Origin of the sequence: Bacillus sp. es.036 (assembly GCF_002563635.1) — a bacterium.
GTDB lineage: Bacteria > Bacillota > Bacilli > Bacillales > Guptibacillaceae > Guptibacillus.
Genome location: NZ_PDIZ01000003.1, coordinates 228,779 through 286,449, shown reverse-complemented (window position 1 = coordinate 286,449; position 57,671 = coordinate 228,779). Strand labels below are relative to the sequence as shown.

Here is a 57,671-nt window from a genome sequence, read left to right as displayed (position 1 = left end):
CTTAAATATTTATACTCCCCCAGCTCCCCCATTACTTCAATAAGAGCGAATTGAACCCAATGAGGAAAGTTAGTTATCGAATCAATAAAGTAGTCTAAGTGAATATCATCCAGGCGCCGAAATAGATCCAGATAATAAAAGTTCGGATATTCCTTTTCTTCATCTAATAGAATCATATAAAGACGATCATCTTGTAAGTTTGCAAGAATCCGCAATACTTGAATCACTTCTAATTCGCTCGTTCGTTTTATGTCTAATAAACTCACACATTCTTCAACTAGCGAAACCATACGTAACTTTTCAATTCGATGTAGCGTGTTCATACGTATACTCCACCGATGATGGTGTAGCCTTTTTTTATAATGATCATGCAGCGTCTTTTCCACTAATTCTTCCATTTGATCAGTGGAAGCCTTCCCTTTTATTAATGAATAATACCGTGTAATGACTTCTTCAAAAGCTTCAATCATAGGATAATTTTCTGGCAGTCGTAACTCCTCTTTCCCTTGAATAGCGCTAGTAATATGTTCAAGATAATATTTTTTCCACTCACTCTTCTTCCTATCAAAACGGTTCGATCGAACTTTCTGACCGATTAAGAAAAGAAAAAGAACGGTTAATACAACAAATAGGATTAAAAACACCTGAAAAATAATGAAAATAGCACTCATACGTTCAATCGCCTCAATCTTTTTATTAGAGCATCTTCTGAATCAACCTTTTAATTCTAGCTTCTAATTCCCCCATACTAAATGGCTTTGTAATATAGTCATCGGCACCAAGTTCCAAAGCTTTAACAATATCTTTCTCCGCTTTGCGTCCTGTTAGCATCATTACTGTATATTTGCCTTGACTACTTTCATGACGTAATTTCCGCAATACCTCAATGCCATCCATTCTCGGCATAATTCCATCGAGTAAAACTAGACAAGAAGGGCCTACTTTATGCCAGCTATCTTCGAAGAAACTTTCGCCTTCACGATAGCTTTTCACTTCAATTTCATAGTTTTCATCCGTTTGAAACTGTTGGAGCTGAGATGTAAGTAGCGTCCGGATAATTTCATCATCGTCTACTACCGCAATACGAATCGTTTTAACAGACTTTATGTCTGTTAGGTTGCTTTCATAGATAACCATTTGATTCCGCCCATTTGCCTTAGCTCGATAGAGTGCTTCATCCGCCTTGTTCAATAGTTTTTTATTAGTAGAAGAGCCGTCAATATCCACAATCCCTCCAGAAAACGTTACGGAGAAAGTCTCTTCTTTACATCGAAAGTTTTTTGTTCGAAACCCATTTAACAACCTTTGTAGAAATTGGTCAGCTTGCACTGCTGTGGTATCAGGTAATAGCAATACAAATTCTTCACCACCGTATCGAATTAAAATATCCGTACGTCTTTTCTCATCAATGATATATTGAGATAATTTTCTTAGGACCTGATCCCCAATTAAATGGCCAAATCTATCATTAATTGATTTAAAATGGTCAATATCAAAAATAGCAAGCGAAGCTTTCTCATCATTTCTTACAAGATCATAGCGTATATAATTTAGCTGGCTATCAAGGTATTTTCGATTATAAGCGCCCGTAAGCTCATCGGTTAAGACAGAGTGGACAATTGTTTTTCTTTTCGCGATTTTTCCATTTACTCGTAGAAGATACTCTTCTAACGACACTTCATGATCCAGGAAATCATCCGCTCCAAAACGATACCCATTAATGCGATTTGTAGCAGAACTAACTGAGTCCGTCATAATAAAAGGGATAAACTGTAACTCGGCTTTTTCTCTCACTTCTTTAGCAATATCTGATTGATCCGTTTCAATTAACTGGTAGTCTACAATGATACAATCGGGATTCATATCGTATAACGCAGTTTGTGCCTTCTTAAGATCCATCGCTGCAAAAACAATATAGCCCTCTTGCTCCAACTGAGCTTTTCGCTCAATTAGCACCATTGGGTTTGGGTTAATTAACATGATCATCTTCTGTATTGTTGGCTCTTTTTCTTTATTTTCTATAGCCGCTTCTAGAACCTCCTCCATGACAGTGTCAAGAAGATGAATGGTTTCTTCCTTTGATACAATCCGTTCACTTTCAAGATTCATCTTGGACAACAACGCTTCTGCCTTATCAGCCGACACCTGATAGCCAACTGTTCCGGCAGTACCTTTAAATGTATGTAATAACTCATATAATTCTTTTTCTGTCATACTTATATTTCTTGCACTAATTTCGTCGTATTTTTCTTTCATATTTGAAACAAACTTCTTTTTGTATTTCTCCAAGATAATGCCCCCTACTTAAAATAAAGCGTAAATTTTGTCGAACTATTAAATATCTTCATCATAATTGAGTTAAAGTTCCTCTACAAGAAATATTATACCGATTTTCCATATATTATTTAATTGATTCAATTGCACTCGTTCCTTTTTCACCCTCTAAATGAATGAAAAGCTTCTTGATGGAAAAAATAGGAGAGGAACAAAAACTTATAGGGGGGAATCGAATTGAACGTTAACAGCACATGGCCAGAAAATCCTGAGCCGATCTGGCGAAGCGATAGTCGCCATGAAAATAATCCAACACTTACTGAATCCATTTCCACTGATGTTGTGGTCGTTGGTGGTGGAATTACTGGTATAACAACCGCCTACCTTCTCTCAAAAGTCGGCAAGAAGGTGGTTCTTCTTGAGGCAAATCAACTCTTGAATGGTACGACTGGACATACGACAGCGAAAATCACTGCGCAGCATGACCTTATTTATGATGAATTATTTAACCACTTCGGAAAGGAGAAAGCGAGAAAATATTACGATGCAAACAACGAAGCGTTTCAGTTTATACGACAAACAATAGATGAGTTATCCATTCAGTGCTCTTTCACAGAGGAAGATTCCTACCTTTATACGACGACAGATAACTACGCGCGTAAACTAACGAATGAAATGAACGCTTACAATAAATTAGGAATTCACAGTGAATTTCAGAATCACCTCCCAATTGATATCTCAATTAAAGCTGCGATTGTAATGAAAAATCAAGCTCATTTCAATCCGGTAGCTTACCTTTCTCCACTTGTACAGAAGATTAAAGAGCAGCAGGGTCAGATATTCGAACAAACCGTCGCAGTCAATGTTGAAAAAGGATTAAATCCTATTGTAGTGACAAAGAATGGAGCAAAAATCTCATGTCAAACAGTCATTGCTTGTACGCATTTTCCATTTTATGATGGCAATGCTCTTTATTTCTCTAGGATGTATGCAGAAAGATCCTATGTCATTGCAGCAAAAACAAAGCAAGCCTATCCAGGTGGCATGTATCTTAGTGCCGATATGCCAAAGCGCTCCCTTAGAAGCTATCAAATGAATGGAGAAAACATTGTTTTGTTCGGAGGTGAAAGTCACAAGGCAGGTCAAGGACATCAAGTGACAGATCACTATCAGGCCTTGAAATTTTTTGGTGAAGAAACGTTTGGCTTGTCTGAAATAGTAAATAGATGGTCAGCACAAGATCTCTTTACACTTGATAAACTTCCGTACATAGGGCCTGTTACAAAAAACGAGCCAAACATCCTTATTGCAACCGGATTTCATAAATGGGGGATGACGAACGGCACGGCAGCAGCCTTACTATTCCGAGACTATCTGTTAGATAAAGACAATCCATATGTTGATCTTTTCTCTCCCTCTCGCTTTCATGCAGACCCAAGCATCAAAACATTTCTTATGCAAAATGCAAATGTTGCAAGTGAAATGATCAAAGGCAAATTATCATTTACTAAAGAGATTTCAGAACTTGCAAATGATGAAGCTGCGATCGTTCGAGTTAATGGGAAAAAAGCTGGTGCATATAAAGGTCCTGAAGGAGACCTCCATGTTGTTGATACAACATGTACTCATTTGTATTGCGAAGTGAAGTGGAATGACGATGACCGTACATGGGATTGCCCCTGTCATGGATCTCGCTTCAGTATTGATGGCGATGTGCTTGAAGGACCTGCGGATAAGCCACTAATAAATTTAAAAGACGAGCTTGATTAAAAAAAGCCATTATTGGCTTTTTTATTTTTTCTCAAGCACCTTTGCTTTACAACTGGTAAGAATGTCGCTAGACTGTACCTTATGTGATTATTTACCCAGGTAAATAAAATGAAAATTCCACGGAGGAAATATGATTTCAACGAGCGATATTTTTCACAACTTACATCAACAAGTTCGCTTTATCACAAAAGAAGTGAACGAATTGCTAAAACACTACCACCTCTATAGTTCTCAATGGACCATTTTGTACTGCCTTGATCAATTTGGACCAATGAAACAGACAGACATTTGGAAATATTTAAATGTTGAAGCTCCTACTACAACACGCACGCTCGTGCGAATGGAGAAAAGCAATTGGATTACACGAACAGAAGGTTCTGATAAACGGGAACGGATTGTTCGTCTCACGCAGGAAGCAGAAAACCTCTTACCTGTTATTAAAGAATCCATTCAAAAATTGGAAGAGTCACTCCTGTCGCAATTATCATCTGAAGAGCAAGCTCATTTTTATTATCTTTTAAAACAAATTGGAGCAAAGAAAGGAGAGGAGCAACATGTCTAATAAACAACCGATTTGGACCAAAAGTTTTTTAAACATCTCCATTAGTAATCTATTTATTTTCATCGTTTTCTATGCGCTACTAACACTACTTCCAATTTACGTTACAGAAGAAATTGGTGGGAGTGAATCTGAAGCTGGTCTTATCATTACAATCTTCTTGTTATCTGCCATTATTGTGCGGCCTTTTTCTGGTAGATTAATTGATCGGTTTGGGAAAAAGAAAATGCTTGTTACAAGCGCAGCTTTTTTTGCAGCATCCTCCTTTTTATACCCATTAGTCGATAACTATGTTGCGTTGCTTTTTCTTCGCTTCTTTCATGGGGTTTGGTTTAGTATTGTGACAACCGCAGCTGGGGGAATTGCAGCAGACACCATTCCACGTGAACGACGCGGAGAAGGCCTTGGTTACTTTGCGATGTCTATGAATCTAGCAGTTGTTACAGGACCATTTATCGCCCTTACGCTTCTTCAATATGTTTCATATATGACAATTTTCCTTGTCCTTAGTGGAATTATGATGATTGGCGTTCTCTGTACACTCGGGGTGAAAGTAATTGAAAATAGTGAACCCGCACCGACCCATAAATTAACGTTCAATGATCTTTTTGAGAAAAAATCATTTCCTATTGCAATCGTTGGCCTCTTCGTCGCATTCTCATATGCGAGCGTTATTTCATTTATTTCGCTCTATGCGAAATCAATTGGTCTTCTTGAAGCTGCAGGATTCTTTTTCGCCGTATTTGCTGTAGCGATGCTCGTCTCAAGACCTTTCACTGGCAGAATGTTTGACGTAAGAGGACCGAATACGGTCATCTTGCCTGCATTCGTTCTATTTGCGCTCGGTCTCGTTACACTTAGCTTAACAACCGAGTCATGGATGTTACTTCTTGCAGGTGCGTTAATCGGGTTAGGTTATGGCTCAATTGTCCCAAGCTTTCAGACGTTAGCCATACAAGCCGCTCCTGAATCAAGAAGTGCACACGCCACTGCCACGTTTTTCACTTTTTTCGATACGGGAATTGCAACCGGATCGTTTATACTTGGGATTATCGTAACCACTTTAGGATATGCAAATCTTTACATGATGCTCGGCATCTTTGTTATTGGAATTTTGTTCTTTTATCAATGGATCCAAAAACAGAAGAAAACAGAAAAACGTCTTCAATCACAAACAAATTACTAAGGAAATGGTTACCATAGTGATTTAATGGGTTGAAGTATAGTGAAAAAATAAGCTATCATTGGAGAATCTTATTTTTTCATGAGAGCGAGTTGACAACAGTGCAAGCAATAGAAGCAATAAATGAGATTCTGTGGGGACCTATTATGATTTCCCTTCTTCTTGGAACTGGACTATTCTTCACGATACGTCTTGGGTTTATCCAGTTTACAGGTTTAAAAGAAGGGTTTCGTCAAACATTTGGCCCCCTTTTCTCGAAAAAGAAACAAAACGGCATATCATCTTACCAGGCGCTCTCAACAGCCATTGCCGCTCAAGTAGGAACAGGAAACTTAGCCGGAGTGGCCACTGCGATTGCAGCAGGTGGACCAGGAGCTATTTTTTGGATGTGGATCTCTTCCTTTCTTGGTATGGCCACGATCTTTGCGGAAGCTGTGCTAGCTCAGAAGTTTCGCGTTAAAGAAAACGGAGTTGTGAAAGGCGGACCTGCTTACTATATCCGCGACGGTCTAGGTAGTAAAAAACTAGCCGCTTTCTTTGCCATAGCCATTATTTGTGCACTTGGATTTGTCGGGAATATGGTACAATCCAATTCAATTGCAGAAGCGTTTCAAACCGCTTTTCAAATTCCACCGCTTGTGATCGGTTTCGGCGTTGCGATATTAATTAGTTTAATTCTATTCGGTGGTATCAATCGCATCGCCCGATTTGCTGGAAATGTTGTTCCAATCATGGCATTACTCTACATCATTGGGGCCCTTATGATTCTTGTCTTACATTTTGATCAAGTACTTCCAGCGTTATCACTTATCGTGGAGTCAGCTTTCACTCCTGAATCTGCTGGAGGCGGAGTGCTTGGTGCTTCTATTAAAGAAGCCATTCGATATGGCGTTGCAAGAGGGCTATTCTCCAACGAAGCAGGTATGGGGTCAACACCTCACGCCCACGCTGTGGCAGAAGTGAAACACCCTGCTCAACAAGGATTTGTGGCCATGGTCGGTGTTCTCATTGATACCGTGATTATTTGTACCGTTACAGCCCTCGTTATTCTCGTAACTGACGGTGCAAGTTCCAATTTAACTGGCATCGAATTAACTCAGGCCAGTTTTACTAGTGGGCTCGGAAGCTTTGGTGTTTACTTTATTGCGTTTAGTTTATTGTTCTTTAGCTTTACAACGATTTTAGGATGGGCTTACTTTGGTGAAACAAACGTGAACTATTTATTTGGTGAAAAAAGTGTGCCGTATTATCGTGCCGCTGTGCTTATCTTCATCGTTCTTGGGACGGTCCTAAACGTTCCGTTCGTTTGGCAACTTGCCGATACATTTAACGCATTTATGGTATTACCGAACGTCATTGCTCTGATCGCTTTAAGTAGCGTTGTCAAAAAATCATACAAAGAACTTTCTCGATAGAAGAAAGCGATGCAGCTGCATCGCTTTTTTCTATTCAATCATTTAGATGAGCATTGATATTCAGACTACGTATGAGAAGATCATCGCCATCCACATCGAGAACATTGATACCTGTATTATCTTGAAAGATGCGACGATAGTTTGAAAAAGGCATCCCTAAAATACCCGCAAGGAAGAAGCGAATGGTGTTGTTATGAGCGACAACGAGTACAGTTTCACCTGGATGTTTGTCACTAACTTCCTTAAAGAAAGCCGATGCTCTCTCATACATTTCTCGCGCAGTTTCACCAGTTCTACCAGCTCTTGTTTCCCAGGGATTCGCCATCCAACTCTCCCATGAATCAGGATCTTCTTTTATAAAAGCTGCTTTGGATCGTCCTTCCCACTCGCCAAAATCTCCTTCATAAATCCGTTCGTCTAGTTGAATCGGTAAATTCCGTTCTCCTAAAATAAGTTCAGCTGTATCACGTGCTCGAATCAATGGGGACGCGTATGCCCGATCAAATGCCACTGAACTAAGAAAGTCGCCTGCATTCTTCGCTTGTGTGACACCTTCTTTAGAAAGCCCGATATCCGTTCGCCCACAATAGAGGTCTCCTGCTGCGTTCCATTCACTTTCACCATGGCGAATGAGGTAAATCCGTGTATGCTTTTGTTCTACATTTATATCCGAATTTTTATTAGTCACTGTTTCTTCACTCTCTCCTACACATTTTCTATCCTTTATTATGGCTATCGAAAGGTTAGGATGCAAGCATCGCAGAATATAAAAGAAGTCCTCTGGCATAGTGTGATGCCAGAGGACAGACAATTATAAAGCCGCCTGGAGACCGGCCTGATTAAGAAAATTCCAGGGTTTATTAAAGTGTGGCTGGAAAAAGAAATCAATGTATCCTAGTTCATCAATTGTCATGCTGTTTTGAATGCACACAGATAGTGTATTAATCGATTGCGTTACATCAGCTTTAGAGATCACCTGCGCACCTAAAATTCTCCTGTTCTCTTCTTCATAGACAACTTTTAACGTAATGACTTCATAATCTGGCATAAATTCAGGACGGTTATTTTCTTCGATTGTGATTGTTTTCACATTCTTTCCCGCACGAAGAGCTGCCTTCTCGGTTAATCCAGTAGAAGCCATACTATAATCAAAAAGATGCAACCCTGACGTTCCTTGAGTACCCATATATCTGATTGTCGGCTCCATAATGTTATGTCCAACGAGCGTTCCCATTCGAACCGCATTTGTAGCTAGAGGAATATAAGCATTTTCGCCAGTTGGATTATAACGAATCGCACAGCTATCGCCCGCAGCAAAAATCGTATGTTGACTCGTTCTCATATATTCATCCACAATAATGGCACCGTTTGGCATCATATCTACTTGACCTTTAAGAAGATCTGTATTTGGACGAAAACCTACTGAAAGGATAACGAGATCTGTTTCATATTCACCTTTAGTTGTTACCACTTTAGAGACGGTCTCTTCACCTTCGAAGCGAGTTACCGTTTCATTAAGAGCAAGCTTTATCCCACGCTCTCTAAAGTCTTCTTCTATAACATTTGTGAATTCAGGATCAAGATATTTACTTAAAATACGGTCTTCTCCATCGATAAGCGTTACTTCTTTTCCATACTTCCGAAAAGCCTCTACTAATTCAACGCCAATATAGCCTGCACCAATTACGGTGACGCGCTTAGCATCTTTCGCTTTTTCAATAATTGTATTGGCTTGGGTGTAATTTTTAGATAAAAGGATATTATGAAGTTGAATTCCTTCAATTGGCGGTACGATTGGCCATGAACCAGTCGCCATCACTAGTTTATCGTAATCATCTTCAAACACTTCGTTTGTTTTTATATTTTTAATACGAATACGATTATTTTTAGAATCAATTTGCAATACTTCGTGCTTCATTTTCATCGTTACGCCCATCTCTTCTAATTTTTCAGGAGATGAGTAGAATAACCCCTGCGGATCCTTTACAACTCCACCTACATATAGAGCAATTCCACATGATAAGAAGGATACATTATCATTACGCTCATAAACAGTAATACTAGCTTCTGGATAACGTCTTGCTATATTTGTAACTGCCGCTGTTCCGGCATGTGTACATCCAACTACTGCTACCTTCATCAAAACTCCTCCTTATTAAATTGTGAATAATTTCACATATAAAACAGTAGGTATGTGATGAATTTCACAATTTCTATATTCTTAGTATACGATATCTCTTCCATAGTCGCAATCAATTTGCTCAATATTTCACAATATATTCTCAAGAAGAAGTCGTATCACTATCCCATCTCTATACAAAGCGTTAGGATAGAAGGAGATTGCTTATACTAACAAAGCGAATAGAAGGAGATGCAGGACGATTGATAAACTTAAGTATTCTTGATCAAGCTCCCATTCCCTCAGGAAGTGACTCATATACAACCCTTGAAAATACACGAAACCTTGCGATTTTAGCAGAAGATCTAGGATATAAACGATACTGGTTTGCAGAACACCACAGCACAAAAGGGCTAGCTAGCACAGCTCCTGAGATTATGATGGCACATATCGCAGCCTCAACAAATCGCATTAAAGTAGGTTCGGGAGGTGTCTTACTCCCACAATACAGTCCTTTTAAAGTAGCCGAAAACTTTCGTCAGTTAGAAGCTCTGCACCCCGGTCGAATTGACCTTGGCGTAGGACGTTCTCCTGGAGGTACAGCAAAAACGAGACTTGCTTTAACAGATGGCGTAAATAAAAACTTAAATGAGTTTCCTCGTCAGTTAAAAGAGCTTTCTCACTACTTAACTGATTCCATGCCTAGCGGACATGAATATGCTGGTATCAAAGCAGCACCACAAACTAATACCCCGCCTTCTCTCTGGCTTCTGGGCATGGGAGAAAATAGTGCAAAAAAAGCAGCAGAGTTAGGCATTGGCTATGTTTTTGGCCACTTCATTAAACCCGATCGAGGAGAAAATACGTTAAAAACCTACTATGAATTGTTCACATCAACCTACTATAGTTCATCCCCATCAGCAATCATAGCGCTTTTTGTTGTTTGTGGAGAAACAGATGAACATGCTGAGGAACTTGCTCAAAGCCAGGACCTCTGGCTTTTACGTGTTGAAAAAGGCCTCGATAGTCGTATTCCCTCTCCTGAAGAAGCAAGGAAATATCGATATACAGCTTCCGAAAAGGAAAGGATAGAGATAAACCGAAAGCGAATGATTATTGGTTCTCCGTCTACAGTAAAAAAGAAAATCGATGACTTGGGCGAGCTTTATGAGACAGAAGAATTTATGGTACTGACAAACTTACACGACCCTAAAGAACGGAAAAATTCATATGAACGCCTTGCACACCTTTATTTATAAGGCTCTTTTCTATTAGATTGTTGCTTTTGAATCAATTATTGAATAAAAAACCACGCTTCGCTAATTGTAGCGGAAGGATGCTCGACTCCTGCGGGACTAGCGGGACAGGTGAGACCCCACAGGAGCGAAAGCGACGAGGAGGCTCACCGCCCGCCCCGCGGAAAGCGGGTAGGAGCGGAAATTAACCGCTTATCTAAAAGCAACAATATCTACGAAAAGAGCCATTTATAAAGACATCTAAAAGACAAACTCCCCTATTCTTAAACGAATTAGGGGAGTTCATCATTATTCAGTTAATTCCGCTCGATGCCGTATGCGATAGAATTCATAGAAATTCTTAACAATGACTTTAATAACTGAATAAAGTGGGATAGCAATCAGCATTCCAATAAAGCCATATAAAGCAGCTGCTACAATGAGTAGTAAAATAATCGTTAAAGGATGAATGTTTAACCTTTTGCCAAGTACTACAGGGGCTACCAGGTTTCCTTCTAGTTGTTGAACGACTATTGTAATAATAATCACATACAACGCTAAAATAGGTTCTTGAGTTAAAGCCACCACAAGTGCTGGGATAACTCCAATGATAGGTCCAAAGAATGGAACCACAGCTGTGACCATAACAAACAGTCCTAATATTAATGCATAAGGTAGGCCAATAATTAAATAGCCCACATACATTAAGATACCGTCTACAATCGCTACAATAATTTGCCCGATGATATAAGCAGATAGCGTTTCATCTATCTTATGAAGAATCTTTCGCCCTTCCCCTTGATGTTTATTAGGGATTAACTTCAACAGAAAAGGACTTAATTTGTGATCATCCTTAAGGAAATAAAACAGAACAAAAGGCACAATGACAAGAACTGTGGTGGCACTTGTTAATGCACTAACAACTTGCATTATATGATCACCCAAATTTTGTGTTAAATTCCCTAAAAAGCCTGTTGCTTTTTGTTGGAGATTTTCTACCGAAAACATTCCCATATCCTTATTCTCCATCATCTTTTCTGCATCTTTTGCTGATTCCTTCAACTTCTCAGGTAATTCCTTTGAAAACTCAGATACCTGGCTTTGAATCGGATTTGCTAGAAAAGTAAAACCTGTATAGAGGATACCTGCAATCGCTAAAAACACGACTAATATCGCCGCAAGATCCGACACATAGGGAATTTTCTTCATTAACTTAACAATTGGCTTAATCGCATAGTATAAAAAGCCAGCAATAAGAACGGGGTAGAAAAGTGTACCGATAATTGTTTTTACTGGTTTTACTAAACCTAACTCCGTTAAAAAGAAGAAACAAATTAATAATAGAATTATACCTGTAATATACTTAAAAAAATCATGTTTAATCCACATTGGTCGTCTCCTTTGGTTATTTCGTTGCACTCTAACTCCTATACCACTCAACTATCTTTTCCTAACTTCGTTTTCAAAAAAAGTTTCTTATTCCAAGTAATCAGGATGAAAACGTAAGAAAGGAGAGACGGATAACTCCGCTCCCCCATTTTTGTTATAACATGGTTAAAATTTCCGCTAAGTTCTTACTTGTTACTTTACGTTCCAATCGTTTTTGAGCTCGTTTTTGCGCCAGCACATTAAGTTGCCTCTCCCCTTCTGTTTCTGGTTCGATTCCAGGGACTTGCATCGGCTTTCCTTCAAGCAAAGCAACAAACGAAATAAAGCACGTAGCTGCTATACGATTTGCACCTGTCAATAAATGTTCAGCGGTTACTTTCACAAAAACTTCCATAGAACTTTTTCCTGTCCAAATGACAAATGCTTCATAATGAATCGAATCTTCTTCGGTAATAGGATGCAAAAACTCAACTGTATCCATTGATACCGTGACGCATTCTAGACGAGAATGCCTTGTTGCTGCGATTGATGCTAACATATCCATGTCCGCAAGTAATTTCCCTCCAAATAAGGTTCCGTGACTGTTCAAGTCCGGTGGAAAAATACGACTGCTCTTATAGACTCTTGATTCGCTTACTGTCTTTTTCATATCCTCTCTCCTTTTCCAAACAATAAAAAATGCATCCTCTTCACATAAGAGCATGCATAACGAATAGGCATCATCTAGCCTTCTCGATACACCCCCCTATCATCCGTAGGTCAATCAGTGCTTTAGAAAAGGCAGGTCTCCTGACTTGAAGCTTCTTAGAACGAATACTCCTTCCCTATCATTGATAAGTGAAATAACGCATCGTTTATACTTCTTACAGTGGCGGGACCGCATTGGATTTACACCAATTTCCCTATTATGTACTGGATCCAGCACACCTTTTCCATATTTATTCAATTGTACTTCTTCATTCTTTACTTCTTTCTTTACAAAGTCAAGACACGTCCTTAATCAAACGTTTGTTTAATCTCTTTTTTTATTAATCAAACGTTTGTTTAACAAAATGTCTAAAAAAAAGACGCCATTTAGGCGCCTAATAGTCATTCACTCGTAGAGTTCTCAACCATATTATTTAATTCTGATAGGCTGTTTCCCTCGAATCGTTTTCCATCAACCAGTAAGGCAGAGGTTGCCGAAACATTTTGCTTGTTTGCATAAGCAAGATCAGCTTCTACTGCTTTTTCACCGGCTCCACCTTTATAGGCAGCAACAACCTTATCTGTTTCTTCCTCACTCACCAATCCACTAAGAGTTTCGGTTAAAAACGACAAAGTTGGTTTGTTTTTATCTACCTGAAGCTCATCATAGACAACGTGGTGAAATTGCCAGAAAACATCGTTACCAAGTTCTTGATAAACCACTTCAGCAAACTCAGCTGCTTTAGTTGAATCCTCACCTACAAATGGGTGCTGAACGAAGTAAAATTTAACTTTCCCCGTAGCAATTAGTTCTTCTTGAATCAATGGAAGGAAAGAATGATTAAATGATTGACAGGAAGGGCACCGATAGTCACCAAAAGCCACCAATTCTACCGGAGCCGTTTCTTCTCCTAGAAAAGGTTGATTTTCTAACTGAAAGCCTTTCGTATCAGCAAATGGCTTAAATCGCATGCTAATAACCAAAAGGACAAGCACAATACCTACAATTAAGAAAAACCATCTGGCACTTCGTTTTAACTTCTTTTTAGGTTTAGCCATTCACTCACTTCCTCTTTAATCCTTCGATTCCGACTCCTGGTTAAATGGTAACGACCTGATCAAGCAGTTGGAAAGGCTATAAGGCCCGCCTCCGCTTAAAAAAAGCGAGACCGACATCGCTAGAAAAGCGATATCTAACTCATAGCCGCCAAGCATACCTGTTGACCTTTTTACTGTAAGAAGCGCGCCGATTAGAATCATAGAAAATAACACGCTAATGAAACGTGTTCCTATGCCAAGAATCATTAAAACTCCTCCAGCTATCTCAATAACAGCAACAACATAAGCTAGAAAACCAGCAATCCCAATTGTTTCAAAGAATGCTATTGTGTTTTCAATACCTCCAGAAAACTTTAAAAACCCATGAACAAAAAAAAGCACACCTACGACCAATCGAATTGTTAACAATCCGAGATGGGGATAGGTTTTCATCGCTGATCCTCCCCAGATACTAACATTATTTGACACCGTTCGACAGAGTCATCCGCTTAAACGTTATCATAGGGAATGGCTATGACGCAAAAGGATTACGACCTATTTTTCACTGCTTTTGACGTCTTGTAAGTGTCGAATGACGGATGATCTGGTTAATCACTTCTGAGAATACTAATCCGACTGCAATCGAACCTGAAATCATAAAAGCTTTTGCTGCGAGGTTAATGGCATTGTTATAGTCATTTTGGACAAAATTCCGCATCGCATCATACGCTAATCCACCAGGAACAAGCGGAATAATTCCCGCTACGCTAAAAATAATAACGGGCGTCCGGTACATTTTTGCAAAAACCTGACTAATCACAGCAATAAAGAAAGAAGCGGTCACCGTTGCAACGACTACATCGATTCCTAACGCTTCCATAACATAATAAATCATCCAACCGCACATGCCGACAAACCCACCTTTTATTAGGGAGGATTTCGGTGCATTAAACAACAAGCCAAAAGCTGCGCTTGCCACAAAGCTCGTTACAATCTGAGCAACAAATGTCATTTCCTTACTTCCTTTCTACAAAAATGATACGACAAGCGCAATACCGGCTCCGATTGCAAAAGCTGTTAAAAAAGCTTCTGCGCCTTTTGATAACCCGGAAATAAGATGTCCAGCCATTAAATCCCTTACAGCGTTTGTAATTAACAAACCCGGAACAAGTGGCATAACCGAACCAATAATAATTTTATCGAGTTGTTCACCAAGTCCGATCGAAACAAATAGAACAGCAAGTAGACCAATTACGAATGAAGCAAGAAATTCAGCAAAAAACTTTATAGGTACGAGACGATTAAATAGGGTTACACTATAAAAGCCACCTCCGCCAGCAAGAACGGCAGGCACAAAATCATTCCACTGACCTTCGAACATAATTAAGAAACAACCGCTGGCAACCGCGGCAGCAATGAATTGTTTCGGAAAGGTATAGCGCTCGGTCATCTTATCAAGACGATAAAGCTCATTGTATGCTTCTTGAATCGATAAATCGCCGCTACTTATCCGTCTGGAAATACTATTTACTTTTGTCACCTTATCGAGATCAGTCGTTCGATCTGATATGCGGATTAACTGCGTTTTGGAAGGTTCAGGACCTTCAATTGAAAAAATAATACCCGTTGGTGTTACGTAACTATTCGAATGAGAAGCACCGTAAGCGTCCGCTATTCGCGTCATCGTATCTTCTACTCGATACGTCTCTCCACCGTTTTGTAGCATGACCTTTCCTGCCAATAGACACACTTGTATAATGTCGTACGCATAACTCGATTGATTTTCCATACCTCGCTCCTGACAAGCTTAAAATAATCTTAATGACACTTAGTTTATATGAACCTGCTAATATTTATCAAATATTAACGTAGTCACCCTTTCGATTATTTAATACGTTGAGAAAAAGAGAAAATAGCGCAAGGCTTAGCCCCGCGCTATTGCTGTGAAGTCCTTTGCATCTGTGAATAGATTGACATATACGTATTGGATTCTTCTACCTTACCCATCTCACGGTAAACTTTCGTTAACCATTGTACTGGAGTTGGGTCTGTTGGATGAAGCTCCATCTCCCAATCAAAGCAGGTAATCGCTTCATCATACTGCTTCATTTTATGATAAAGTTTTCCTAACTGAAATTGCTTATCGGGATCATCCTGAATATCTACCATCGTTTGCACCGTTGATAGTATCGAGAGATCGTTGTTTTTCTCAATAAAAGGCTTCACCCAACTATAGACGTAGCTTAATCCAAATTCATGGAGCATTCTTGGTATAAGCGCATGAAGCAAACCATCTAGGTAAGGTCGATTTTCTTTATGTCCAAGTAAATTTTGTAGAGAAATGAAATCAATAGCTGCCATGGAGATGCTTTCATCTTGAAAGGCTTTTAGTAGAAGTTCATATTCACTTTGTAAGATCGCTCTCTGTTTTTCGGATAATAAATGAATCGCTTCGCTTGTTTTATTCAAATACATGAGCGCTTCAAAAGCATTTTTCCTGAGTTGTAAGTGGTGAGGCGCTTCAGCGTACATTAACCAAAGCAGACGAGCTCTCTCAGGTTCAGAGAGTGTGACATGGATAAGGGATTGTGGGTCCAATTCTTCCTCACAAGGAGACTGGAGATATAGGTGGAGTCGCAATGCGGATAATTCAAACATACGTTTTTCTTTACGAAAGATCGTTTCAAGAGAGGTGTGATTTAGCTTCAAATCGTCGTAAGCCTTGATTTCAGCAAACAGGGGATCTGCCTCTACAAGCTCACTGTAATCTCCTTCATATATATTTCTTATTGTTTGGTATTCTAACTTGCGCGCTAGCTCAAGTGCCCACTTATTTGTTGGATCAAAATGTAGCATTGTAGCTAGAATTTGAAACGCTAAGCGCAATTGCCCGTTCCGTCGGTACTCGTAGAAGTGCTTTCGCATTAACTTGATAATCGTATCGTTCGAGAGAAATGAGTCAAAGTAAGAAAAAATAAAGGCTGTCTCTTGAGGAGTGTAATGCTTTTGGACAGATTGAAAGACTTGCTTAGTGGATTTGAGGAGAAGCGTTCGATTAGACAAAAAATGATCTATAAGCGGATGTGAAGCTTGAAGTACGATGCCATTCTGGAAAGCTTTCTCAACGAGAGAACCACTCTTCATTTCGGCTGTTTTTCCTGTAATAAAATCATCTTTATAGAAGAAAAGATAAAATTTGCTTCCGTCTACCTTCTCTGCTTCAAGAATTTTCATTCTGTGATGAATCGCTAGGCGTTCTACACGTAATTGGACTTGTCGTTGATTCGAGATGACAGTAACACTTTGAGGTTGCTCGATCATTGAAATCCCTCCCGGGCAGAGCTGAATTTGATACCTTCCACCTTTATTCTACCACTCTGTTGCATAGGAATAAAGCGAACAATCCCTCCTTGCAGAAAGTAAGTCGAACAAACGAATTTAAGAAAGACAGGCTTGCCTCCCTTCTAGCTTCTATAGCTTCCGTATCCAGCTCATTACCAATTGCTTTATTTCGGGTTCGATCGGACTTTTTACCTGATTTTGTAATCATTCATAATACTTGAGAATCGATTTAAAACGGCGTGTCATTTCCTTGAATGCATTTATCTTTAGCTTCTTTGTATTCTCATTTCAATCGACAGTTCCGCTGCCATGAGTCATCACAATAGCAGGAGACTTCCCTTCCATTCCAGAAGGTAATGAAAGAGAAGCAATTTTAACAGCTCTTTCTTAAAATCGATTATTAAGGAATTCTTGATGATCAGTGTAATTCCATTATACCTAATCCTCACTGTAGTCATTTGAGGTTACATACCAAGTTTTATAATGTTAGATTTTCTCACGTTATGTGTTACTACTTTATGAAAGAACATGTATAATGAACATTTGTGCGACAGATTCTAACGTATTGTTGTTATTATCAGAAAATACGTTATTTTTTCCATTATTTTAAAAAAAAGATTCCTAGCCCGCGTTAGATTCTGAACAAATAAGGGAAGTGTGATAATATCTTCCATTCCTCTTTCCTAAATCTTTTTATAGAAGGGACTTACATATGGATATTCTAAAAACGATTGTTGATGCTGGTAATGAACTCATCTGGTCAAACATTTTAATTGTTATTCTCATTGGTGTCGGTCTTTATTTCACGATTCGTTCACGATTCGTTCAATTTCGCCTGTTTGGTGAAATGTTTCATGTACTCTCAGAAAAAGAAACGATGAAAGGAAGAAAGAACTCAGTCTCGAGTTTACAAGCTTTCTTTATTAGTACGGCATCTCGTGTCGGGACTGGAAACCTTGCAGGCGTAGCCTCTGCCGTTAGTATTGGTGGCCCCGGTGCTGTTTTCTGGATGTGGGTCATTGCTCTACTCGGAGCAGCTAGTGGATTTGTCGAAAGTACGCTTGCTCAAATATATAAAGTTCGTGATGGAGATGACTTCCGAGGCGGACCTGCTTACTATATGCAACGCGCATTAAATGCTCGTTGGTTAGGGATCATTTTCGCTGTTTTAATTACGTTCAGTTTTGGACTTGTATTTAACTCTGTTCAATCAAATACGATTGCACTTGCCTTTGAAAATTCTTTTGATGTAAACCGATGGGTATTGGGTGCAATCTTGACTGTGGCAACTGCCATCATTATTTTCGGTGGCGTTCGTAGAATTGCAGTCGTTTCACAGATCATTGTTCCAATAATGGCCGGCATTTACGTCATTGTTGCAGCTTTTGTTCTAATCGTAAACTTTACTGAAATCCCTGCAATGATTGCTCTTATTTTCCAACACGCTTTTGGATTTAAAGAAGTAACTGGAGGAGGAGTTGGAGCTGCAATGCTACTAGGTATTAAACGCGGTCTCTTCTCTAACGAAGCAGGTATGGGTAGTGCTCCAAACGCAGCAGCTACTGCGGACGTGTCTCACCCGGTAAAACAGGGTCTTATTCAGGCGCTTGGTGTGTTTGTTGATACGCTACTAATTGCAACAGCTACAGCCTTTATGATTTTAATGTCAGACGGTTATGTTGACTCAAAACTAGATGGCGTCCAACTGACACAAGAAGCAATGAACCAGCATTTAGGTAGTGGTGCAGGAATCTTCGTTGCCGTCGCCGTTCTTCTATTCGCCTTTAGTTCCATTATTGGTAACTATTATTATGGTGAGACGAATATCGAATTTATTAAATCTAGTAAAACCGCCCTTCTTATTTACCGACTCGCCGTACTTGCTATGGTCATGTTTGGTGCTAAAGCTGGATTTGGTATCGTGTGGGGCATGGCTGATCTCTCCATGGGACTAATGGCGCTTCTTAACTTAATTGTTATCTCAATTATAGGTAAAGTTGCCTTTGTTGCTCTTAAAGATTATCGAGATCAGCGTAAAGCTGGGAAAGATCCTCAGTTCTATGCGGATACGATTAAAGGATTAAAATCAGATATATGGACGAATAAGCCAGTGAAAGACAAATCCAACTAAATGACTATTTTTCACCCCATGAAGGAAAAGCCTGTTTGGTAACTCTTTTCATGGGGTATTTTCTTTTATAGAAACACGAAAGGAGCGGTTTATCTTATGAGTAACAATAAAGGGTTAAGTGACAAAGTAAAAGGTGCTGTTTCCAAAACAAAAGGTGAAGTAAAAGATCAGGTTGGGAACGCAAAGAATGACCATCGCCTTCAAGAAGAAGGTAAGCGCGATAAGTCGAAAGGCGAATACCAGGATCGTAAAGGAAATTTAAAGAACTAAGAAAAGAAAAGGAAAGGAGAGCGAAACCGCTCTCCTTTCCTTTTTCTTTAGGATCGACCTGAATTATTCCCGATCTTCTTCATATTATCTTGAAGTTCTAAAATACGCTTCGTACCTTCATCACGTAAACGTTTATTTTCGTCCTCAATCGCACGCGTTTCTTCCATCCCTTTTACGATTGTGTTCCAGGATTCCTCAATCGTTTCAATCTTCACACTCGGTCTACCTGACAATTTCGCAATCTCAACACTTTGATTTGAGATATTCTGCGCATTGTTTTTCAACATTTCATTTGTACGACGATCCAACTCATTCATAGAGTCAGCAACAAGCTTTTGGCGCTTAGCTGTTACAGCTTGAATGACACCATTTTTGAAAACTGGAATGGTAATAATGAAGGCTGAATTGATTTTCCCAATCAACTTTGTATTTCCTCGTTGCAGAAGACGTATTTGTGGAGCTGTTTGAATGGCCACCATTCTTGCCATTTCAAGATCATATATGCGTTCCTCAAGCGTTTGAATCGCATTATTTAACGTATCCAGTTCCATTTGCGCCATCTGATCACCAGCGCTAACTTTCTGCTGAATAGCAGGAACTTTGTCTTGAAGCTCTTCAAGTTTAATTTGACCTGCAACAACGTATTTCTCTAGTTCTACATAATAGTTTAGATTATGTTGGTACATTTCATCTAGTGTACCTGTTGAACGTGACATTTCATCTTTATATTTCGAAATTTCAACATGTACTTTCTCAATTTCTCCACCAAGCGTTTGATATTTGCCAAAAATCTTCTCAACCATATCATTGCCTTTTTTGAAGAATTTTGAAAGAAAGCCTGTTTTCGGCTCTTCAAAGTCTTTTTTATCGAATCGATCCATAATTTTCCCGAGCTGCTTCAGCATTTCTCCAGAATCAGTAACGCTTGTTGTGCGCATCATTGATAAAATTTTATCGGAGAACTTCGAAATCTCAACAGCAGGTTCTTTACCGAACTCAAGTAAAGCCATTTGATCTCTTACATCAATTTCACCTGCGAGCTTCTGAACTTCTTGCTCCTCACGAAGCTTCAGACGGACATCTTCCGCCTTCGCTTCTGTGATCTCTTCGTTTTTATCAAGCGTTGTTAAACCTGTTTCATTCGTCATGGACGATCACTCCTATGATTATAATTTAATTGATTTAAACAGCTTCCGAATAACAGAAGGTTCTTTAAAATCCTGACGATATGCCATTTCCTCTAGCCAATGAATATCAAATTGATTTGCATCAATAAAGCGCTCGATACATTGGTGGCCTGGTGGATTGTAAAGAATAATATCAATACCAAATTCATTTAGCAGATGTAAAACGGCTGCATCGGATCGAGAAAGCGTGCCATTCATTTCTGTATTATATAAAACAACTTTTGGTACTTCCTGAGAGTAATCGAACGTTTGAATTAAATGAACAAACTCTTCAGAAATATTGGTGGTTTGTGAAAAAAGATAAAGTTTTATTTCTTCTTCTGACTCATTACCTTCAGGAAGTAACTTAGGGTTGTTGCACATTCTCGAAATCGCCTGTCCAATTGCCTTTTGCGTTTCATTTGGCAAGTGCTTATATTGCCACCAGTTACCTTGCATCATGATTTCCGGATCCAATACACCTTCTTGATTTAATGCATGTTGATAGTGAAACTTTTGATTGGCTCTCGTTTCCTGAGTAAAAGGGAATTGACGTATCATAACAGTTGATTTCATTTCGCTGATATCTTGAAGTCTGTTCCAATATTCCTTCTTATTCTCTGAAACTCCCATAACCTTGGCAAATAAAGACGGGATGTGAACGCTTCCGTTATCCACTTTGAAATTTGGCCGAATGAATGCTTTTTCCTTTGCAATTAAGAACATTTCATCATAGGTGGTTTTTAATGTGACGGACTTTGGAGCATAACTTCTTAATTGCCATGGTTTAAACAACTGGGAGCCTTCATGGTGAAGGACCATATCCATTTCTTTCGTTGCCCGATAGGCGACAGTAGAACGTCTCTCCGGCTTTTCGATCGGAAAAGCTTCTAGTTTAGCAGTTGCAGGTAGTTTGCGCTTCTCCATGAAATCTCCATTCGGATCGATTTCCTGAAACGAATCGATGCCTTCAGGATGGAAATAAAGCACATCACATCCAAGTTCAACTAAATAAAGTAAGAAGTATTGCTGACTAGTTGTTGCTTCTCCGTACCAAACAACACCGGGCATTTTGATTTCAAACTGAGTTTCTGCTAGCCACGGATCGAGGTGATTCCACGTCCATTTCATTAAATCAACAAGGACCCTGCGGAATTCAGGATGACTAAATCCATCCTGGTGCTGTTTTTCAAAAAGAGTAAGGGTTGCAATTAATGATTTTCGTATATGGCGATGTAAAGATGGATTTTGATGAGACGGAATAAGCTTAGCACCTTCTAGGAAAGCAACGAACCGATTTGCCGAGAGTCCGTTTTCTTTTTGGTTAATCGAATGGATCGATTGTATCGCTTGAAGTCGCTCAGGACTTATCACTTTGTTCAATTCTTCGCTTAGCACATGAAATTGATTTGACTTGTACAGATCATGCAATTGTAAGAAATAGTCATTCTCATCATAGTAGCTTCCGAGAAATCTACCAACTATTTGCGTAATGTGTAGTTCTTTTCCATTCTCATAAAAATCACGCTCTGGAAACGACTGAAGTAACCGTTCTTTTAGATTCTCATCATCAAGCGATGCTTTTTTGATCAGAATTTGATCATAGTAACTCATGGTGTTCTCCCCGCTTTCTCATTCCTTTCCGGAGGATGGTCTATTAGGATCAATCCTCCTTACATTCCTACAATTTTTAAAACGTACTCGCACTCTTTCCCTCAATATAACATTTTCTATCTTTCAGAATAACATACTATTTCTTCCATGCTTAACTGTTTTGTTCTGAAGTGAGCTTGCTTAACGATAAGTCTTCCGTAATTGATAATAGAATCTCGTCTGAAGCAGGCATTCCATGTGCTTCTGTTTTATGTAAACCTGGATAGCTTTCAAGAACTTCACCATGCAACGGAACAAATCCATAATCGCCATACTTAACAAGCTCATAGTCTAATAATGAGTCTCCGGCTGTATAAACGTAAGAAAGCCCTAGCTCATTCTTCAGATACTCGACCGCTTTCCATTTGTTTACTGGATTTGGTACAAAGTACAGCTTTTTTCCCTGAAGACTCGGTTGCCAACCTTGTTCACGTGCCCATTCAAACAATGAAGAAAGTTCTTCTCGGGATACTTGATCACGTTGAATAATGAGATAAATAAAGAGATGATCGGCCTGACGAATTCGCTCCACCCAGTTCCCTGTAATTCGTTCCTCTAGTTGACGTATAAAAACAGGAAGAGATAAACACGTTTCGAGTGATGCTTTTAACTGATCTGACCACCCCTTTACAACATTCCCATCCTTTAAAATATGACCACCATTGCTCGTTATAGCATATTCTGGTTGAATGGCTGTTTGAAACAGCGTAATTCGTTGGTATTGTTCAATTGTTCTCGTTGTGACAGGAATAAAGTAGATTTCATTATTCAGTTTCTGCAAAGCTTTACGCGAATAACTCGAAATATAAGAAATATCTTTTCCATCAAGCGTTTCAATCAAATGAACGTCTGTTGCAGTACTAGGATCAATCATGCGATGAGAATAAATTAAAGTGCGATCTAAATCGCTCGCAAAAGCCCTCATTATTCTTTATCCAGTGGCTTAATGAGCCCACAGCATGAATAAGACATATTAGAGTACTCTTCTATTGGCACGCCCCGATCCCTTGCCAAAATGAGAATATGTTCAAGATTCATTTCAGCGTTTGGATGAACGAGGATCTTCCAGGGCACCCGTCGCAGCAAAACTCTCGTTGTTTCTCCAACACCTGGTTTAATGAGGTGGCTATTCGTTATACCAAAATCGCGCTGGATATTCTCAATTGATTCTAGCCCTTTCCACTCAGGCTTCCGCTTCTGCTTTTTGATCTCTTCTAATCCGCTTTTCACCTCATTATCTATGAGAGGAAACTGACTGCAAATCGTATCGACATACAAATTTGAAACATCTTCTGAAGCTAGCTCTGAGTAGTACTTCGCTCCATGGAAATCACCTTTATGGATCCAGCGTTTATTTAACACGGTACGACTAACAAGTCCTGAAACAGTTGAATTTAAACAGGCACTTGGAATAAGAAAATCTTCACGCGTTCCAAAGAGAGACGAGCAGTCACCAGGGTCAGCTAAAACAGCTAACTCACTTGATAAGTTCTCTCCAGTCATTGTATTGAATTCATCAACTGACTTTGTTAATTCATTTGTAATGGCTCCCTTACCCGTCCAGCCATCAATAAATGAAATCGAAGAACCAGGATGTTCATTTAAAATATACCGAAGTGCTTCCTCATCAATCCCTCTATCGCGAATGATCGAGATGCTGTAATGAGGGAAACTTTGATCGTACTTATAAAAAAGATAGCGTTTGATCAGAACTCCAATTGGCGTTCCTGCTCGAGCTAAAGAAACCAGTACGGTTTGAAAGCCTCTTTCCGCTACGATTTGTTCGGCCACCACGCCTACGGCTACGGCGACTTTATGTTTTGTTTCCTCAAGTGAAGCGTAGAACAGCTTCATGTATTCTTCGGTAGGGTTATATTCAATTGGTAGCATTTCTGAATAGTGCGTTCCTTGTTGGATCGCTTGCTCTCTTTCATCGGTGCTTTTTTCCATCGTTATTTCTGATAAATCTTTTAAAAGAAAAATGACATCTTGCTCAGGATAGCTTCCCATTCTAGTAATCTGTGCAGTCAATTCTTTCATTCCTTTCTTCACGAACACGTAACGATATGAACCGTTTTGATTTCTCGTTCTTTTAATAATGTTGCGAATTCCATAACATTGTCGTCTGAAACCCGTTTTTCAAAGAAAACAAATGCCTCGTCATATTCGCCTTTTGGAATGTTATAGACATAGTGTTGAATGGCATGATCTTCTGGATTTTGAAAAGTGAAGCCTTCTGTTATGGCATAATCCTCAAGCTTAACCGGTTGGATAGGACTTCTCGTAGTAGAATGATAGGAGATATCTCCATCCAAGTAAGATGCAATCTTCATTGGAATGTACATAAACTCTCCCGTTCCAAGACATAACGTCTTTCCACCATGTTGTTCTTTGTTTAAAATCTTTGAAGCCTGCTGACACGACGCTTCTATCACTGCTTGATCCGTTTCGTTAATGCCAAACCTCCCGCTATAAGAAAGATAGCCACTCTCAGGTAAAGACTGAAACTCAGATGCCAGGTTTATTCGATTGATAACCGTTTCCTTACTCGGATCTTCATTAGCATGAAACTCATTGATCGGGCGTTCAAGTGGCTTCCCTTCAAACGCAATCGTTCCTTTAAGAAGCGATTCAACACGTATCGTTATGCCGAGCTCTTTTTCCAATGCCTGATATTGTTCCATGTTTTCTTCCGATCGCCAATCTAATAAAGAAAGAACCGCATAATGCTCGCGAGGATATTTAGCGTGAAGCTCACGGATAATGTTAAGACACGTTTTACCCGTCGTAATTTCATCATCCACTAATAAGATTGGATGTTGTTTGTAAAGAATTGAGCGATTGGCATAACAGCGTTGATCTACTGCATGAGAGTGTTCTTCTTTAAAGTTGAACTCTGGTGCGAGTCCGCCTACATTCTCACGTGTTGTGTGAATATAGTAGCCTTGTTGAAAGCAATCAAACACTGCATGGCCAAGCGCAGTGGCTGTTTCAGCAAATCCGATTACAATTGGAGGTTCTTGAAGGGTAAGAGGATTCATTTGCAAGAGCTCATATGCTTTCTCAATCTCTTCCCTTTGATTACTTAAAAACCCTTTTCGAATGTCTGAAAGATCATCAACAACATGACCTGTGACTCGTTCATAATAAGTAGAAGCAAGAAGTCCTGAAGCAAGCAATGGCTTATAGGGATTGACCGGAAGATGCTTTCCTAGTATCTTACTAACAAATAGAAAACCTCGTTTTTTATTAATTCGTGCTGCCATATTAAAAAATTCATTGATTGGTATGCTCAATGCATTTTGCGTGATTTCTAGATTAACGCTCATATCCGACAGGATCGGAAAATGGTATTGTTTCGGTGAGCATTTTGAAGAAATTATACTTGTCATGATACACCCCATAGATCGTTGATTTCATAATAACTTTTACTGCCCATTTATGATGCGGCTTAATCTCATTCATTTTGTTCTGTGAGTTACTTTTTAGAACACCTATTTCACCAGTTGCATTTTCAAGAATACTAAGTGCATCAAGGTACTCTTCTTTCGATACAACATTCACGCTTTGCACCACGGTAAGGTGCGAGGGATGAATAACCGTCTTGCCAATCAAACCATTGGTTAAATCAAGTAACGCCTCATTCAATAGCCCAGTATTATAATCAGAGACGTTCTGCTCTCCATGCTCTCTTAATTCCTGTCGATTATTGAAATACTCCCAAACAGGACCAGAAACGACAAAGCTTCTCCCAAAATAGTTGACCATATCTGCTATAAAATCTCTCATTACTGAAATATCATAAATCGTTGACTGTGCACTTCGACGTATTCCATAAAGTCCACAAAGATCTGTGGCCCCGATACGTACATTTAGTATGGAAGATTCATATTCTTGGAACAATAATGAAAGAGAATGAAACTCCGTGTAGCGTGTTTCCTTATAGAAAAGCTCTGGAGACTCTAATATTGGCATCCCGTATAATCGTGTTCCTGCGGTCATTTCCACCTCTCGTAAAGTATGTAAGTAATCTCTACCATTACTTGTGGAGAACTTAGGAAACACAAATCCTGTTAAATAATGAATGGAAGTTTCTAATTTTCTTGCCACTTCTTTTAGTTGATTGGCAGAGCGAACGCGAATAAATAAGAGGGGCAAGCTCTCCCAATTTAGTGTCCCACAAACCATCGCTTCTTCAATGGCTGATAGATGTTCCACCGTTTGATCGATCGCCTCATCGACACGGTTGTCTCCAATCGCATCTTCAAGATCAAGAACAATTGTCACCACTTCTTTATACTTTTCTTGGATCACGATCGTTGCAATATCTTTTCGTATTGCAGGCATATATAAAGCAGCCCCAACCGCATAAGCAAGCTGTTCTCGTCCTACATGTTTACTCATTGGAGCTGGCTTCTTAAAGAAGATATGCTCTTTCTGTATTTCTGATAGGTATTGAAAATATTCCAGCTTCTTCACCCCCTGTAATCACTTCTTATTTACAAAAACCGGTTTAACCGTATAAAAAAGAAGGAGAGCACCAGCGTCTCCTCCTTTTTCTGCTATTCGTTCTCTTTTGCTGAAGCTGTTTCTTCTGCGTAAGGACGATTTCGATTATTAATATAATGAACAACAAATGTTCCAAGGAACGCAAGCACGATGATACCAAAGAATGCTACGTGAGGAACTTCGATATGGAAAACACTTAAGAACATCTTCAAGGCAATAATTGCAATCAAAACAAATGCTGTATTTTCCATTTCAGGTACTCTTTCAATCAATTTAAGGAAAACGCCAGCTACTGTTCTCATAAGAAGAATACCAATCATTCCTCCAAGTAACAGTACCCATACCTGTTCTGAAATAGCTAATGCAGCTAAGATGCTATCAGCAGAGAATGCAATGTCCATTAGTTCTACTGAAATGACAGTAGCCCAGAACAACCCAAATGTACGCACAAGCCAGGTATCTTTTTTCATACCCTCTGTGCCTTCTTCTCCACCTTTATTTCTAAAGTGTTGAATGACAATCCAAGCAAGGTATGCGGCACCAAATACTTTGATCCACCAGAATTTAATAAGAAACATTCCGATACCAATAAAGAGGAATCGGAAGAAATAAGCACCGATTAAACCATACGTTAATGCTTTTCTACGTTGCTCTGGAGGAAGGTGTTTAACCATAACGGCAAGAACGAGTGCGTTATCAGCTGATAACAAACCTTCCAGAAGAACCAATGTACCAATAAGCCCCCATGAAACAGGGTCTGTTAAAACTTCTCCCCACATTTCCCAATCAAAGAAAGAGGCATATGTGTTTAGAATTTCTTGTAAAATTTCCACTTGATGTTTCCTCCTAATGTCAACTAGCTAAGCCTTAAACCTCAAGGCCATAATTTTTGCAAAGCGAAGCAAGTCCGCCTGAGAACCCACTTCCAATTGCATTGAACTTCCATTCGCTACCGTGGCGATAAAGCTCACAAACGACAACTGCCGTTTCAATTGAGAAGTCTTCTCCAAGGTCAAAGCGCAATAGCTCTTCTCCAGTGGATTCATCCGCAAGACGAACAAATGCGTTCGATACTTGTCCGAAGTTCTGATGCCGCCCCTCACCATCGTGAATCGTAACGGTAATCCCGATTTTATCAACATGAGCTGGGATTTTGGAAAAATCGACGATCAGCTGCTCATCATCTCCATCCCCTTCACCTGTACGGTTATCACCTGTATGAATGACGGATTTACTTGGGTGTTCTAAATTGTTATAGAAAATGAAATCCAAATCATCCTGACAACGATTATTTGCATCAACTAGAAAAGCTGATGCATCCAAATCAAAGTCCGAACCACCTTGATATTTATTCGTATCCCAACCAAGTCCAATAAGTCCTTTAACGAGTCCTGGATTCGTTTTTGTTAAATCAATTCTCTGTCCTTTAGATAGTTGAATTCCCAATGTGATCCCCCAATTCGCGTTTATATTGGAATGGCAAGAGGGAGTGTCCCTCTTGCCAAAAAGAAGAATTTATCCGACTTGTAAACCAAAATCAGTTGCAATTCTAGCAAGTCCACCTTGATAACCTGAACCAACTGCAGAGAATTTCCATTCGCCGCTATGACGGTATAATTCACCTACAATAATCGCCGTTTCAATTGAGAAATCTTCTCCTAGGTCGTAACGGATGAGCTCTTCATTTGATTCTTCATTTAGAATGCGTACAAATGCATTCGATACTTGACCGAAATTCTGGCTACGTGCTTCAGCATCATGAATCGTAATGACGAATGAAATTTTCTCAATTTCAGCCGGTACATCTTGAAGATGAACTTTTACTTGCTCGTCATCTCCTGCACCTTCACCAGTACGGTTATCACCAGTATGAACAACCGAACCGCCACCACCTTCAGTTTGATTATAGAAAACAAAATCTTTATCAGAAGAACACTTACCAGTGCTATCTAATAGGAAGATGCTTGCGTCCAGGTCAAAGTCCTTTCCACCATCATATTTGTTCGTGTCCCAACCAAGTCCTACGATAACTTTTGAAAGTCCAGGATTTGTTTTTGTTAAATCTACTTTTTGTCCTTTAGATAATGATACAGCCATGCTAGTCAGCCCCTTTAATATTTTAGTAGTTTAGTATTTTTTCGCAATATCGCTTAACCCTGCATCGTTCGTTCCATTTCCAATAGCAGCAAATTTCCATTCACTACCGTGGCGATAGATTTCTGCAACGAATAGGCTTGTCTTACCAGAGTAGTTATCTGTAAGATTAAATTTAAGCATCTCTTCTTGATTTGACTGATTGACCACGCGAATAAACGCGTTCTGAATCATACCAAAATCCTGTTTGCGTTTTACGGCATCATAAATATTAACAACAAAAACGAGCTTCGTAATGCGTTGTGGAACTTGTCCGAGATCTATGATGATTTGTTCATCATCACCGTCTCCTGCACCCGTTAAGTTGTCACCTGTGTGATTAATACTTCCACATGCGCTTTTTAAATTACCAAAATAAATTAAATCTTTCTTAGAAGTTAACTTATCATCTTCAAGCATTAAGATTGAAGCATCACAGTCAACGTTAGCGCCGCCGCTTCCGCCTCCAAAAAGACCGCCTAGAAGGCCACCTTTCTTTTGCTCAACTGGATCCCAACCCAGACCAACCATAATTTTCGATAAGCCGGCATTTCCTTTTGTTAAGTCAATTCGTTGACCTTTCTGCAAAGAAATTGTCAAATCGTTTCACTCCTGTTAGTAGATTTAAATCGATTATGATATTGTGCGTATTAAATTTAATCGTTAGCTGCCTATTCTGTAATACGTGCCTAACTTCGAAAAGTTTCAAGTTTCAACAAAAAAATTGTTTTAACAGCAAAAACAGATTCTTTCTATTTAAAACTAACATATTTTCAGCTAAAATGAATCCTTTAACCCTTGGTCAACTCTAATAAATTGAAAAGATTTTGTCGATTCTGTTAACGCTACTGTATCACATTCTTTTCTCTTGCTTCTTTCAACCAATCTGGAAATTCATTTAGAAGATTATTGTACAATACTTCATCACTTGTCCGGTCGATATCTTCTATATGGAAGAAGTTGGCGTTATCTATGAACCTCCCCGTCATGGTATCCAATTTCTCTAGCACATCAAAATTAGAATCTCCTATTCCAATAAACTGCCAAAAAAGAGGTTGGTCTGAGGATTCAACAATAGCTTTCTTAATTCCACGTTTACAGCCACCATCATTAATAAACACAATGAGCACCGGCTCTTTAGATGGGTCTTCTTTAACGTATTTACTGATAACGTCTTCCATTACTTGAGGTTCATCGTTTCTACCAAATTTATGAACGAGGTCGTTCGAAAGTATTTGATGATCTACGTATCCTTCGAAATCAAATTCTGTTACAGGTTTTAACCGACTAAATTCATTATCATAGACCCACACATCTAATGAACCATCATCATCAAATTGACTCGCAACGGCCAGAACACGCTCAACTACTTTTTGAACGATCCCTTCTTTGTATAGTTTTCGCATTGATCCACTGATATCTAGAACAAGCCCTACTCTGGCTACAACCTGATCTAGATTCTTTTTCTTTAATACAATCCCAGCATTCTTTTTCATTAATGTAATACTCATCAGACTACCTCCTTTATTTTTAAGAAAGGACAACTTCTTTCTCGATATGACTAGCACGTATGCCCATTTCTGGCTTTAAATTAAGAGATGGATTGCCTCCATTTTGCAATAATTTAATCGCTTCGTAGGGGATGTTTACACCAGATAAGCAACTAATGTTCAAGCCCCCGGCCATCCTTGGGTTAATTTCAAGAAGCTTAGGAATTCCATTGCTGAACTTAACTTGAATATTTGAGATGTAATCAATGCTATATTCCTTGTGAATAGCTCGTGCAATTTCTAGTAACTCTTCATTGTTCTCAAGTTCTCTTACTCTCCCCTCAACTTTCTTACGAGGAATGGCAAGATGCAACTCTCCATCATACGCAAGGCAGTCAATGCTATACTCATACCCATCTAAGTACTCTAAGACCATCAAGTCTGGAAACGAATCTTGTTGACCTAAAATGGAACAGGCATGCTCAAATGAAATTCTTCTCGATACCCCTTCTGTAAGAAGCTCTTCAATCGTTTCCTGGCCTTCTTTGATCACTCGGAAACCATTTGCACCTTCCCCGATTACAGGTTTGAAACAAACCGTATGACCTTTCTCTCGAAGAAAATGATACGCTTTTTTAAAGTCTTCCACTTTGTTTACAACCACATAGTCTGGAAGAGGCACAATTGATTTCTGCAGCTCTTTTTCCTTCGTAAGAATGGATTGGTACATGGCAGCTTTATTGTCCATAAGAGCCATCAGTTCTGCATCACTTACGAGAACTTTTACGCCAATGCTGTGGAATTTCGAAAGGTTCCTTGAGATGAGGACATTTTCTTTACGCGGAATAAACAAATCGATTTCCTTATGGATACAAGTCTGCAGGCAATACTCAACGTACGCATGCCCACTTAGATCAGGTTCTACAAACGCTTGATCGCAATACTGTAAATACAAGGCATCTTCACTCGGGTGTGAACCATATACTTCGAACACCTTTCCGTCATGGTTCTGTCGAATCATTTCTATGTAATGTGCAACTGTTGTAAACCATCGATTAAACCATATTCTTGTCATGTTCTACTCCTTCTTTTGTATGAAAACTATTTAGATCCTGCGGTCCATTTCATCTTCCATTTGTAGGCCCGATCCATTTGTTGATGTCCACTGAAGTACTCTACAAGTCTTCTTACTTTAAATGTCTTATCATTAATATTTTCGATCATGGCAATGGCACACATATTTTGTCCGTTGAGATGCTCGTCTAATTTCACAGTGATATCTTCTCCATCATCGTATGTTAACGTGACAACCCCATCAGCTTCGGACCAATTGGTAGCTCCTTCGTAGATAAACGAATAGATCAGCACTCGTTTAATTTCTGAAATACGACTTCCATTAATTCGCAAGTTCTCTCCACCAGTGACTGCACCCGTTCGATCATCTGCATCCAATTGCATGTAAGGGATTTGATCAAAAGATCCATAGGCGTTCCCTAGCGCTTGAACGCACCCCTTTTTTCCGTTCTTCAATTCAAAGAGGCAACCAAGATCGAGGTCTGTATGTTGATTTTGTGTTTTATTCTTAAACAGACTAGAGAAAAATCCAGATGACTGCTCATTGCTTCCTACACTCCAATTAAGATTGACGAGGATCTCGCCTAAAGGCATGCTTGTTTTTGAAAGATTAATGGAATCGCCTTTTTTCTTCAATTCAATCATTTCGCCACCCCAATCCATAAAATCATATTCCAATTTTAAACATTCGACAGATTTCAAAATACTCCTTTATTCGTCAAAAAATAGTTATCTAAGGTGTACGAAAGTAAATGAAAAAGAGTTAGACCAAGTAAAACCTTGATCCAACTCTTTTTTTCGACAAATTCTTCCCTTTATCGGGTAGTGACAGGCACTATCTCCACGTTGTCTAACACGATAGTTGATGGCGTAGCAATACCATCAATTTTTCCAACTTCAAAGACAATTTTGCCATTTGCACTTGTTGCTTGATTCATCTGGAAAGTAAATGAATGCGTTTCTATTTCTTCTCCAATAGAAACCTTTTTTGTTTCCATAAACGGTATGAACCATGGATCTGATGTTAATGGTTCACCGATGACAAGGTTAATATCTTTTGCCACTGTAGCCTTAGCATCAAAGGAGACTTTATACGTTTGCCCTTCTTCTAAGAAAAGTTTCTCCTGGAAAACTTGAGGACTGTATGACTGCTCACCCGTTTTTGAAACCACGATCTTCATCTGGCCATCTTCATGAGTGATCTCTCCTTCAGCTGTACCGCTCCACTGATCTCCCCACCATGAGCCCCAATTTGTTAATCCAGCTGAAAAATCACCATTTCTTATCACCGTTTCAGTATCTGTTTGCTCTGGTGAAAAGACGAGCCAATCTATGTTCAGGTTAGCCGCATTAACTTGAAGCGTTTGAAGACCCTTTTCTAAATAGATTGTATCTGTAACAGTTTTCCAAGTCCCCCATCCACCTGTTTGGGCGACGTCTATCGAAGTTAGTTGATCGGCTTCTCCAACTAAAATTTCACCCATTTCTCGTGTGCCATCATACACATTTCCTTCTTTACTCAACAGCGTGACGTTAGCTCCATCTCGACCTGAAGCGACTTGATAGCGCACAGTATAATTGCCCTCTTCTTTTACATCTACGGCATACTGCATCCAATCGCCTTCATCAATCCAGCCAACACTTTTGCCATCTTCTCCAATCTGAACGCCGGACATCGATTGAAAATCTTCTGCCTCCACTTTCGTTACGCCTTCAATCGTAACGGGTGGTGCTACGCGTTTCATTTCTACATTATCAATCGTAACGCTCGAGCGACTGCTTCCGCCTAGTAAAAATTCAAATACCGTTTTAGAATCGGTTTCTTTCATATCAATCATAACTTGATAAGAGCTCATCTCTTCTGTAATGGAAATGTTCTCATCCCTAACATACTCCTGTGAACGAGCTTTATCTGTCAATCGTACTCCAATCGCTCTTGCTTCATCCGCTTTTGCATCGAAGGTCAGTACGTAAACACCTTCTTCTACATTCAATTTATCCTGACTAAGACGTACATCCTCAAGTTCATTTGATTTTTTAACATCTACTGTCATTTCACGAGATGGAATTGCTTCACCTACAGAAGCACTAGCTTTTGCCTTTCCATCCTGATCGACATTCCAGAACACCATTCGATCATCTCCTTGATCGAATGTTCCATTGTAAATATAGTTTCCTGTAGGAAGAACTTTTTTCGACGCATTCGGATCCTTAGGCAGTTTAACGAGACTAACATTATCAATCCATACTGGTAATTTCGAACTCTGCCCCATGTTGAACTCGATGCGGGAATGCGGATCTGTCCCATTTTCCATCTCAAATTCGTAAGAAAATGTCTCATTCTTTGAAGACAGGTCTACACTTTTATCTGAAAGATACCTAGCAAATCCCTGTTCAGGACCAGAAACATTAACAACCATTCCACGATCACCACTGGAGCGTGCATCAAATGAAAGCTTATAGCGCTCGCCATTCTCTAGTGGTACATTGGGTTGCACAAATTGAATCGCATATGGCTGGTCGCCTGGATCAGATATCGTCACGTTTGCTTCTCCATCGACTACAGTCACATCTCCTGCACCACCAAATAAATCGGATGGTTCAAAGGGTTGAAAATCCCAGTACTCGAGATCTGTATCAAATTGACCGTTATAAACGTAGTCACCATCTACCGGCTCCCGTAAATCTTCAACGGTTTCTTCTGTTACCGGACGCTCCCCAGCTTCACGATAGTCTCCATCAAGCTCATAAACTTTCACGTAATCAACTAGCATTTTATTAGGAAAATTGGTTGATTCATCAGGATAACCAGGCCAATTTCCTCCTACAGCTAAGTTAAGTTGCAAGAAAAAGTCTCGATCGAAAGGAGCCGGATATGTATAGGCAGCTGCTTCGTTCTCATTCTTTGTGAACCAATCATTTTGCTTTGCATAGAGAATACCATCTACATACCAGCGAAACTCTCCTGGTTCCCAGTCCAAAGTAAACGTATGATATTCATCAGAAAAATCACCTACTGGAAGATCATATGACTCACCAGTATTCTTCCACGGCTTTCCGTAATGTAGAGTTCCATATACGGTATCAGGATCATGGCCGAGAAGCTCCATAATATCGATTTCACCAGTTGCTGGCCAACCTGAATAAAGCTCATAATCTGTCGGCATCATCCAGATAGCTGGCCACATCCCCTGTCCTTTTGGAAGTTTCGCTTTAATTTCATAACGTCCATACGTCCAATCGCCTTTATTCTGGGTGGTTAACTTTGCAGATGTATAGTCGTTTCCTCCGAATTGCTCCTTATGAGCCTCAATTACTAAAGATCCATCTTCCACACGAGCGTTTTTTTCTCGATTGGTGTAATTTTGCCACTCGTTGTTCCCATAACCACCGCCACCTTCGACAAAATTCCACTTTTCTTCGTTAATTGACTCACCATTAAATTCATCTTCCCATACAAGGTTCCATTCTTCTTTTTGAATGTCGCTTTTCTTTAGCTCAATTTGCTTAAAGTCCACGATTTCATTATCTTCATCAAGGACATAAACCATCACGAACTTGTTAATTTCTTCATCCACACCAGATAAATCTGTTCCAGAGACATAAGGATTCGTAACAGTCCGATCACTCGGCACAGCTTCTCCTACTTTAGCTTTGATTGCTTCATTTGAGATCTTCACAGCAAGGTGCAGATCATCTTGAACAGAAGCTCTCAATTTTGTTGTTCCGTGGACTTTCCCTTTCATCACAGCTGGATGAAAGGGTTTCGCAACAACCTGTTCACTATCGTTTTTTTCTTTTCCTTTATCGTGACTAGAGGCAGCGGTTGGAATCGCAGGACTTAAAGCAAGAACACCGGCAAGTAGAACGGGTATAACACTTCGCATAAAAAATGGTCCTCCTCAAATTTTAAAAGATGTCTTTATATGAGAATTGTAGAGATCGAATGACCAGGCATTAGAACAGCTACATTCTGTTCCTCGAGCTCCAGATTAACAGCATGTTCTTCATCATTTTCATTCATAAGGATAACGACTATTTCACCAGACGGATTTTGAAAAGCAGTTAGTTGAATATCATTGTTAGAAGCAGTACATGATATCCGAACGGCACCAGGCTTTACATACTTGCTAAAGTGACCTATATAATAAAAAGAACTATTGTAATGAACTTCACCTGTTTTCGTATCAACAATGACCGGTGCATCACAATAATTACCTACGTGATTCGGACCGCCTTCTTCATTCAATACGATATTCCAATCAATCCATGCTTCTAAGTAGTTGTTCAAGTCTCCAATTATGTTCCGCGCGTATCGCTCACCAGTATGCCACGCACCGAGTTGCACTCCTCCTTCAATGCAACCTTCTGTGAAGATAAGGTGCTTATCAGGGAAAGCATTGTGAACTTTTGAAAGATTTTCGAACTCCTCAGAAACGTACCAATGAAGTCCAGTTCCCCAAACATATTGAGCTGCTTCTGGGTCAGACAACACTTTACTTGCCCGCTCATAAACAACGTCCCGATTGTGATCCCAGATAATCACTTTAAGATCGTCTCTACCGTTCTTCCGTATTTCGGGTCCAAGGTGGTTTTTAATGAAATCTCGTTCTTCTTCTGCTGTATAAAGACAAGAGTCCCATACTTGCTTTGCTTCAGGTTCATTCTGGATTGTTAATCCCCAAATCGGGATTCCCTCCGCTTCCATTGCGTCAACATACTTCATGTAATAGTTCGCCCAAGTAGATTGAAACTCTGGAAGAAGCTTTCCACCATGATTCATTTCATTATTGCTTTTCATCCAATGCGGAGGACTCCATGGCGAAGAAACGATAGACAAGCTGTCCCCAGCTACCTTAGTCGCATCTTTTATCAATGGAATGACAAGTTCCTTTTCCCTCTCAATTGAAAAGGTTGATAAAGATGTATCATTATCTTCAACATACGTATAGTTGCCTAACGAAAAATCACAGCTATTCATATGAGTACGACCGAAACGATAGCCAAGTCCTTCTTCTGGATGAAAATAGCGATGAATAACTTCATTCCTTTTCTCTTCGCTAATAAGAGAAAGGGTATGAGCAGATGCCTCTGTAAAGGCACCACCAAACCCTAGTATTGTTTGATATGTTTCATTTGGATTAAGCTTAATCTGAGTAGCATCTTCATTTGGAAGAGATGAGACTTCTAGGGGTTCTTTAACGTTAAGAAGATCTCCATTATCTCTAGCCGATTGAATATGAGTCATTGTTTTTGTTTTCACAGAATGCCCCTTCCTTCTATGCATTAAGTGGCAGAACGGATCCTCTATTTTTCACAATGTCCGCATACCACAATGCACTGTCTTTCCAGATTCGTTCCTGAGTTTCATAATTCACGTAGATTATTCCAAAACGCTTATCATACCCAAAGCTCCATTCGAAATTATCAAGCAACGACCACAAATAGTAGCCCTGAATGTTCATGCCTTCTTCATTTAAATCTGAAACAGCTTGAAGATGCTTTTCAACGTAATCGATTCGATTTTGATCGTGAACTCGTCCGTCTTCCACCTTATCATCGTACGCTGCGCCATTTTCCGTAATATAAATTGGGAGATCTGTATATTCATTTCTTAATCTTCTAATGAGGTCCTTAAATTCATTTGGTGCAATATCCCATCCCATTCCAGTTTTTTCGTAATCAGAATATGCCCCCTGAGTCATAAAATCATTGGCCGCATTAAATTCGACTAAACCACGGCTATAAAAGTTAATACCAAAGAAATCACATTGAGTGGATATTGTCTGCAAATCGCCATCTTGAATAAAATCAAAATTATGAACATATTTAGAGAACAAGTTCATCATGTCTACCGGGTAGCTTCCTTTAAAAACTGGATCTAAGAACCAGCGATTCGAGTAACCATCTGAGTTATTTGCTGCAAGGCGATCGTTAACCGAATCCGTTTTCGGATAAACAGGCGATAAATTTAACGTAATCCCAATGGATGTCGTCGAAGCAAATTCGTTTTTCAACAAATTCACCGCTTCTCCATGAGATAAAAGCATATGGTGAACAGCACGAACAGCTTCATCTAAGTTCGTATGTCCTGGAGCATGAACGCCCATATGGTACCCAAGGAAGCCAGCACACCATGGTTCGTTGTGCGTAATCCATGAATCTACTAATCCATCAAGCTCACGGAAGCAAACTTTTGCATAATCCAAGAACCACTCGACTGAATCTCGGTTTACCCAACCGCCTTCTTCATGTGCCCACATTGGAAGGTCCCAGTGGTAGAGAGTAACAGCTGGCTTAATGCCTTCTTCACGCAATCGTTTTGCTAATGTTTTGTAGAAGGCCATTCCCTCTGGATTATAATCCCCCTTCGCTGGGAATATTCGTGGCCAAGCGATGGAGAAGCGGTAACTGTCTACCCCAAGTTCTTTAATAATTTGGATGTCTTCTTCATAGCGATGGTAGTGATCACAAGCTACATTACCATTGTGCTGTTGATGCACTTTACCTGGGATATCACAGAACATATCCCAGATGGAAGGAGTTCTTCCTCCCTCGTTGTGGGCTCCTTCAATTTGATACGAAGATGTTGCCGTTCCAAACGTAAAGTCTTTATTGAAATTCATATACTTCCACTCCCCTACTCTTTAACAGCCCCTGCTGAAATACTATTAACGATGTACTTAGATAAAAATAGAAAGGCGATCATGATCGGTACAACAGAAATGGCGATACCTAGATACATAGAACCTAAATTTTGTGCGACCTGTGAACCTTTTAGGAATCCCATCAAAACCGGTAGCGTGTACTTTTCTGGTGAAAATAGAATCACTAACGGCATAATGTAGTTGTTCCATGAGCCGATGAAAGTAAAGATCGACATCGTTGCCACTGCTGGCATCATGATCGGAATCGCAACCGTATGGAAGATCCGCAATTCGCTTGCTCCGTCAATTCGAGCAGCTTCAATTAAACTTGGATGAAGCGTCGTTTGAATGTACTGACGTAAGAAGAACACAACAAATGGACTAGCAACTGCAGGGACAATTAATGGGATAAACGTATCCAGGATGCCTAGGTTTTTACAAAGCTCGTAGAAGCCGATTAGACCTAACTGACCTGGTACCATCATCATCACAAGCATAAAAACGAACAAGAAATTTTTACCTTTAAATGTATAGAAAGCAAAGCCATACGCAGTTAGAGCTGAAAAGTAACCAGTTAAAAGCGTCACAAGCACCGAAATAATTAAACTGTTTTTAAAGCCATTCCAGATGTTTACGTATTCCATCATGGTGCGATAGTTCTCCATCAGTGCTGTACCAGGAATTAACGTAAATCCAGTAAGAATCGCATCATTTGAACGCGTCGCATTGACAAGCATCATAAGGAATGGAATAAAACAAATAACCGCAGTTAAAATGAGTAGCGCATAAATGATCCCCTTCACAATCGAGCGACGCTTCTTCGTCTTTTTTTCTTGAGGGATTAGCGTTCTTTTCGCCAGTTGTTCAGGCGTCACATTGTTTTCGATTTCTGATCGGTCGATCATGATTTACACCCGCCTCGCTTGTTTACGCTCGTTGCCATACATTGATTTAAAGACAATTGCTGAGAAGATCACTGTAATAATAAACAGCCCGTATGCAACTGCAGCAGCGTAACCATAATTGTTGTACTTAAATGCCTGGTTGTATAAGTAGAGAACCATCGTATTTAACGATCCATCTGGAGAACCAATACCATCTGTTAAAAGCATAGGTAAATCAAATAGCTGGAGACCACCAATTAACGAGGTAATCATAATGTAAAGAAGGATCGGTTTTAACAAAGGAAGCGTAATTTTGGTGAAGGTTTGCCAACGATTCGCTCCATCAATTAAAGCAGCTTCATAGAAATCAGTAGAAATTCCTGATACGCCCGCCATAACGACGATGAAGGAATGTCCAAACCACATCCACGTGAGAATAAGAGATACTGAAAGTTGAGCAGTTGTTGGCTGATTCAACCAGTTAATAGGCTCTGAGATAACACCGATATTCATTAAAACCATATTTAACGATCCGTGCTGCCAATCTAGTAGTATGCCAAATAATAGGGCTACTGAACTGACCGTAATTAAATTTGGTAGGTAGAAGATCGAACGGAAGAATGAAAGTCCTTTCATTTTCACTCGCGCATCTGAGAAGATCATAGCTAGAATAAGTGCAATGACAATTTGGAGGGCAAAGTTCACACCCCATATTTTCCATGTATTAAAGAATGCCTCTACAAAATAGGAGTCAGCAATTAATCGTTGGTAGTTCGCAAAACCTACTACTTCTGCCGTTCCACTACCGCTGTAATTTGTAAAACTATAGTAGAAGGTTAGTGCTACGGGGTAGATATTAAATATGAGAAAAATGATCCAAAACGGTGCTATAAAGGCATAGCCATAGCGGTTCAGATTCTTCATCTCGTCGCTCCTTTCAAAATAAGATAAGCGGTATAAGAATCCTTACACCGCTTACACTTCTTACTTCTTTGGTACTTTCAATTCAGGGTAAGCATTTTGAGCTTTCTTATAAAATTCAGCAATCGCTTCGTCTTTTGATTTCTTACCATCTACATACTCCTGAACCGCATTACCATAAAATGTATCAAGCTGCTGATCGTACTTTGTTACGATACCTGGCTCAATGCTCTTTGCTTGCTCAAGGAAGAACTGATAGTTATTTTGTCCACCAAGGAACTCATCACTAAAATCCCCTTTGATTTCATTCGTTACAGGAAGGTAAGAAAGAACATCGCCAGTTTCTTTTGCCCAATCTGTTAGGAATTCATCATCTTGTGTCATCATTTTCACAAAATCATACGCAAGCTCTTTATTCTCAGACTTGTTGTAGACACCTAACCAAGTTCCACCCCAGAAATACGGACTAGGACCACTTGTTACTGCCCAGTCTCCAACAGAGTCTTCTACATTTGTCTTCAAGACACTATGTAGACCCCATGTAGGAAGAACATAAGAGAAAACTTCTGTTTCAGTTTCATCGCCATTTTCTTTTACCTTAATTGGCTTATCCATTGCTTCAAACCATGAAGGTGACCATTCTGGAGCAAGTGCTGTATAGCTCTCTTCACGAAGTTTTTTTGCATAATCTAGAAATTCGATTTTTTGATCTGTTAGCTGTAATTCATCCTTTTCATTGACCCAAGCTTGAGGATCATCTCCTTGAGAGAACCAGCGAATCGATCCTTCGTCCGGGAACATACGGTAACCTTTTTCTTTCATTTTTTCTGATACTTCAAATACTTTATCCATTGATGTTAGCATTTCACCAATTTCATCAGGATCATCGGTGCCAAGCACTTCTTTCGCAATGCTACGCTTGTAGTAAATTCCACCAGGTGTTGTTTGCCATGATAATGCTCTTACATCACCATTCTCGTCCTTACCTAAGTCAAAAACATAGGGCACATAGTTATCTGCAAGTTCATTTACGTTATAAGGATCCTCAGAAAGGTTTTCCCAGTAACCAGCATTTACCCATTGCTTCAAAAACGCGATTTCTCCCGTAAACACATCAGGTGCTCCTACGCCACTTTCAAGAACAGGCTTAAGCTTAGTAGGGTAGTCAGCAATCGGTACAATTGTTAGCTCGATTTTCACACCATTTTTTTCTTCAAATTTTGTAATTGGTTTCTTTAACTCATCGGTAAAAGACCAAACTTTTAAATCAACATCTTTATCCCCTTTTGCTTCTCCTGAAGACTCCGAGTTTGAACAACCAGCTAAAATACCAAACAATAAGACGAGTGACATCATAAGACCAATAACCTTTTTCATGGATGAGCCCCTTCCTTTTTTTCAAAGAATATATTATTAGCGAAACCGGTTTCGAAATAGGTATAAAATAAAATCGAAACCGGTTTCGATTTAACCAAAAATATAAATCCCCTTCATTGAAAGCGGTTTCTTATACGACTAAAAAAAATTATTTTTTCTTTAGTCGTTTACAAGATTCTCTTTCAATTAACTCGACTGGGATAATTTCTTCTGTGATGATTTTTTTCTTTTGAATGATTTGCTTCATAAGAAGCTGGGTTGCACGAATGCCAATTGAATCAGTATCCTGTTTAATTGTTGTTAATTTCGGCGTTACATAACTTGCCATTTCGATATCATCATAACCAATGATCGAGATATCATCCGGGATATTGTACCCTCTTTTCTTAGCAACTTCCATTGCACCTATGGCCATATGGTCCCCTGCTACAAAGATAGCTGTAGGAGGCTCTTTTAAATCAAGAAGCTTATCCATTGCTTTGGCGCCTTCTTCAATAGAAAACATTCCACCATTTACAAGATAGCCTTCTAAAATTGGAAGCTCTAACTTCTTCATCGCGTCCGAGTAACCCTGAATTCTTACTTGGCCAGCATAGATAGAAGGTTCACCTGAAATATGAGCGATCTTCGTATGGCCGAGCGAATACAAGTAGTTAATCGCAAGTGCACCACCGGAAAGATTATCAGAGAATACGACACTACAGTTTCGATTACTCATATCGATGACAACAATTGGAATGCTAGCATCAATCATTTCTTGCACCTGTGGATCATTCGGATCTGAACAGATAACCACAATACCGTCTACACCTCGATACAGGAAGTGCTCAAGGTAACTCGAACCTCTGTTACGAAGATTTCTAGAAGCAAGAATGAGATCATAGCCTTCCTTCTCAGCATGTTTTCGAAAGCTTTCAATAACAGCACTGAAAAATGGATGCTTCATCCCGATTTGATTGTCTTCCGAAAACATGACGCCTATTGTCCATGATTTCTTCGTTGAAAGAGATTGTGCATGAGCATTTGGTAAGTAGCCCATTTCAGTAGCCGTATCAAGAATGGCCTGCCTTGTCTTTTTGCTAACATCTGGATAATTATTGAGAGCTTTGGAAACGGTCGTACTTGAAAATCCAGTTTTTTTTGCTAAATCATAGATTGTAATCATCTTTGTCTCCTCTGGATCGAAAGCGCTTTCGTTGATGTTATTATATCCCAGCATTTTTGGATAAGCAACACCTATTTTCAGGAAAATTTAAAGTTTTTTGAAAGAAAATAAAAGACAAGTAAACAGGTTTACTTGCCTTTTCAAAAAGCTAAATTAAATTCCCTATAAATTCATCAACGATCCGATTAAATCGGTCAGTTTCTTCTATAAATGGACAGTGGCAGCTATCTTCGAATAAGACGAGTTTTGCGTTAGGGATTTCACGTTCTAAGTGTTCTCCTGCTGCTACAGGGATGAGCTTTTCTTCTTTTCCAAAACACAATAGCGTTGGTTTCGTGATTTGATTTAAATAAGGACGGCAGTCAATGATCGATTGATCGAATAAAATAGCACTAGCAATGGAAGCTGGCATTTTCGTTGTCTCCTCTAACATCCACTCAAGCTCGGATTGAGATCGTTCCTCTTTAAACATGAGAGGAATAAACCCTTGAAGTAATTCCTTCTGATCGGATTGAATGTCTCTCATCATTCCTGTAAGTGCTGGGAGATCGAATGCACCTATATCAAAATCAGGCCATTTGAAGTCAGATGCGAGCTCATCAACAATAACCGTGCCCTTCACATTGTCTTCACCGAACTGATGCAAATATTCCCAAATGACAAAGGCTCCCATTGACCAACCCACTAGCGTGACTTCTTTTAAGTGAAGCTCATCGATGAACTTCTTAAGATCACGAGCATAGTTTGCCACAGTATGACCAGTTTGAACATGAGAGGACTGGCCATGACCCCTTAAATCCAAAGAAATTGCTCGATACTTCTGTCTAAAGTAAGGAAGCTGCTTTTTGAAAAAACGGCTACTCATCCAAACACCGTGAATAAAGATAACCGGACTCCCCATTCCCACATCTTCATAATAAAGTTCAAGGTCATCTTCAAGATTCATGAATGGCATTGTTGACCCCTCCTAATAGTAATCACTGCTGTTCTTCCTGATTGCATTGTTAACTTGAGTGTAGCACGAGCATCATTCGATACGTATGCAAAAACCCGCTTTTTTATCCATATATTGCTCGACAGCATTCGATCCAGTTCGGGTGGTGACAGGCACTACCTATGCTAGAATATGAGGGAGAGCATGATAAAAAATGTGAAGGAGGAGTTACAATGGGCATTTTAAGCGGATTTATGGGAAATGCTTCTACGATGAAAAAAGAAGATGTGAAGAAAGAACTGTCTAACATTCTTGCTGACACAGAAGAGGTGAACGCTGCGTTTAAGCTTGTTAGAGATTTAATCGTGTTCACAGACAAACGGCTTTTATTTGTTGACAAGCAGGGGATGACAGGTAAGAAAGTAGAATATCATTCTGTTCCATATAAGAGCATTTCGCACTTCAGTATTGAAACAGCAGGACACTTCGATCTTGATGCAGAACTTAAAATCTGGGTCTCTAGTTCACAGACTCCTACTTTCTCAAAACAGTTTAAGAAGGATGATAGCATCTATACAATCCAAAAAATTCTTACGCAGCTTTGCGGATAAAATCGAAATCAATTCAAAAAGCAGAATCTCCTTATAAGGAATTCTGCTTTTTATTTTATACTTCTTCCTATTATCCTACTTCTTCTACCTTCTCTTCATCCTCCACCCAGTTCATTCTCTCTTCCTTTGTCATATAAGCAATTGTTAAACCACTCCACGCAAAGACAATCGAAAGAATAGGTACAAGATAGTTTAAGATCGCATATGGCGCATAGTCAATCACAGAAACTCCTAACGTACCAAAGATAAATACAGCACACGTATTCCACGGGACAAACACCGAAGTTAAAGTCCCTCCATCCTCGATCGCCCTTGATAAATTTTTGGGATGGAGATTTAACTCTCTATATCTCTTTACATACATCCGACCTGGTAACACTACTGATATATATTGCTCTGCCGTTAACACATTTGTTGCAAAGGCAGACATAACTGTCGTCGTTAATAACCCTTTCGCTGTTTTTGCTATTTTAATAATTTGATTTACAATTGCATGAAGCATTCCTGTGTTTTCTAGTATTCCACCAAACGTCATCGCACAAATTACGAGAGAGACGGTATACATCATATCGTCTATGCCACCTCGATTGAAAAGTTCATCGATTGTGGCATTCCCTGTTTCAATGAAAAACCCGCTTTGCAATGTATTGACTGCTGTTCCTACATCACCGCCCTGCACAAAAACATCAGCAAGAAAACCCAGAATAATACCAGAAATTAAGGAAGGGATAACGGGTACTTTTTTTGATACTAATACAATTACTAGAGCTGGCGCTATAAGGAGCCAAGGTGAAATAACGAACTCTTCTTGTAACACTTTCATAATCGCTTCGATTTTCTCAAAATCAATCTTATTTGAGGCAAATTTTGTTCCTAAATACCAGTAAACACCCAGAGCAATGATAAAGGCGGGCACTGTAGTATACGTCATATGCTTAATATGTTCGAACAAATTTGCCCCTACTGTTCCTGAAGCGAGATTCGTCGTATCTGAAAGAGGGGACATTTTATCGCCAAAGTACGCTCCTGAAATAATCGCTCCAGCCACCATTCCAGAAGGAATGTCCATGCTCATTCCTATTCCCATCCCTGCAATACCGATTGTCCCCATTGTGGACCACGAACTTCCCGTCGCAATCGAGACAATTGCACAAATAACCGCAATAGACACTAAGAAAAAAGCCGGCGATATGAGCTTTAAACCATAATAAAACATTGTTGCTACAATTCCTCCGCCAATCCATGCGCCTATCACAATCCCTACAAGAATGATGATAACCACTGCTGGTAACGCAAGACGAATTCCTTTGTAAATACTAGATTCGATTTCACCCCAACTGAAACCAACAAACCAAGCAATGAAAGCGGATACAACAGCGCCCAAAATAAGAGGGATATGGGCACTTCCTTCAAAAACGACAATGGTAAAAACCATCGCAACAATCATAGCTATGAACGGAACAATTGCTAAACCAAAAGTCATCTGCTTATCGGTTCTCCTCATTCGCTTACCTCCAGTTTGATTCATGGTCTACCTATGTACCTCTTCTGCCTAAACAGAAAAGGGTGGCGCGCTTATCTCTCATCAATCACTACCGGTTATTAACAAATCATCCCTCAAGGTTCCTAACACTGTAACAGGTGTGATCTCTTCTCCCTGAGTCACTTCAATTGAAAGGAGATGTCCACTTACTCCAACATTAATATGTTCAAGTTTACCTTCGCCTGTTTTAACTAAAAACAAGGTTTCCCACTCATATACATAATCCAATGGCTGTGTAACGACCTGCTCAATTGTACCATAGTAAGGACTGTTGATTGTATGAACGATCTCATTCATTCTATCATCCTCCCTTTCGTTACAGTAATATAGAATCCGACCTAAACCCAACCTCGAAACTTTGAAGCTTCTGCCATCTTTCGAATTCCTGCCATATAAGCTGCTAACCTTGTATCAACGTGGTAAGTTTTTGAGATTTCATAAACTTTCGCAAAAGACTCAACGATCACCTTTCGCAACCTTGCTTCTACTTCTTCTTCGGTCCAATAGTACCCCTGATTATTTTGAACCCATTCAAAATACGAGACTGTCACACCACCTGAACTTGCCAGTACATCAGGAACAAGTAAAATACCCCGCTTTGTTAAGATTTTGGTAGCCTCGATTGTTGTCGGTCCATTAGCAGCTTCTACTACAATGGAAGCTTTAATGGCTGAAGCATTTTCGATTGTAATTTGATTTGAAATCGCAGCTGGCACAAGAATATCGCAGTCTAACTCAAGGAGATCCTTATTCGTAATCGTGTTGTTAAATAAAGTTGTCACCGTTCCAAAACTATCGCGCCGATCTAGCAAGTCATCAATATCAAGACCTTCAGAATTATAAATCGCACCATAAGCATCAGAGATTCCAATGATTTTAGCTCCAGCATCATGCATGAATTTCGCTAGGAAACTCCCAGCATTGCCAAACCCCTGAATAACTACGCGTGCTCCCTGTAGCTTGATTCCCTTTTTTCTAGCAGCCTCTTCAATGCAGATCGTTACACCACGAGCTGTTGCCGTTTCTCTTCCATGAGAGCCACCAAGCACCACTGGTTTACCCGTAATGAATCCAGGAGAATCGAATTCACGAATCCGACTGTATTCATCCATCATCCATGCCATAATTTGTGAATTTGTGAAAACATCTGGAGCAGGAATATCTTTTGTCGGTCCAACAACCTGACTGATTGCACGAACATAGCCACGGCTTAACCGTTCCAATTCGCGAAAAGACATCTCGCGCGGATCACAAATGATCCCGCCCTTTCCTCCGCCGTAAGGTAAATTGGCGATCCCACATTTTAAGCTCATCCATAAAGATAGCGCCTTTACTTCATCTTCATTTACCTCTGGATGAAATCGCACCCCACCTTTTGTTGGTCCCACCGCATCATTATGTTGGGACCGATATCCGGTAAAAATACGAACCTTATCATTATCCATTCGCACAGGAATACGGACAGTTAGCATTCTCATTGGTTCTTTTAAAAGTTCATACATCTCATCTGAATAGCCTAATTGGTCCAGCGCTTCCTTCACGACAATTTGAGTGGAGTGAAATAAATTCAGTGATTCCGTATCTTGTTTTTCATCCTGCTTTAATTGTTGGCTAACTGCCGTTTCCATTTAGACACCTCATCTTATTTATTGTTCTTACTTGGATAACACATTTACGATTTTAGCTATGGCCCATTCAAGATCTTTACGTGAAATCACGAGCGGTGGTGCAAATCGAATCACCGTATCATGCGTTTCCTTACATAAAAGTCCTTCTTCTTTTAACTTTTCGCAGTAAGGTCTTGCTGACTCTGTTAATTCAACTCCGATAAATAATCCTTTACCGCGCACATCTTTTATAAGAGGGTTGTCGATTTCCTTTAATTTTTCTTGAAAATAGTTTCCAAGTTCGAGTGACCGCTGAGCTAACTGTTCGTCTTCTAAAACTTCAAGCGCAGCAACGGAAACGGCACACCCAAGTGGATTCCCCCCAAATGTTGATCCGTGTGAGCCAGGATTAAAGACACCAAGAATCTCTTCATTAGCTGCAATACATGAGATTGGGAAGACGCCTCCGCCCAGCGCTTTTCCAAGAATATAAATATCCGGCTCAACATTTTCCCAATCGCAGGCAAATGTTTTACCAGAGCGCCCAAGACCCGCTTGAATTTCATCTGCAACGTAAAGCACATTATTCTCTTTACAAACATCATAAGCTTCCTTTAAAAAGCCTTCTGGAGGAATGACAATCCCTGCTTCTCCTTGAATCGGTTCAAATAAGAAAGCAGCTGTATTTGGTGTAATGGCCTTTCGTAGCGCATCAATGTCACCGTAAGGAATCAATTTAATTCCCGGTAACATTGGACCGAATCCTCTCTGGTATTCAGCCTCAGAAGAAAGGGATACAGCCGTCATTGTACGTCCATGGAAATTCCCGACGCATGCAATAATCTCAGCCTGATTTTCAGAAACGCCTTTCACATCATAAGCCCAGCGTCGCACTGTTTTAATGGCAGTTTCTACTGCTTCTGCCCCCGTGTTCATTGGAAGAACTTTTGCTTTATTCGTTAGCTTTGCGACCTTCTCATAAAACGGAGCCAATTGGTCGTTATGAAAAGCTCTAGAAGTTAACGTAATGCGATCTGCTTGATCTTTTAACGCTTGAATGATTTTCGGATGACGGTGTCCTTGATTAACTGCTGAATAAGCGCTCAGCATATCCATGTATCGGTTACCTTCAGGGTCTTTTACCCAAACCCCTTCCGCTTCCGTAATAACAATTGGAAGCGGGTTATAGTTATTCGCTCCAAGTTGAGTTGTTTTTTCAATCACATTCTCAGTCGTTGTTTGTGTCTTCATGTTCATCCTCCTTTAAAAGTTCGCCTCACCTAGAGGAGCAAAAATAACTTCGCTCTTCTCTCCCCTTAGTAATTAGCAAGTTTTATGCCAACTTTTATTTACGCGTTAAGTATAAGGATGACGGGGATTATTCAATTCAGATATGCAAAATTCCTTTGCGTATAATTGATCTTTTTTGCATGTATGCGCAATAAAATATTGCAACGCATGTACTTCTACACATACAATAACGATAGCAGTATAGGAGGTATGTATTTTGGATAATGACACTGAGAACGACTGTAAATCTCTTGAAACCATAAACCAGGTATATAAAAAAATCATCGATGAAATCGACGTAGGTGTTCATGTGATCGACGAGAAAGGTAAAACGATCATTTACAATCCGAAAATGATGCAAATTGAAGCAATGGATCACCAGGATGTGCTTGATAAATATTTATTAGATGTTTTCATGTTCTCTGCAAATGAAAGCAGCACGCTCGTTAAGGCGCTTCAAAAGGGGGTCGAAACGTCTAATGTGAAACAAACGTATTTCAATAATAAAGGGAAAGAAATCACGACAATTAATCACTCTTTTCCCATTTTAGAAAATGGTACGATTAAAGGCGCTGTCGAAATTTCTAACGATGTGACTAAATTAGAACGGTTAATCCGAGATAATATGAATCGAAAAGGGAACACGCGCTTTACATTTGATAGCATTATCGGAAGTAGTCTTGCTATTCAAGAAGTGATTGAGAATACAAAACGCAGTACGCGAACGTCGTCGTCTGTTTTAATTGTAGGGGAGACCGGTACGGGGAAAGAATTATTCGCGCAAAGCATTCACAATGGAAGCCATCGCTCTTCGGCTCCATTTATCTCGCAAAATTGCGCAGCACTGCCGGATAACTTAATTGAAAGCCTTCTTTTTGGGACAAAGCGTGGTGCTTTTACAGGCGCCACGGAACGACCAGGATTATTCGAACAAGCAGAGGGCGGAACGTTATTACTTGATGAAATCAATTCTTTAAGTATGAATTTACAAGCGAAACTATTGAGAGTCCTGCAGGAAAAAACAATTAGGCGCATTGGTGATACAGAAGATAAGGCCATTGACGTCAGAATTATCGCTACAATGAACGAAGACCCCATTGAAGCCATTGCGAAGGAACGAATGCGTAAAGACTTGTATTACCGACTTGGGGTTGTGACACTATTTATCCCGCCACTTAGAGAAAGGAAAGAGGATATCTCTTTGTTAGTAGATTCCTTTATCTCAAAATATAATGATCTCTTTCAAATGGATGTGAAAGGAGTAGATACCGAAGTCTCTGAGTCATTCCAGGCTTACGATTGGCCAGGGAATGTTCGAGAATTAGAGCATATTATTGAAGGAGCGATGAATTTAATGATGAGCGAAGACATCATACACTATTCTCATTTGCCCATTCAGTATCGAAATAAATCTCCATTACAAAAAGAAAGACATTTGATTGAGCCTGATCAACTAACCATTCATCACTCAAATCAAGTCATCCCATTGAAAGAACAAATGGAGAAAACTGAAAAAAATTATATTCAACAAGTGCTTAAAGAAAATAAAAACAACATCTCGAAAACAGCACAGGTGTTAGGTCTGAGTAGACAAAGCTTGCAGTACCGGTTAAGGAAGTTTGATATTCAAACGTAACTGTAAGAAATCGCATTTTATGTTTGAGTGATTCGTCTTCACTCGTTCATCCATTTTATCTCTTCATTAAAACCCGTATAATAAGAAGTAACCGCTTTACCATTCGACAGAATTTGACTTAAACCGGGTGGTGACAGGCACCTGAAAGGAGCTTCTCCTCATGATCGAACTCTTGCTTACGATGCTTGAGCGACTTGGCATTATCGTTACAATTGCATTTGTGCTAACCCGCTTTCGCTTCTTCAGAGATATGATCTACAGCGATCAGCTTGCTCGTAAGCAACAGTATGTTGCGATTGGCTTCTTTGGTTTCTTCGGGATCATCGGAACGTATACAGGTTTAACATTTAGTACAGATTCACTCCAATTTAATTCCTGGCCGCTGGAAGTTTCTTCTGACGAAGCCATCGCGAATTCAAGAGTAATTGGGGTCGTTCTTGCTGGACTTCTTGGTGGAAAGAGGGTTGGCTTTGGTGCCGGACTTATCGCAGGGGTTCACCGCTATATGCTCGGTGGATTCACAGCATTTGCTTGTGGACTTGCCTCCATTATTGCTGGACTTATCGCGGGCTCTCTACATAAACGAAATCGTCATGTTAAACTTCGATCAGCCTTTATGATCGGTGCAGGTGCAGAAGCCGTTCAAATGCTCATTATTTTGATTCTTTCTAAACCGTTCCAAAATGCCCTGGCTCTAGTAGAAGTAATCGGAATCCCAATGATTCTCGCAAACGGGATTGGCTGTGCTCTCTTCCTTCTTATTATAAAAAATGTTGTAAACGAGGAAGAAAAAGCTGGTGCTCTTCAGGCACAGAAAACCCTTCGTATCGCGGATCAAACACTCGGGTATCTCAGACAGGGACTTTCCGAAGCTTCAGCTAATGAAGTTTGTCAGATTCTTCATCGTGAAATTGAAGGTAGTGCAGTCGCGATAACAGATCGTACACACATTTTAAGTCACGTTGGCCTTGCAAACGACCATCACCAATCCGGACATGAGATTCAAACAACCATTACGAAAGACGTCATTCATAATGGTGAGATTGTTGTAGCAAACGATCAGACCATTCACTGCGCCGAAAAAGACTGCCCGCTCGGAGCTGCCATCATTGCCCCGCTTAAACAGCGAGGGAAAACAATCGGCACGCTAAAATTTTACTTCCGATCGGAAAAAGAGATTACCCATATTATTACTGAGCTTGTGCTCGGTCTCAGCAATCTTCTTAGTAATCAGCTCGAAATCGCTGAAGCAGATAAAGCCTATCAGCTCGCAAAAGAAGCCGAAATCAAAGCATTACAAGCACAAATCAGTCCGCACTTTCTGTTTAATTCACTTAATACGATCATTTCGTTAATTCGAATTGAACCAGATAAAGCACGTAAATTACTCGTCTCCCTTTCACACTTCTTAAGACAGAATTTATCTGGAACTACGGCAAATATGACGTCGCTTAACCAGGAGTTAAAACATGTGAAAGCCTATCTGGAAGTGGAAGAAGCTCGTTTTGTAGACAGACTAACCGTTAAATATACAATTGATGAAAGTGTATTAACGGTTCAATTGCCTCCCCTGACGTTACAGCCGATTGTTGAGAATGCGATTAAACACGGTATCAAAAATAAGGAAAACGATTGTCTCGTTGAAATTACGATTGCTCAAAATCTAAACGGGGTTACTGTTTGTGTGACTGATAACGGTGAAGGGATTCCCCCTGATCGTTTAACAGAGCTCGGAAAAGCACACGTCGCGTCTGAGATTGGTACAGGACTCGGACTCTATAACGTAAATCGTCGCCTAACAATGCTATTTGGAAACGAAGCAAGCCTTTCCATTCATAGCGAGCCTTATAACGGTACAACCATTTGCTTTTTGATTCCACTAATGGAGGACGAATAGATGAACGAATTGAAATGTTTAATCGTGGATGATGAACGATACAGCCGCCAGGAACTCGTTCATTTACTCTCACATTGTAAGTCGATAAATGTCATTGGTGAAGCTGATTCAGGTGAAACAGCTGTGATCAAAGCACTTCAACTCCAACCAGATGTTGTGTTTCTTGATGTCGAGATGCCCAAAATGAATGGGATGGAAGCAGCAAAAGCCTTATTGGAACTAAAAAAACCACCGCACATTGTTTTTGCGACTGCTTATCCTGAATTTGCTGCAGAAGCTTTTCGATATGAAGCGGTTGACTATCTTCTGAAACCTTATGATGAAGAACAGCTTTATCAAACCGTACAGCGTCTAGAGAAGTTGATGCACGTATCTACTAAAGAAGATCTTCCACCAAAGAAAGGCAAGCTATCAGTTGAACTAGAAGGTGAGATTCATTACCTCGATCCCAATGATATCCTCTTTATTTTTCGCGATGAAAAAGTCTCACGGATCGTTGTGAAAAATGGCGAGTACGAAGTGAAGATGGCGCTAAAAGAACTTGAAAGCCGACTATCCTCCTTCTCATTTTTTAGAATTCATAAAGGATATCTTGTTAATCTTCACTACGTGACGCGCCTGACCCCCTGGTTTAATGGTGCTTATCAGCTTGAATTAGAAGGTGCTCGAGAAAAGCTTTCTGTAAGTCGTAATTATGTAAAAGCGCTTCGTACTGAACTTGAATTGTAATTCCGAGTGCATGTCAGTCTTTCATACAGACATCTCAATCCAACTTTCAGACATGTTAGAGCGGAATGAGTCCATTCCTCCCTCTCATCTCTTATACTTTATGTAAACGCATACATTGTACGGAAAGGGATGATTTCATGTATACATTTCTAGCAGGAATTGCACTTCTTATTATTGGTTATTTTACTTACGGAAAATTTGTTGAGAAAATTTTTGGCATTAAGGAAGCACGTCAAACCCCCGCCTATACGCATCAGGATGGCGTCGATTACCTTCCAATGAACACGAAGAAAAATTCTTTAATCCAATTATTGAACATTGCAGGGGTTGGTCCAATATTCGGCCCGATTCTTGGTGCACTCTACGGGCCAGTCGCTTTTCTCTGGATCGTATTTGGCTGTATTTTCGCAGGAGCTGTTCACGATTACCTTACAGGAATGATCTCCATTCGTAACAGGGGCGCTCACTTACCTGAACTTGCAGGAAAGTTTCTTGGAAAAGTGATGAAGCACGTTGTAAATGCATTCGCCGTTCTACTTCTCCTTCTAACAGGAACGGTGTTTGTCACAGCACCAGCTGGTCTATTGAATAACTTAATGAACGGCTGGGCAACAATGGGCCTTATTCTAGGAGCGATTTTTGTTTACTATATCCTAGCTACATTGCTACCGATTGATAAAATCATCGGTCGCTTCTATCCAATCTTTGGCGCCCTTCTTCTTATTAGTGCACTTGGTGTTGGTGCTGGACTTGTGTTCACCGGCGCACCGATTCCTGAAATTACGCTAAGTAACTTTCACCCTGACAATGCACCGGTCTTTCCATTGCTGTTCTTAACAATCTCTTGCGGCGCGCTTTCTGGGTTTCACGCCACACAAACGCCAATCATTTCACGCACAACGCAAAATGAAAAACAAGGTCGTAACATTTTCTACGGTATGATGATTGCAGAAGGTGTCATTGCGATGATTTGGGCGGCTGCCGCTATGAGCTTATTCAATGGCCCGGTTGGGTTAAATGAACTACTTGCAAATGGTGGTCCCGCTGCCATTGTAAGTGAAGCTTCTACGCTCATGCTCGGTGCAATCGGCGGAACGCTAGCCATTCTTGGTGTTATCGTCCTTCCAATTACGTCTGGCGATACAGCCTTCAGAAGTGCTCGTATGATTATTGCAGACTACTTTAATTACTCACAGCGTAAAGTAACAAATCGTCTCTGGATCGCACTACCGCTTTTCGTTGTTGCATTTGGGCTCACGAAAATTGATTTCACCCTTCTATGGAGATACTTCTCATGGGCAAACCAGTCTACAGCGATGATTGCCTTATGGGTTGGTGCAATGTACTTGTTTATTGCGAAGAAAAACTATTGGATTGCGATGATTCCAGCGATTTTCATCACGATGGCAACGACCACTTACATTCTAAATGCGCCAATTGGATTTCGCTTACCGATGAACGTCGCTTACATTGGGGCAACCATCATTACGATCGCTGTTATTGTAGCTTTCTTCTACTCGGCTCGTAAGCAACGTGCTGCCAACATTCCCCTCGAAATCGATATTTCAGGTTGGGATAAGGACAGCGTTGCATAAAGGATACGTTGAACAGAAAATCCCCCTTTGACGGATTGTAAAGGTGTGATGATATGGGCTGCTGTCATTCAAAATATAAAACGACTATTGATGAAGAAGAAGAACGAATCAACGAAAAGGGAAAAGAACAACTCCCCCTTTTCGGTAAACTCATTCTAAGTGGTTTGTTCTTAGGCGGAATCGCGTTAATCACCTATTTATAAATGAAAAAAGGCCGAAGATCATTTTCTTGATCTCCGGTCTTTTCATTTAGCTATTATGTTATAGGCATATAAGGTACTCGACTCGGATTGTATTGATCTAACCATTGATTTGATTCTTGAATCATCCATTCCCCAAACCCATTCAAAAAACGAGTTATTTCATCTGCAGATTTAGAAGGTACAATCGCATATGTTATGGCCTGCTTCATTTCTTGTTCTTTCTGTGAGTAATGAGCGCTAAATAACGCATACGCTGGATATAGATCTCTTGTATACATTGGCTTTTGTTCCATGACAAGCGCTAGTCCACTACGAACAATTATTTTCATAATCCATGTACAGCAATCCGCAATATCTTCCGCATCTTCATTGCCGAGCAGCTCTTTTTTCGCCTGATTAATATGTTTTCGCAGCTGAATGAGATGATCATTGGCAAGGGCTCGGTCTGGCTTAAAATTCGGAATATCATTTGTCACGTCGTTTCCGTATACACAGAGACTAGACGTTTTGAGCATAAATGGAATGATTGAAAAGCGCGTTAATTTTCCTAGCTTTTGATGTGAAAAAAAACTTACCTCACAACCACTCACCCATGGAAATTCATCTGTTAGTTTTTCATTTAGGAACTCAGCTGCTTTTTCATTATCTTGGTCCGTTAAAACTATGAAATCAAGATCCGATATACCCTCAATTCCATTCCCCTTTGGCACTGATCCCCTTAAGTAAATGCTGCTTATAGGGATTGCTAGAGTTAAAATTTCAACAGCACGTCTGATCGCATTTCGATAGTTTCGATCAATTTTCTCCCACGACGTATCGTTTACCAAATGGCCTTCATCATCCACTCTATAAAATGACCCCAGTGGTTTAATCGTGTCCATCCCGCACCTCCTCTATTGTATCTTTATCATAGCTACTTAATTTCTTTTATTAAAGTGTTGTTATTTTGCTTCAATTCCATTCCTGTCCAAACCTCCTCTATGTTTATTTCATAGAGTAATAATGTATCTAGCAAGTTCGGAGAGTTTCGTGACTCTTACACTAAACTAGAAATGAGGAATAACATGTCTTATCACGAGAAATTCAATAATAATGTTGGCAGATGTGTAGCCATTCGCTGCCACGATGGCACTACGCACTATGGATACATCGACCACTGTGATCGTGACAATGTCTACCTGCGCCCGATGGAGGGCGGCGGAAACGACGGTCCCGGCTTTGGTAGCTACTTTTTTTTCGGAGCGGCTCTCATTGCAGTCGGTCTTGCCTCCATCGCTGCTTATAGCTGGTCACCTTTCTTTTTCTGGTAAAAAACAAAACGCTCAAAATTTGAGCGTTTTTTACATAGATTTCTCATTTAATCATGTTTATTTTACCTTTTAAAATTAATTTTATATGTAAACCTTTTCATGTGATCTTTGTCACATATGAGCAATTAAATCCACGTTATATTATGTATGTGAAAGACATCACAAACAATAGATTGGTGGAATTGATATGAAAAACGAACGATATACAACGAGAGTCGCCGTCATTGGAACTGGATTTGTTGGAACAAGCTATGCTTTCGCCTTATTAAATCAAGAAGTTGTGAATGAAATGGTTCTCATTGACTTAAATAAAGAAAAAGCTGAAGGAGAAGCCAGAGATTTAAATCACGGGATGCCGTTTGGGTCAGCTATGAGAATTTGGGCAGGGGATTATGAAGACTGTCGAGATGCTGACATTGTCGTAATTACAGCTGGGGCAAATCAGAAGCCTGGGGAAACGAGACTTGATCTTGTTGAAAAGAATGTAAACATCTTCAGGGGAATTGTTACTACCGTTATGGAGAGTGGTTTTGACGGACTATTCATCGTAGCAACGAATCCAGTGGATATCCTCTCTTACGCTACATGGAAATTCTCTGGTCTACCGATGGAACGTGTTATTGGTTCTGGTACGATTCTTGATACCGCAAGACTCCGTTACTTAATCGGCGATCATTTCCACGTCGATTCTAGAAATGTACATGCTTATATCCTCGGCGAGCATGGCGATACGGAGCTTCCAGTTTGGAGTCACGCAACCATTAGTAGTCGGCCAGTAACGCAAATGCTATCAGAAGAAGAGCTGCCAGTACTTGAAGAGATTTTTATGAACGTCCGCGACGCAGCTTACCACATCATTAATCGGAAAGGCGCAACTTATTACGGTATTGCAATGGGACTTGTTCGTCTGACAAAGGCAATTCTAAGAAACGAACGCTCTATCCTAACGATTTCAACATTGATGCAAGGTGAATATGGTCTTGATGACATCTATATTGGCGCCCCTGCCATTATCGACAGAAACGGTATTCGAGAAATTGTGGAGCTTGACCTCACAGAGACAGAGATGAAGCAATTGCACCATTCTGCAAGGACGTTACGAGAAGCAATGAAACCCTGTTTTGAGACAGTGAAATGAAACCCTACTATAACGCTTAAGAGGTGATCTCCCATGGAAACATGGACACAAGTATATGATCCATTTACTAACATCTGGCTATCCGCTTTTATTGCTCTTATCCCGATTATCTTTTTCTTTCTTGCTCTTACCGCTTTTCGAATGAAAGGGCATATCGCTGCTACGGTTACAGTGATGCTCGCTATCGTGATTGCGATTCTCTTCTATGATATGCCGATCTCGATGGTTGCAGCCACAACTGGTTACGGATTTGCATTTGGCTTATGGCCAATTTCTTACATCGTTATTGGAGCGGTCTACCTTTATAAACTTTCTGTAAAAAGTGGGCAATTCGACATTATCAGGAGTTCCATTGTATCCATTACGGATGACAAACGAATTCAAATGTTGCTCGTCGCCTTTTCATTCAATGCGTTTCTTGAAGGCGCAGCTGGTTTTGGAGCACCGATTGCGATTACAGCAGCCCTTCTTGTCGGACTTGGATTCGAACCACTTAAAGCAGCTGGACTATGTTTAATCGCCAATACAGCTAGCGGTGCTTTTGGCGCAATGGGCATCCCCGTCATTGTTGCTGGTCAAGTAAGTGGACTCGCTCCAATGGAAATTGGGCAATTTCTCGGCACGTCTCTTCCCTTTATCTCTTTCACAATTCCATTCCTACTCGTCGTCATTATGGATGGTATGAAAGGCTTGAAAGAAGTATGGCCAGCAGCTCTCGTTGCCGGTAGCACATATGCCATTACTCAA

At 39.9% G+C, this 57,671-nt stretch carries 52 protein-coding genes, 1 pseudogene and 1 riboswitch (2 of these 54 running past the window's edge); of the genes and pseudogenes, 16 read left to right on the top strand and 37 right to left on the bottom strand.

Annotated features, from left to right (window positions below; all coding sequences use genetic code 11):
• Positions 1-671, bottom strand: partial view of a HEAT repeat domain-containing protein gene (locus ATG70_RS20185; protein WP_098446231.1) — the 5' portion only. 373 nt of this gene lie to the left of the window's left edge; the window shows 671 of its 1,044 coding nt (coding positions 1-671); its start codon is at positions 669-671; the stop codon falls past the left edge of the window.
• A 25-nt stretch (positions 672-696) separates the two neighbouring features.
• Positions 697-2,289: a diguanylate cyclase gene (locus ATG70_RS20180; protein ID WP_098446230.1), complete on the bottom strand. Its 1,593-nt coding sequence runs from the start codon at positions 2,287-2,289 to the stop codon at positions 697-699.
• 222 nt (positions 2,290-2,511) lie between these two features.
• Between ATG70_RS20180 and ATG70_RS20175 the strand changes: the two genes are divergently transcribed.
• From ATG70_RS20175 to ATG70_RS20160, 4 genes are all read left to right on the top strand, one after another.
• Positions 2,512-4,044, top strand: coding sequence for an FAD-dependent oxidoreductase (locus ATG70_RS20175; protein ID WP_098446228.1), 1,533 nt, complete (start codon positions 2,512-2,514; stop codon positions 4,042-4,044).
• A 130-nt stretch (positions 4,045-4,174) separates the two neighbouring features.
• Entirely contained in the window at positions 4,175-4,606 is a 432-nt protein-coding gene (locus ATG70_RS20170; protein WP_098446227.1) for a MarR family winged helix-turn-helix transcriptional regulator, read from the top strand.
• Positions 4,599-5,789 (top strand): MFS transporter, encoded by a 1,191-nt coding sequence (locus ATG70_RS20165; RefSeq protein WP_098446226.1) that lies wholly within the window; start codon positions 4,599-4,601, stop codon positions 5,787-5,789. The genes ATG70_RS20170 and ATG70_RS20165 overlap by 8 nt, the downstream gene beginning before the upstream one ends.
• 98 nt (positions 5,790-5,887) lie before the next feature.
• The gene (locus ATG70_RS20160) at positions 5,888-7,201 is read left to right on the top strand and encodes an alanine/glycine:cation symporter family protein (RefSeq protein WP_257147832.1); all 1,314 of its coding nucleotides are present in this window, start codon (positions 5,888-5,890) and stop codon (positions 7,199-7,201) included.
• A 34-nt stretch (positions 7,202-7,235) separates the two neighbouring features.
• On the opposite strand, the gene ATG70_RS20155 is transcribed toward ATG70_RS20160, so the two are convergent.
• Complete coding sequence (locus ATG70_RS20155) at positions 7,236-7,889, bottom strand: histidine phosphatase family protein (RefSeq protein ID WP_257147816.1); 654 nt, start codon at positions 7,887-7,889, stop codon at positions 7,236-7,238.
• 123 nt (positions 7,890-8,012) lie between these two features.
• The gene (locus ATG70_RS20150) at positions 8,013-9,341 is read right to left on the bottom strand and encodes a CoA-disulfide reductase (protein ID WP_098446224.1); all 1,329 of its coding nucleotides are present in this window, start codon (positions 9,339-9,341) and stop codon (positions 8,013-8,015) included.
• Positions 9,342-9,583: 242 nt separating this feature from the next.
• On the opposite strand from ATG70_RS20150, the gene ATG70_RS20145 reads away from it, so the two are divergent.
• Positions 9,584-10,579, top strand: a complete 996-nt coding sequence (locus ATG70_RS20145; protein ID WP_098446223.1) for an LLM class flavin-dependent oxidoreductase — start codon at positions 9,584-9,586, stop codon at positions 10,577-10,579.
• A 285-nt stretch (positions 10,580-10,864) separates the two neighbouring features.
• Here the strand turns inward: ATG70_RS20145 and ATG70_RS20140 are convergent, their stop codons facing one another.
• From ATG70_RS20140 to ATG70_RS20110, 7 genes are all read right to left on the bottom strand, one after another.
• Positions 10,865-11,944, bottom strand: a complete 1,080-nt coding sequence (locus ATG70_RS20140) for an AI-2E family transporter (RefSeq protein ID WP_098446222.1) — start codon at positions 11,942-11,944, stop codon at positions 10,865-10,867.
• Positions 11,945-12,098: 154 nt separating this feature from the next.
• Positions 12,099-12,593, bottom strand: a complete 495-nt coding sequence (locus ATG70_RS20135) for an acyl-CoA thioesterase (protein ID WP_098446221.1) — start codon at positions 12,591-12,593, stop codon at positions 12,099-12,101.
• A 113-nt stretch (positions 12,594-12,706) separates the two neighbouring features.
• Positions 12,707-12,890: riboswitch (cobalamin riboswitch) on the bottom strand.
• A 143-nt stretch (positions 12,891-13,033) separates the two neighbouring features.
• Positions 13,034-13,690, bottom strand: coding sequence for a DsbA family protein (locus ATG70_RS20130; protein ID WP_098446219.1), 657 nt, complete (start codon positions 13,688-13,690; stop codon positions 13,034-13,036).
• Positions 13,691-13,705: 15 nt separating this feature from the next.
• The gene (locus tag ATG70_RS20125; protein WP_098446218.1) at positions 13,706-14,122 is read right to left on the bottom strand and encodes a DoxX family protein; all 417 of its coding nucleotides are present in this window, start codon (positions 14,120-14,122) and stop codon (positions 13,706-13,708) included.
• Positions 14,123-14,231: 109 nt separating this feature from the next.
• Positions 14,232-14,681, bottom strand: coding sequence for a threonine/serine exporter family protein (locus tag ATG70_RS20120; protein ID WP_098446216.1), 450 nt, complete (start codon positions 14,679-14,681; stop codon positions 14,232-14,234).
• 15 nt (positions 14,682-14,696) lie between these two features.
• The gene (locus ATG70_RS20115; RefSeq protein ID WP_098446215.1) at positions 14,697-15,458 is read right to left on the bottom strand and encodes a threonine/serine exporter family protein; all 762 of its coding nucleotides are present in this window, start codon (positions 15,456-15,458) and stop codon (positions 14,697-14,699) included.
• Between the two features lie 146 nt (positions 15,459-15,604).
• Complete coding sequence (locus ATG70_RS20110; protein ID WP_098446213.1) at positions 15,605-16,990, bottom strand: tetratricopeptide repeat protein; 1,386 nt, start codon at positions 16,988-16,990, stop codon at positions 15,605-15,607.
• 733 nt (positions 16,991-17,723) lie between these two features.
• Between ATG70_RS20110 and ATG70_RS20105 the strand changes: the two genes are divergently transcribed.
• Positions 17,724-19,142: an alanine/glycine:cation symporter family protein gene (locus ATG70_RS20105; RefSeq protein WP_098446212.1), complete on the top strand. Its 1,419-nt coding sequence runs from the start codon at positions 17,724-17,726 to the stop codon at positions 19,140-19,142.
• A 96-nt stretch (positions 19,143-19,238) separates the two neighbouring features.
• Entirely contained in the window at positions 19,239-19,412 is a 174-nt protein-coding gene (locus ATG70_RS20100; RefSeq protein ID WP_098446211.1) for a CsbD family protein, read from the top strand.
• A 47-nt stretch (positions 19,413-19,459) separates the two neighbouring features.
• On the opposite strand, the gene ATG70_RS20095 is transcribed toward ATG70_RS20100, so the two are convergent.
• From ATG70_RS20095 to ATG70_RS19995, 21 genes and pseudogenes are all read right to left on the bottom strand, one after another.
• On the bottom strand, positions 19,460-20,560 hold the full coding sequence (locus ATG70_RS20095; RefSeq protein ID WP_098446209.1) for a toxic anion resistance protein: 1,101 nt from the start codon (positions 20,558-20,560) through the stop codon (positions 19,460-19,462).
• A gap of 18 nt (positions 20,561-20,578) precedes the next feature.
• On the bottom strand, positions 20,579-22,192 hold the full coding sequence (locus ATG70_RS20090) for a YceG family protein (protein WP_098446208.1): 1,614 nt from the start codon (positions 22,190-22,192) through the stop codon (positions 20,579-20,581).
• 151 nt (positions 22,193-22,343) lie between these two features.
• A complete protein-coding gene (locus tag ATG70_RS20085; RefSeq protein WP_098446207.1) occupies positions 22,344-23,156 on the bottom strand; it encodes an HAD family hydrolase in 813 nt (270 codons plus the stop codon).
• A complete protein-coding gene (locus ATG70_RS20080; RefSeq protein ID WP_373560804.1) occupies positions 23,156-24,241 on the bottom strand; it encodes a cysteine protease StiP family protein in 1,086 nt (361 codons plus the stop codon). Before ATG70_RS20080 ends, ATG70_RS20085 begins: the two co-directional genes overlap by 1 nt.
• Positions 24,242-24,279: 38 nt before the next feature.
• Positions 24,280-25,623, bottom strand: a complete 1,344-nt coding sequence (locus tag ATG70_RS20075) for a phosphoribosyltransferase family protein (protein WP_306472726.1) — start codon at positions 25,621-25,623, stop codon at positions 24,280-24,282.
• Positions 25,550-26,635: an HpcH/HpaI aldolase/citrate lyase family protein gene (locus tag ATG70_RS20070; protein ID WP_306472725.1), complete on the bottom strand. Its 1,086-nt coding sequence runs from the start codon at positions 26,633-26,635 to the stop codon at positions 25,550-25,552. Before ATG70_RS20070 ends, ATG70_RS20075 begins: the two co-directional genes overlap by 74 nt.
• A gap of 158 nt (positions 26,636-26,793) precedes the next feature.
• A complete protein-coding gene (locus ATG70_RS20065) occupies positions 26,794-27,519 on the bottom strand; it encodes a TerC family protein (protein WP_202407313.1) in 726 nt (241 codons plus the stop codon).
• A gap of 88 nt (positions 27,520-27,607) precedes the next feature.
• Positions 27,608-28,186, bottom strand: coding sequence for a TerD family protein (locus ATG70_RS20060; RefSeq protein WP_098446205.1), 579 nt, complete (start codon positions 28,184-28,186; stop codon positions 27,608-27,610).
• A 69-nt stretch (positions 28,187-28,255) separates the two neighbouring features.
• On the bottom strand, positions 28,256-28,837 hold the full coding sequence (locus ATG70_RS20055; RefSeq protein WP_098446203.1) for a TerD family protein: 582 nt from the start codon (positions 28,835-28,837) through the stop codon (positions 28,256-28,258).
• A 30-nt stretch (positions 28,838-28,867) separates the two neighbouring features.
• Entirely contained in the window at positions 28,868-29,473 is a 606-nt protein-coding gene (locus tag ATG70_RS20050; protein ID WP_098446202.1) for a TerD family protein, read from the bottom strand.
• A 245-nt stretch (positions 29,474-29,718) separates the two neighbouring features.
• Positions 29,719-30,387, bottom strand: a complete 669-nt coding sequence (locus ATG70_RS20045; protein ID WP_098446612.1) for a vWA domain-containing protein — start codon at positions 30,385-30,387, stop codon at positions 29,719-29,721.
• 16 nt (positions 30,388-30,403) lie between these two features.
• Entirely contained in the window at positions 30,404-31,438 is a 1,035-nt protein-coding gene (locus ATG70_RS20040; protein WP_098446201.1) for an ATP-grasp domain-containing protein, read from the bottom strand.
• 26 nt (positions 31,439-31,464) lie between these two features.
• Positions 31,465-32,079 (bottom strand): annotated as a pseudogene (locus tag ATG70_RS20035) (TerD family protein); the annotation flags it as partial.
• 173 nt (positions 32,080-32,252) lie between these two features.
• Complete coding sequence (locus ATG70_RS20030) at positions 32,253-35,324, bottom strand: carbohydrate binding domain-containing protein (RefSeq protein WP_098446200.1); 3,072 nt, start codon at positions 35,322-35,324, stop codon at positions 32,253-32,255.
• Positions 35,325-35,359: 35 nt separating this feature from the next.
• Positions 35,360-36,685, bottom strand: a complete 1,326-nt coding sequence (locus ATG70_RS20025; RefSeq protein ID WP_098446610.1) for a glycoside hydrolase family 30 protein — start codon at positions 36,683-36,685, stop codon at positions 35,360-35,362.
• Between the two features lie 31 nt (positions 36,686-36,716).
• A complete protein-coding gene (locus tag ATG70_RS20020; RefSeq protein ID WP_098446199.1) occupies positions 36,717-38,063 on the bottom strand; it encodes a GH1 family beta-glucosidase in 1,347 nt (448 codons plus the stop codon).
• Positions 38,064-38,077: 14 nt separating this feature from the next.
• The gene (locus ATG70_RS20015) at positions 38,078-38,989 is read right to left on the bottom strand and encodes a carbohydrate ABC transporter permease (protein WP_098446198.1); all 912 of its coding nucleotides are present in this window, start codon (positions 38,987-38,989) and stop codon (positions 38,078-38,080) included.
• A 3-nt stretch (positions 38,990-38,992) separates the two neighbouring features.
• Positions 38,993-39,892 carry a carbohydrate ABC transporter permease gene (locus ATG70_RS20010; RefSeq protein ID WP_098446197.1) on the bottom strand — a complete coding sequence of 300 codons (900 nt, stop codon included), beginning with the start codon at positions 39,890-39,892 and terminating at the stop codon, positions 38,993-38,995.
• Positions 39,893-39,952: 60 nt separating this feature from the next.
• Positions 39,953-41,266 (bottom strand): ABC transporter substrate-binding protein, encoded by a 1,314-nt coding sequence (locus tag ATG70_RS20005; protein WP_098446196.1) that lies wholly within the window; start codon positions 41,264-41,266, stop codon positions 39,953-39,955.
• Positions 41,267-41,414: 148 nt separating this feature from the next.
• On the bottom strand, positions 41,415-42,431 hold the full coding sequence (locus ATG70_RS20000; RefSeq protein WP_098446195.1) for a LacI family DNA-binding transcriptional regulator: 1,017 nt from the start codon (positions 42,429-42,431) through the stop codon (positions 41,415-41,417).
• A gap of 148 nt (positions 42,432-42,579) precedes the next feature.
• Entirely contained in the window at positions 42,580-43,386 is an 807-nt protein-coding gene (locus ATG70_RS19995; protein ID WP_098446194.1) for an alpha/beta fold hydrolase, read from the bottom strand.
• 212 nt (positions 43,387-43,598) lie between these two features.
• Here ATG70_RS19995 and ATG70_RS19990 point away from each other — a divergent pair, with 212 nt between their 5' ends.
• Positions 43,599-43,976: a PH domain-containing protein gene (locus ATG70_RS19990; protein ID WP_098446193.1), complete on the top strand. Its 378-nt coding sequence runs from the start codon at positions 43,599-43,601 to the stop codon at positions 43,974-43,976.
• A gap of 70 nt (positions 43,977-44,046) precedes the next feature.
• On the opposite strand, the gene nhaC is transcribed toward ATG70_RS19990, so the two are convergent.
• From nhaC to ATG70_RS19970, 4 genes are all read right to left on the bottom strand, one after another.
• The gene (gene nhaC / locus ATG70_RS19985) at positions 44,047-45,480 is read right to left on the bottom strand and encodes a Na+/H+ antiporter NhaC (protein ID WP_098446192.1); all 1,434 of its coding nucleotides are present in this window, start codon (positions 45,478-45,480) and stop codon (positions 44,047-44,049) included.
• Positions 45,481-45,561: 81 nt separating this feature from the next.
• Positions 45,562-45,816 (bottom strand): hypothetical protein, encoded by a 255-nt coding sequence (locus tag ATG70_RS19980; RefSeq protein ID WP_098446191.1) that lies wholly within the window; start codon positions 45,814-45,816, stop codon positions 45,562-45,564.
• A 41-nt stretch (positions 45,817-45,857) separates the two neighbouring features.
• Positions 45,858-47,147 carry a Glu/Leu/Phe/Val family dehydrogenase gene (locus ATG70_RS19975; protein WP_098446190.1) on the bottom strand — a complete coding sequence of 430 codons (1,290 nt, stop codon included), beginning with the start codon at positions 47,145-47,147 and terminating at the stop codon, positions 45,858-45,860.
• A gap of 27 nt (positions 47,148-47,174) precedes the next feature.
• Entirely contained in the window at positions 47,175-48,377 is a 1,203-nt protein-coding gene (locus ATG70_RS19970) for an ornithine--oxo-acid transaminase (RefSeq protein WP_098446189.1), read from the bottom strand.
• 298 nt (positions 48,378-48,675) lie between these two features.
• Here ATG70_RS19970 and ATG70_RS19965 point away from each other — a divergent pair, with 298 nt between their 5' ends.
• From ATG70_RS19965 to ATG70_RS22630, 5 genes are all read left to right on the top strand, one after another.
• Entirely contained in the window at positions 48,676-50,052 is a 1,377-nt protein-coding gene (locus ATG70_RS19965) for a sigma-54 interaction domain-containing protein (protein WP_257147831.1), read from the top strand.
• A 160-nt stretch (positions 50,053-50,212) separates the two neighbouring features.
• Entirely contained in the window at positions 50,213-51,949 is a 1,737-nt protein-coding gene (locus tag ATG70_RS19960; RefSeq protein ID WP_098446187.1) for a sensor histidine kinase, read from the top strand.
• On the top strand, positions 51,950-52,678 hold the full coding sequence (locus ATG70_RS19955) for a LytR/AlgR family response regulator transcription factor (protein ID WP_098446186.1): 729 nt from the start codon (positions 51,950-51,952) through the stop codon (positions 52,676-52,678).
• 137 nt (positions 52,679-52,815) lie between these two features.
• A complete protein-coding gene (locus ATG70_RS19950; RefSeq protein ID WP_098446184.1) occupies positions 52,816-54,273 on the top strand; it encodes a carbon starvation CstA family protein in 1,458 nt (485 codons plus the stop codon).
• Between the two features lie 53 nt (positions 54,274-54,326).
• A complete protein-coding gene (locus tag ATG70_RS22630) occupies positions 54,327-54,476 on the top strand; it encodes a hypothetical protein (protein ID WP_179886352.1) in 150 nt (49 codons plus the stop codon).
• Positions 54,477-54,529: 53 nt separating this feature from the next.
• On the opposite strand, the gene ATG70_RS19945 is transcribed toward ATG70_RS22630, so the two are convergent.
• Complete coding sequence (locus ATG70_RS19945; protein WP_098446182.1) at positions 54,530-55,357, bottom strand: nucleotidyltransferase; 828 nt, start codon at positions 55,355-55,357, stop codon at positions 54,530-54,532.
• Between the two features lie 183 nt (positions 55,358-55,540).
• On the opposite strand from ATG70_RS19945, the gene ATG70_RS19940 reads away from it, so the two are divergent.
• The 3 genes from ATG70_RS19940 to ATG70_RS19930 all read left to right on the top strand — a co-directional run.
• Positions 55,541-55,786, top strand: a complete 246-nt coding sequence (locus ATG70_RS19940; protein WP_098446179.1) for a hypothetical protein — start codon at positions 55,541-55,543, stop codon at positions 55,784-55,786.
• A gap of 187 nt (positions 55,787-55,973) precedes the next feature.
• Positions 55,974-56,924: an L-lactate dehydrogenase gene (locus ATG70_RS19935; RefSeq protein WP_098446178.1), complete on the top strand. Its 951-nt coding sequence runs from the start codon at positions 55,974-55,976 to the stop codon at positions 56,922-56,924.
• Positions 56,925-56,957: 33 nt separating this feature from the next.
• Positions 56,958-57,671: the beginning of a lactate permease LctP family transporter gene (locus ATG70_RS19930; RefSeq protein WP_098446177.1), read on the top strand. It continues 939 nt past the right edge of the window; the window shows 714 of its 1,653 coding nt (coding positions 1-714); the start codon lies at positions 56,958-56,960; its stop codon lies beyond the right edge, outside the window.

What these genes read in the sequence shown, in the direction of transcription:
- ATG70_RS20115 (WP_098446215.1), bottom strand. Translation starts at nt 15,458, where the DNA reads ATGGAAAATCAATCGAGTTATGCGTACGACATTATACAAGTGTGTCTA.
- ATG70_RS20095 (WP_098446209.1), bottom strand. Translation starts at nt 20,560, where the DNA reads ATGACGAATGAAACAGGTTTAACAACGCTTGATAAAAACGAAGAGATC.
- ATG70_RS20120 (WP_098446216.1), bottom strand. Translation starts at nt 14,681, where the DNA reads ATGACATTTGTTGCTCAGATTGTAACGAGCTTTGTGGCAAGCGCAGCT.
- ATG70_RS20025 (WP_098446610.1), bottom strand. Translation starts at nt 36,685, where the DNA reads ATGACTCATATTCAATCGGCTAGAGATAATGGAGATCTTCTTAACGTT.
- ATG70_RS20110 (WP_098446213.1), bottom strand. Translation starts at nt 16,990, where the DNA reads ATGATCGAGCAACCTCAAAGTGTTACTGTCATCTCGAATCAACGACAA.
- ATG70_RS19975 (WP_098446190.1), bottom strand. Translation starts at nt 47,147, where the DNA reads ATGGAAACGGCAGTTAGCCAACAATTAAAGCAGGATGAAAAACAAGAT.
- ATG70_RS19995 (WP_098446194.1), bottom strand. Translation starts at nt 43,386, where the DNA reads ATGCCATTCATGAATCTTGAAGATGACCTTGAACTTTATTATGAAGAT.
- ATG70_RS20165 (WP_098446226.1), top strand. Translation starts at nt 4,599, where the DNA reads ATGTCTAATAAACAACCGATTTGGACCAAAAGTTTTTTAAACATCTCC.
- ATG70_RS22630 (WP_179886352.1), top strand. Translation starts at nt 54,327, where the DNA reads ATGGGCTGCTGTCATTCAAAATATAAAACGACTATTGATGAAGAAGAA.
- ATG70_RS20005 (WP_098446196.1), bottom strand. Translation starts at nt 41,266, where the DNA reads ATGAAAAAGGTTATTGGTCTTATGATGTCACTCGTCTTATTGTTTGGT.
- ATG70_RS20040 (WP_098446201.1), bottom strand. Translation starts at nt 31,438, where the DNA reads ATGACAAGAATATGGTTTAATCGATGGTTTACAACAGTTGCACATTAC.
- ATG70_RS20150 (WP_098446224.1), bottom strand. Translation starts at nt 9,341, where the DNA reads ATGAAGGTAGCAGTAGTTGGATGTACACATGCCGGAACAGCGGCAGTT.
- ATG70_RS20075 (WP_306472726.1), bottom strand. Translation starts at nt 25,623, where the DNA reads ATGACAAGTATAATTTCTTCAAAATGCTCACCGAAACAATACCATTTT.
- ATG70_RS19935 (WP_098446178.1), top strand. Translation starts at nt 55,974, where the DNA reads ATGAAAAACGAACGATATACAACGAGAGTCGCCGTCATTGGAACTGGA.
- ATG70_RS20030 (WP_098446200.1), bottom strand. Translation starts at nt 35,324, where the DNA reads ATGCGAAGTGTTATACCCGTTCTACTTGCCGGTGTTCTTGCTTTAAGT.
- ATG70_RS20065 (WP_202407313.1), bottom strand. Translation starts at nt 27,519, where the DNA reads ATGTGGGGAGAAGTTTTAACAGACCCTGTTTCATGGGGGCTTATTGGT.
- ATG70_RS20105 (WP_098446212.1), top strand. Translation starts at nt 17,724, where the DNA reads ATGGATATTCTAAAAACGATTGTTGATGCTGGTAATGAACTCATCTGG.
- ATG70_RS19950 (WP_098446184.1), top strand. Translation starts at nt 52,816, where the DNA reads ATGTATACATTTCTAGCAGGAATTGCACTTCTTATTATTGGTTATTTT.
- ATG70_RS20070 (WP_306472725.1), bottom strand. Translation starts at nt 26,635, where the DNA reads ATGAGTAAACATGTAGGACGAGAACAGCTTGCTTATGCGGTTGGGGCT.
- nhaC (WP_098446192.1), bottom strand. Translation starts at nt 45,480, where the DNA reads ATGAGGAGAACCGATAAGCAGATGACTTTTGGTTTAGCAATTGTTCCG.
- ATG70_RS20170 (WP_098446227.1), top strand. Translation starts at nt 4,175, where the DNA reads ATGATTTCAACGAGCGATATTTTTCACAACTTACATCAACAAGTTCGC.
- ATG70_RS20140 (WP_098446222.1), bottom strand. Translation starts at nt 11,944, where the DNA reads ATGTGGATTAAACATGATTTTTTTAAGTATATTACAGGTATAATTCTA.
- ATG70_RS19980 (WP_098446191.1), bottom strand. Translation starts at nt 45,816, where the DNA reads ATGAATGAGATCGTTCATACAATCAACAGTCCTTACTATGGTACAATT.
- ATG70_RS20125 (WP_098446218.1), bottom strand. Translation starts at nt 14,122, where the DNA reads ATGAAAACCTATCCCCATCTCGGATTGTTAACAATTCGATTGGTCGTA.
- ATG70_RS20080 (WP_373560804.1), bottom strand. Translation starts at nt 24,241, where the DNA reads ATGGGAAGCTATCCTGAGCAAGATGTCATTTTTCTTTTAAAAGATTTA.
- ATG70_RS19940 (WP_098446179.1), top strand. Translation starts at nt 55,541, where the DNA reads ATGTCTTATCACGAGAAATTCAATAATAATGTTGGCAGATGTGTAGCC.
- ATG70_RS19990 (WP_098446193.1), top strand. Translation starts at nt 43,599, where the DNA reads ATGGGCATTTTAAGCGGATTTATGGGAAATGCTTCTACGATGAAAAAA.
- ATG70_RS19970 (WP_098446189.1), bottom strand. Translation starts at nt 48,377, where the DNA reads ATGAAGACACAAACAACGACTGAGAATGTGATTGAAAAAACAACTCAA.
- ATG70_RS19945 (WP_098446182.1), bottom strand. Translation starts at nt 55,357, where the DNA reads ATGGACACGATTAAACCACTGGGGTCATTTTATAGAGTGGATGATGAA.
- ATG70_RS20130 (WP_098446219.1), bottom strand. Translation starts at nt 13,690, where the DNA reads ATGGCTAAACCTAAAAAGAAGTTAAAACGAAGTGCCAGATGGTTTTTC.
- ATG70_RS20020 (WP_098446199.1), bottom strand. Translation starts at nt 38,063, where the DNA reads ATGAATTTCAATAAAGACTTTACGTTTGGAACGGCAACATCTTCGTAT.
- ATG70_RS20090 (WP_098446208.1), bottom strand. Translation starts at nt 22,192, where the DNA reads ATGAGTTACTATGATCAAATTCTGATCAAAAAAGCATCGCTTGATGAT.
- ATG70_RS20000 (WP_098446195.1), bottom strand. Translation starts at nt 42,431, where the DNA reads ATGATTACAATCTATGATTTAGCAAAAAAAACTGGATTTTCAAGTACG.
- ATG70_RS19960 (WP_098446187.1), top strand. Translation starts at nt 50,213, where the DNA reads ATGATCGAACTCTTGCTTACGATGCTTGAGCGACTTGGCATTATCGTT.
- ATG70_RS20135 (WP_098446221.1), bottom strand. Translation starts at nt 12,593, where the DNA reads ATGAAAAAGACAGTAAGCGAATCAAGAGTCTATAAGAGCAGTCGTATT.
- ATG70_RS20055 (WP_098446203.1), bottom strand. Translation starts at nt 28,837, where the DNA reads ATGGCTGTATCATTATCTAAAGGACAAAAAGTAGATTTAACAAAAACA.
- ATG70_RS20100 (WP_098446211.1), top strand. Translation starts at nt 19,239, where the DNA reads ATGAGTAACAATAAAGGGTTAAGTGACAAAGTAAAAGGTGCTGTTTCC.
- ATG70_RS20015 (WP_098446198.1), bottom strand. Translation starts at nt 38,989, where the DNA reads ATGATCGACCGATCAGAAATCGAAAACAATGTGACGCCTGAACAACTG.
- ATG70_RS19955 (WP_098446186.1), top strand. Translation starts at nt 51,950, where the DNA reads ATGAACGAATTGAAATGTTTAATCGTGGATGATGAACGATACAGCCGC.
- ATG70_RS20010 (WP_098446197.1), bottom strand. Translation starts at nt 39,892, where the DNA reads ATGAAGAATCTGAACCGCTATGGCTATGCCTTTATAGCACCGTTTTGG.
- ATG70_RS20085 (WP_098446207.1), bottom strand. Translation starts at nt 23,156, where the DNA reads ATGAGGGCTTTTGCGAGCGATTTAGATCGCACTTTAATTTATTCTCAT.